The 41726-nt window shown below is 39.7% G+C and carries 41 protein-coding genes and 3 pseudogenes; 34 read left to right on the top strand and 10 right to left on the bottom strand.

The genetic code is table 11. The features are described from left to right. Window positions 1–409 precede the first annotated feature (409 nt). From ENH88_RS23250 to ENH88_RS04115, 5 genes and pseudogenes are all read left to right on the top strand, one after another. Window positions 410–511 (top strand): annotated as a pseudogene (locus tag ENH88_RS23250) (transposase); the annotation flags it as partial. A gap of 218 nt (window positions 512–729) precedes the next feature. Further along, window positions 730–1176, top strand: a complete 447-nt coding sequence (locus ENH88_RS04130) for a hypothetical protein (RefSeq protein WP_304179807.1) — start codon at window positions 730–732, stop codon at window positions 1174–1176. A gap of 572 nt (window positions 1177–1748) precedes the next feature. Beyond that, window positions 1749–2003: a type II toxin-antitoxin system Phd/YefM family antitoxin gene (locus ENH88_RS04125; protein ID WP_064666222.1), complete on the top strand. Its 255-nt coding sequence runs from the start codon at window positions 1749–1751 to the stop codon at window positions 2001–2003. Further along, window positions 1996–2259 (top strand): Txe/YoeB family addiction module toxin, encoded by a 264-nt coding sequence (locus ENH88_RS04120; protein WP_064666223.1) that lies wholly within the window; start codon window positions 1996–1998, stop codon window positions 2257–2259. Before ENH88_RS04125 ends, ENH88_RS04120 begins: the two co-directional genes overlap by 8 nt. Before the next feature lie 508 nt (window positions 2260–2767). Next, window positions 2768–3976, top strand: coding sequence for a beta-propeller fold lactonase family protein (locus ENH88_RS04115; protein WP_304179803.1), 1209 nt, complete (start codon window positions 2768–2770; stop codon window positions 3974–3976). A gap of 187 nt (window positions 3977–4163) precedes the next feature. On the opposite strand, the gene ENH88_RS04110 is transcribed toward ENH88_RS04115, so the two are convergent. After that, on the bottom strand, window positions 4164–4364 hold the full coding sequence (locus ENH88_RS04110; protein WP_304179800.1) for a hypothetical protein: 201 nt from the start codon (window positions 4362–4364) through the stop codon (window positions 4164–4166). An 85-nt stretch (window positions 4365–4449) separates the two neighbouring features. On the opposite strand from ENH88_RS04110, the gene ENH88_RS04105 reads away from it, so the two are divergent. Together ENH88_RS04105 and ENH88_RS04100 are read left to right on the top strand one after the other, a co-directional pair. Then, the gene (locus ENH88_RS04105; RefSeq protein WP_304179798.1) at window positions 4450–4947 is read left to right on the top strand and encodes a GNAT family N-acetyltransferase; all 498 of its coding nucleotides are present in this window, start codon (window positions 4450–4452) and stop codon (window positions 4945–4947) included. A gap of 84 nt (window positions 4948–5031) precedes the next feature. Further along, window positions 5032–5910, top strand: coding sequence for an alpha/beta hydrolase (locus ENH88_RS04100; protein WP_414704793.1), 879 nt, complete (start codon window positions 5032–5034; stop codon window positions 5908–5910). Between the two features lie 512 nt (window positions 5911–6422). Here the strand turns inward: ENH88_RS04100 and ENH88_RS04095 are convergent. Continuing rightward, complete coding sequence (locus ENH88_RS04095) at window positions 6423–6944, bottom strand: TetR/AcrR family transcriptional regulator (RefSeq protein WP_304179794.1); 522 nt, start codon at window positions 6942–6944, stop codon at window positions 6423–6425. Window positions 6945–7056: 112 nt separating this feature from the next. Here ENH88_RS04095 and ENH88_RS04090 point away from each other — a divergent pair, with 112 nt between their 5' ends. Then, complete coding sequence (locus tag ENH88_RS04090; RefSeq protein ID WP_304179793.1) at window positions 7057–7254, top strand: hypothetical protein; 198 nt, start codon at window positions 7057–7059, stop codon at window positions 7252–7254. A 262-nt stretch (window positions 7255–7516) separates the two neighbouring features. Here ENH88_RS04090 and ENH88_RS04085 read toward each other — a convergent pair whose 3' ends face one another. Beyond that, the gene (locus tag ENH88_RS04085) at window positions 7517–8725 is read right to left on the bottom strand and encodes a porin (protein WP_304179792.1); all 1209 of its coding nucleotides are present in this window, start codon (window positions 8723–8725) and stop codon (window positions 7517–7519) included. A 318-nt stretch (window positions 8726–9043) separates the two neighbouring features. On the opposite strand from ENH88_RS04085, the gene ENH88_RS04080 reads away from it, so the two are divergent. The 7 genes from ENH88_RS04080 to ENH88_RS04050 all read left to right on the top strand — a co-directional run bounded on the left by ENH88_RS04080 (window position 9044) and on the right by ENH88_RS04050 (window position 17409). Further along, window positions 9044–10630, top strand: coding sequence for an ABC-F family ATPase (locus ENH88_RS04080; protein WP_304179815.1), 1587 nt, complete (start codon window positions 9044–9046; stop codon window positions 10628–10630). Window positions 10631–10784: 154 nt separating this feature from the next. Beyond that, complete coding sequence (purE, locus tag ENH88_RS04075; RefSeq protein ID WP_064666229.1) at window positions 10785–11267, top strand: 5-(carboxyamino)imidazole ribonucleotide mutase; 483 nt, start codon at window positions 10785–10787, stop codon at window positions 11265–11267. A gap of 1 nt (window position 11268) precedes the next feature. After that, entirely contained in the window at window positions 11269–12417 is a 1149-nt protein-coding gene (locus ENH88_RS04070) for a 5-(carboxyamino)imidazole ribonucleotide synthase (RefSeq protein WP_192542281.1), read from the top strand. 47 nt (window positions 12418–12464) lie between these two features. Further along, window positions 12465–12689, top strand: coding sequence for a DUF2798 domain-containing protein (locus tag ENH88_RS04065; RefSeq protein ID WP_192542280.1), 225 nt, complete (start codon window positions 12465–12467; stop codon window positions 12687–12689). Between the two features lie 8 nt (window positions 12690–12697). Beyond that, window positions 12698–13633 (top strand): YeiH family protein, encoded by a 936-nt coding sequence (locus ENH88_RS04060; RefSeq protein ID WP_304179787.1) that lies wholly within the window; start codon window positions 12698–12700, stop codon window positions 13631–13633. A gap of 35 nt (window positions 13634–13668) precedes the next feature. Continuing rightward, window positions 13669–14802, top strand: coding sequence for an endonuclease/exonuclease/phosphatase family protein (locus ENH88_RS04055; RefSeq protein ID WP_304179813.1), 1134 nt, complete (start codon window positions 13669–13671; stop codon window positions 14800–14802). Between the two features lie 105 nt (window positions 14803–14907). Beyond that, entirely contained in the window at window positions 14908–17409 is a 2502-nt protein-coding gene (locus ENH88_RS04050) for a S9 family peptidase (protein ID WP_304179786.1), read from the top strand. Between the two features lie 23 nt (window positions 17410–17432). On the opposite strand, the gene rrtA is transcribed toward ENH88_RS04050, so the two are convergent. Next, entirely contained in the window at window positions 17433–18020 is a 588-nt protein-coding gene (gene rrtA, locus ENH88_RS04045) for a rhombosortase (protein WP_304179810.1), read from the bottom strand. 89 nt (window positions 18021–18109) lie between these two features. Here rrtA and ggt point away from each other — a divergent pair, with 89 nt between their 5' ends. From ggt to ENH88_RS04030, 3 genes are all read left to right on the top strand, one after another. Next, a complete protein-coding gene (gene ggt, locus ENH88_RS04040; RefSeq protein WP_304179783.1) occupies window positions 18110–19900 on the top strand; it encodes a gamma-glutamyltransferase in 1791 nt (596 codons plus the stop codon). Window positions 19901–20060: 160 nt separating this feature from the next. After that, complete coding sequence (locus ENH88_RS04035) at window positions 20061–21755, top strand: NAD-dependent malic enzyme (protein ID WP_304179781.1); 1695 nt, start codon at window positions 20061–20063, stop codon at window positions 21753–21755. Between the two features lie 109 nt (window positions 21756–21864). After that, window positions 21865–22572 carry an SIMPL domain-containing protein gene (locus tag ENH88_RS04030; protein ID WP_304179780.1) on the top strand — a complete coding sequence of 236 codons (708 nt, stop codon included), beginning with the start codon at window positions 21865–21867 and terminating at the stop codon, window positions 22570–22572. Window positions 22573–22591: 19 nt separating this feature from the next. Here ENH88_RS04030 and ENH88_RS04025 read toward each other — a convergent pair whose 3' ends face one another. Beyond that, window positions 22592–23947, bottom strand: coding sequence for a DUF2254 domain-containing protein (locus ENH88_RS04025; protein ID WP_304179779.1), 1356 nt, complete (start codon window positions 23945–23947; stop codon window positions 22592–22594). Between the two features lie 114 nt (window positions 23948–24061). Here ENH88_RS04025 and ENH88_RS04020 point away from each other — a divergent pair, with 114 nt between their 5' ends. The 5 genes from ENH88_RS04020 (at window position 24062) to ENH88_RS04000 (ending at window position 27247) form a co-directional block, all read left to right on the top strand. Beyond that, window positions 24062–24436, top strand: coding sequence for an MAPEG family protein (locus ENH88_RS04020; protein ID WP_304179777.1), 375 nt, complete (start codon window positions 24062–24064; stop codon window positions 24434–24436). 19 nt (window positions 24437–24455) lie between these two features. Then, window positions 24456–25328 (top strand): substrate-binding periplasmic protein, encoded by an 873-nt coding sequence (locus tag ENH88_RS04015; protein WP_304179776.1) that lies wholly within the window; start codon window positions 24456–24458, stop codon window positions 25326–25328. A 6-nt stretch (window positions 25329–25334) separates the two neighbouring features. Continuing rightward, window positions 25335–25973 carry a sulfotransferase gene (locus tag ENH88_RS04010; RefSeq protein WP_304179774.1) on the top strand — a complete coding sequence of 213 codons (639 nt, stop codon included), beginning with the start codon at window positions 25335–25337 and terminating at the stop codon, window positions 25971–25973. Between the two features lie 109 nt (window positions 25974–26082). Continuing rightward, entirely contained in the window at window positions 26083–26655 is a 573-nt protein-coding gene (locus ENH88_RS04005; RefSeq protein WP_304179772.1) for a tRNA-(ms[2]io[6]A)-hydroxylase, read from the top strand. Window positions 26656–26863: 208 nt separating this feature from the next. After that, window positions 26864–27247 carry a hypothetical protein gene (locus tag ENH88_RS04000; protein ID WP_304179770.1) on the top strand — a complete coding sequence of 128 codons (384 nt, stop codon included), beginning with the start codon at window positions 26864–26866 and terminating at the stop codon, window positions 27245–27247. Window positions 27248–27814: 567 nt separating this feature from the next. Here ENH88_RS04000 and ENH88_RS03995 read toward each other — a convergent pair. Then, on the bottom strand, window positions 27815–28171 hold the full coding sequence (locus ENH88_RS03995; RefSeq protein ID WP_304179767.1) for a DUF3693 domain-containing protein: 357 nt from the start codon (window positions 28169–28171) through the stop codon (window positions 27815–27817). A 265-nt stretch (window positions 28172–28436) separates the two neighbouring features. Between ENH88_RS03995 and ENH88_RS03990 the strand changes: the two genes are divergently transcribed. From ENH88_RS03990 to ENH88_RS03970, 5 genes are read left to right on the top strand one after another with little or no spacing between them, the layout of a single operon-like run. Further along, window positions 28437–28817 carry a response regulator gene (locus ENH88_RS03990; protein WP_304179765.1) on the top strand — a complete coding sequence of 127 codons (381 nt, stop codon included), beginning with the start codon at window positions 28437–28439 and terminating at the stop codon, window positions 28815–28817. Between the two features lie 15 nt (window positions 28818–28832). Beyond that, on the top strand, window positions 28833–29738 hold the full coding sequence (locus ENH88_RS03985) for an AAA family ATPase (RefSeq protein ID WP_304179764.1): 906 nt from the start codon (window positions 28833–28835) through the stop codon (window positions 29736–29738). Continuing rightward, window positions 29738–30727 (top strand): DUF58 domain-containing protein, encoded by a 990-nt coding sequence (locus tag ENH88_RS03980; protein WP_304179761.1) that lies wholly within the window; start codon window positions 29738–29740, stop codon window positions 30725–30727. The genes ENH88_RS03985 and ENH88_RS03980 overlap by 1 nt, the downstream gene beginning before the upstream one ends. A 1-nt stretch (window position 30728) precedes the next feature. Continuing rightward, window positions 30729–32723 carry a transglutaminase TgpA family protein gene (locus ENH88_RS03975; RefSeq protein WP_304179760.1) on the top strand — a complete coding sequence of 665 codons (1995 nt, stop codon included), beginning with the start codon at window positions 30729–30731 and terminating at the stop codon, window positions 32721–32723. Continuing rightward, window positions 32720–34042 carry a Na+/H+ antiporter family protein gene (locus ENH88_RS03970; RefSeq protein WP_304179757.1) on the top strand — a complete coding sequence of 441 codons (1323 nt, stop codon included), beginning with the start codon at window positions 32720–32722 and terminating at the stop codon, window positions 34040–34042. Before ENH88_RS03975 ends, ENH88_RS03970 begins: the two co-directional genes overlap by 4 nt. A gap of 162 nt (window positions 34043–34204) precedes the next feature. On the opposite strand, the gene ENH88_RS03965 is transcribed toward ENH88_RS03970, so the two are convergent. The 3 genes from ENH88_RS03965 to ENH88_RS03955 are packed head-to-tail and all read right to left on the bottom strand — an operon-like array spanning window position 34205 to window position 36307. Then, window positions 34205–34636 carry an acyl-CoA thioesterase gene (locus tag ENH88_RS03965; RefSeq protein WP_304179756.1) on the bottom strand — a complete coding sequence of 144 codons (432 nt, stop codon included), beginning with the start codon at window positions 34634–34636 and terminating at the stop codon, window positions 34205–34207. Window positions 34637–34641: 5 nt separating this feature from the next. Then, window positions 34642–35457 (bottom strand): M23 family metallopeptidase, encoded by an 816-nt coding sequence (locus ENH88_RS03960; protein WP_304179754.1) that lies wholly within the window; start codon window positions 35455–35457, stop codon window positions 34642–34644. Continuing rightward, entirely contained in the window at window positions 35450–36307 is an 858-nt protein-coding gene (locus ENH88_RS03955) for a 6-carboxytetrahydropterin synthase (protein ID WP_304179752.1), read from the bottom strand. Before ENH88_RS03955 ends, ENH88_RS03960 begins: the two co-directional genes overlap by 8 nt. Before the next feature lie 204 nt (window positions 36308–36511). Here ENH88_RS03955 and fabA point away from each other — a divergent pair, with 204 nt between their 5' ends. After that, complete coding sequence (fabA, locus tag ENH88_RS03950) at window positions 36512–37027, top strand: bifunctional 3-hydroxydecanoyl-ACP dehydratase/trans-2-decenoyl-ACP isomerase (protein ID WP_283710693.1); 516 nt, start codon at window positions 36512–36514, stop codon at window positions 37025–37027. A gap of 65 nt (window positions 37028–37092) precedes the next feature. On the opposite strand, the gene rmf is transcribed toward fabA, so the two are convergent. Continuing rightward, entirely contained in the window at window positions 37093–37263 is a 171-nt protein-coding gene (gene rmf, locus ENH88_RS03945; RefSeq protein ID WP_016707188.1) for a ribosome modulation factor, read from the bottom strand. Window positions 37264–37730: 467 nt separating this feature from the next. Here rmf and ENH88_RS03940 point away from each other — a divergent pair. The 5 genes and pseudogenes from ENH88_RS03940 to ENH88_RS03920 all read left to right on the top strand — a co-directional run. Beyond that, window positions 37731–38033, top strand: a pseudogene (locus ENH88_RS03940) (TetR/AcrR family transcriptional regulator); the annotation flags it as partial. 101 nt (window positions 38034–38134) lie between these two features. Beyond that, window positions 38135–39517, top strand: a complete 1383-nt coding sequence (locus tag ENH88_RS03935; RefSeq protein ID WP_304179745.1) for an IS4 family transposase — start codon at window positions 38135–38137, stop codon at window positions 39515–39517. 14 nt (window positions 39518–39531) lie between these two features. Beyond that, window positions 39532–39876, top strand: a pseudogene (locus ENH88_RS03930) (TetR family transcriptional regulator C-terminal domain-containing protein); the annotation flags it as partial. Window positions 39877–39933: 57 nt separating this feature from the next. Continuing rightward, window positions 39934–40926 carry an MDR family oxidoreductase gene (locus ENH88_RS03925; RefSeq protein WP_304179743.1) on the top strand — a complete coding sequence of 331 codons (993 nt, stop codon included), beginning with the start codon at window positions 39934–39936 and terminating at the stop codon, window positions 40924–40926. A gap of 147 nt (window positions 40927–41073) precedes the next feature. Beyond that, window positions 41074–41490: a VF530 family DNA-binding protein gene (locus ENH88_RS03920; RefSeq protein WP_064666266.1), complete on the top strand. Its 417-nt coding sequence runs from the start codon at window positions 41074–41076 to the stop codon at window positions 41488–41490. Window positions 41491–41726 lie beyond the last annotated feature (236 nt).

Raw genomic sequence — 41726 nt, 5'->3', positions numbered from 1 at the left:
CTCCAGACTATCTCTCGCGATTTAGCCCTTGCCATTCGCTAGTAGTTATCGTTTAATAACAGTATGTTATTTAAACGGTGATCTCCCTACAGAGGACTTTCACCTCATAAGTCAATGCCCATGTCGGGCGTACACAAGTTGCTTAAACGGAAAAATAACAGTTGGCCATCGCTTCGCGATTATAGCCAACCATTATTTTCCGCTGAATGCGGCGTTGAGGCTGTAGAATTACTCTTTTTAGGAACTGGTTCTACACAATTGACTTGATTGTTTTTTAACCTTGAACCCACAGGGTTACTGTGATCTAATAGATATTATTCACCCACGGTAAATTGTTATGGCTCTTTCATTAGGTAAGGAGTCAAGCCTGACTTATCTTGCCAAAATAAATTCATTCCGATCAATTTCGCTGAATAAATTGACCTTACGCGGTCAAACGAAAGCGAATGCCCAATGGCAACTGTATTGCTTAGTTTATAATATAGAAAAGCTGCAAAACACGATGCATTAATAAAGGTAAGCTGCTACCTCTCCAAATAAGCCACTCAAAGACTTGTAATGCCTTGCAAAACGCCAATTAAGGCAACAGCAAATCCTATTTTATATTTTATGTGAAAGTCAGTTGTCGATTGAATCAAAATAGGAACTCAGCTATGGTTAATGCATCAATAAAAATATATTAAAAACGAGTTAATTTACAGGCTCGTTGAGGCATACATAAGGATTTACATGAACGTTGCTTTAAGCATCATGAAAAAAATTTGGAATCTTGGGGCTGTTATATTTTTCATTTGGTTCGGCTTTAAAGTCATAGGTTATGGAATGGACATATTAAATGTTGAAGTACCGTCAATGTGTAAATATACCGATGTTGCTGAGTTTTCTTCCCCAAACGGTAAAAAAATTGCAAAACTTGGTTATTCTGATTGTGGAGCCACTACAAATTGGCAATCAGGTATAAGTATTGTTGATGTAGAAACGGGTAAAGTATTTAGAGGCTTGTTTGGATTGGATGGGAAACCTGAAAATATAGAAGTTGTTTGGAAATCAGATACAAAAGTAGTGGTTTCTAATTTTCCAATAAAAAACTTACTTTGGTTTAAAAACGATAACTTTGCAGGCGTTTGGTTAGAGTTAAAGCCAAGTATGGCTAATCGGGTAGCCGGAGGTCTCTAACCTCCAGCCCCCACACCCCACACCACCCATCATGCGCTTTTTATTAGTAGGAAGTGCAATGCGCGGTTCATCTCCCGTAATGAATATTGATCCAAATATCTCTCAATGACGCTAAACCTTGTGACGCTAGATAGTCATTGCCTAGCGCAATGTTAATTCCTTTTGTTTTTGAGCTTCTATAAGGGCCTACTTTTGGTGCTGGTGATACCACACGATATGGCGAGTCGCTCACTGTCCCCCAATTTCATTAAACGGCGTACTTTAGTGCATGTAATACCTTGATTAAGAGCGCCATTGCCGCCAGTATCACATTCTTAAGCACAGCGCCTCTTAACCTCTTTGTGTGTGAATAATTCACTAATTTTTTTGCACAAAGAGAAGGGAATGAGAAGTAAATGAGGGAAACTTAGCGCTTAGTCTTGGCATGGCTAAACCACTAATAAAAATAAATTTAAAACAAGTTATTTTACAGGCTCATTAGCTGCCATATAAATGTGATGTGTTCAACTTGCTGTACATGTTAATTTTCTAAGCCTATACTTGTTCCATCAAATATACATGTAGAGGTTCTGATGAAAATTGTATCTTTTACTGAAGCCAGAAATGGTCTCAAAGCTGTTTTGGACGGAGTAGTTAATGATGCCGATACAACAGTAATTACTCGCCGTGATTCTGAGGATGCAGTGGTTATGTCTTTAGACTATTACAATAGCCTTATGGAGACCGTTCACTTGCTTCGTTCACCTGAAAATGCAGAGCATTTAAATCGTTCAATAGCGCAGTATCGTGCTGGCAAAACAACAGCACGAGAGCTAATTGATGAGTAGTCGTTTACTGTCTTGGACTGACGATGCTTGGACTGACTACTTGTATTGGCAAACTCAAGACAAGAAGACGCTAAAACGTATCAATAAACTTATCAACGATGTAAAGCGCTCTCCGTTTGAGGGCATAGGTAAACCTGAGCCACTAAAAGAAAATTTATCAGGTTTTTGGTCTCGCCGCATTGATGATACCAATCGACTTATTTATGTAGTAGATAATCAGGCTGTCACAATAATTTCGTGCCGCTATCATTATTAAAACAGATCTTAACGTCAGGCAACTAATCGGGTAGCCGGATGTCTTTTCCAACCCCCACATCACATGCCTCCTATTAGCGGGAAGTGAAATGGGCGGTTTACTGGTGATACCACATACTATGGCTATTAGGTAATTCCCCAACCGCGTAAATTTGTTTTACTCTAAAGCGCAGCGTCTCTTAACTTCTTTGTGAATCATTCAGTTAAAGATCCTTTACACAAAGAGCAGAGCAAGAGAAGCAAATGAGGTTTAACTTAAAGGCTAAGATCAGCATGCGTAAGACACACTACATTAATAAAGTTATAAGCTTCAACTTCTCCAAATAAGTCATTCAAACACCTCAAAAAACGAATTAAAACAACACCAAGTCTTTTTTATATTTTACGTATCATCAAAGTAACCGATTGAATTAAAACAGGAATTCGGCTATGGTTAATGCATTAATAAAAATAAACTAAAAACGAGTTATTCTACAGGCTCGGTATGTTTCTAAGAGAGTTACAAGTTGATGTTTAACATTAAAAAACTAATTACATTTTTCTTTTTTATCATGCTAGTTAACTTCAGTGCTACCAATGCTAATGGGGTAGAGAGTTTACAGCTCATCCAAATATTAAAAGATGGTGTTAATGGTGTTGATGGTTTAGGTAACCCTAGAAGTGTAAAAGTTCTTTTGGATAATTCTAAGGTTTTTGTGACTAGTGGAGATGATAATGCTTTTGCCATTTTCAATGTAGACAATAATTTCAACCTAACCTTCAGTCAAATATTTAAAAATTCTTCTGCTAACATAAATGGACTAGAGGGTGCTTCAGGTGTTGCCTATTTGGAGCAAGGTGATCAGGTAGTTGTCACTGGCTTTTATGATGGAGCTTTAACCCAATTTTCTAAAAATAAAAACAGTTATCGATTTAATAAAACTATTAGTGACGGTCTTCATTATGAAAGAGTATTTAATAGTGATTTGCCCGTTGGTAAATTAGATACCCTTGGTCTACTTGGTGCTTGGGATGCAATTAAGACACACAACGAAAAACAACTCTTAGTTGCAAGCTATATGAGCAATGCTGTCGTGGTTTTTGATATTATATCCGATGGTCGGATTCTTTTTAATAGGGCAATAAAAGACGCGAGACCACTTGAAAATAGCCTAGGTAAACCAGTCAGTTTAGCCTTGTCTTCATTGAATGATAAATTATATGTGCTGGGGTTTGATAACCATCAATTAACTATCTTTGATCGAAAAGGCGGGGGGGAGTTATTGGTAAAACAAGTAATAAAAAATGGCGTCGCTGGCGTGGAGCAATTTGTTAATCCTCAAAAGATCGTTGTTTCACCTGAAGGAAAGTTTTTATATGTCGCTTGTTCAGGTAGCAACGCTATTGTTGTTTTTGAAAAGAAAGAAACAGGAAAATATGCTTTTGTGCAGACAGTAAATAATTCTGAGATGGGTGGTTCAGGGCTAGAAGGCGCCAGTAGTTTAGCAATATCGGCTGACGGATCGAAAATTTATGCTGCTGGAGAGGCGGGACACGGCTTGTATTTGTTTAGTGCGGGAATTGATGGGCGACTTAGCTTTAAGAATAAACTGTTAAGTGTTCGTGATAATGAATTAAAAAAAATATCATCAATTACCCTTACTAGTGATAATCAGCACCTGTTAGTCGCTACTGGTAAAGGTAATTCATTATTTGTCTTTAAAATAAAACAGATATAGACAGATGTCACGAAACAAATCGGGTAGCCGGAGGTCTCCTACAGCCCCCACACCGCCCATCATGCGCCTTTTATAAACAATAAGTGCAATGGGTGGTTCACCTCCGTGATATGAATATGTATCCGAACATCTTTCAGTGACACTAAGCCTTGTGAAGCTAAATAGTTATTGCCTAGCGCAATGTTAATTACTTTTGTTTTTGTCTAGCAGCTTGGTTTGGCAGTAATTGCTCAACAATTTCCCTTGCTGGCAATGTGTAACGCACACCATCAAACATCACTGAGGTAAATTCCTCAATGCTCGTTATGCCCGTTAAAGTCCAGCCTTCACCACGCTCAGGGCAATAAACAGTGGTTGTTGGTTGTATTACTTTAAATTCATCGCTCATAATTTGATTGCTGTGTTATTAACTTGTATGCGCGGTATCTTAAGGCAATAATAGTGGGCTTTAAAGCCGTAATTTAATTTTATTTATGAACAATGAGTTTGCACTAAGCCGAATTACATTAAAGCCAATTAAACATAAGGACTGTAGCGCGTTGTGGGCTATTTTGTCTGAGCCGTTAGTTGCGCAATATAATGACTATGCATTGCCACTTACGCGTAATGACGTAAAACAACTGATCCAAGATGATATTACTGGCATGTATGAAGGAAATACGCTGCGCTTAGGAATGTACTTATTAAATACGTCGACCTTGATTGGCTGCATTGGTTTATATGGTATTGAAGCGGGCAGTGCTTGGTTAGGGTTTGAGTTGTCTGTAGATTATTGGGGGGATGGGTTTATGTCTGAAGCATTAGCATTTATGCTAACAAATATAGCAGCCGTTGTTGCGCAGTTAGGCAATGAGTCGAACATTACTAATTTACAGGCGAAAGTGGCGACAGAAAATACCCAAAGCCAGCAACTACTTCGCCGTTTTAAATTCACTCATGTAGCGAGTGAACATTGGCTGTATAAATTTTAAATCATACTTTGTTACATAACGGTAGTTTCATAAAAAATCGAGGAAGGGTATTGTTTTTAAAACAATCTTTGACTTGCAGTTATGATGACCCTATTAAAAAAACTAAATTGCACTGTAATAATTATTCTTTTCAGCATAGCAGCCCTGATTGCAGGTGCCGTTGTTATTTATAAATACAACGCGCATTACACGTCAAATTTTAAAGACATCACAATTTATTCTCAGATATTGGATGAAAGTAGGAAAGTGTTTATTCGTTTACCTAACAATTTTGAGCCAAATAAGCGCTATTCCTTGATCATTAGAACCGATGGTAACTTTAATCTTACGCAGTGGGATTCAGTGATGGCTGAGTTACCAGCGCAGCAAGATACAATTTTAGTGTCTATTCCTAATCAATTTTGGACCTTTACCAGAAATCGTGATTTAGTGCCGCCGTATGCACGCCAAGATGTTAATACCCAAGCTCGCCCTGCAAGTGAAAATGCCCCTGAGTTATTTGGCCAAGCGGATAAATTTTTGGCTTTTATAGACAGTGAATTATTACCTTATTTAGAGTCACATTATAAGCTAGATAATAATCGTGTTTTGTCGGGCTATTCAGCAGGAGGGAGTTTTGTTTTATACACTATGAGCACAAAACCTTGGCTGTTTAACGGTTATTTTGCATTTAGTCCGGCTGCTTGGTATGACGATATGACAGTTGTAAAAGAGTTTGAGCAATTCTTATCACAACGAAGCCTCACTACAGAAGATAACATACCGCTGTCGCTCTATATAACAGTTGGAGGCGCGGAACACCCATTAATGTTAAGTGCCTTTGCTGGCCTTAAGAATAGTCTTAACATACATGCTAATGATATTATCTGGGATAGCAGAATTAATGATGCTTTAGAGCACTGGGAAAACCCGGTGGTTAGTGTTAAGCAGGCACTCGATTTCTATAATTCATCGATAAATTAATATGCTGAACTAAAGAACAAGTTAGTAAGAAGTCAGATTAACTTACCCATCAAAAGAACACATCATACTACACCTATAGATCTGGATAACGTTGCATAGCAGTATTTTTTAACAAAAACTATCAAAAGGGATTATGAGCTTAATAAGTCAAAGTTAGCTATTCGGTTAAACGTTTCCAACAAGAGTTATGCTTATTCAGCCAGGAAAGAGGGATCTTCATTGATACAATTGTAACGTCTAGCATTAAAAATTATCCGTAGCTAGTCAGTGTTTTAACAATGGCAGCGAATTAGTTGGGGGTTTAGAAGCTGAGTTTGATTTACACGGCGAATAATTACGGTTATTAACTAGTCGTGTTGTTTGTACCTTGTTTATTAAGCAGGATTAAACAAGGTACTTAACCATTAAAAAAGCGCTATCACATTTGGTTACGCTTTTAATGTAATCAGAGGGTAGGTTTCACTTTAAATTTAATGCTAAAAGTGAAACACACAGAGTGAAATAAGTTGCCGCTAAAGAATAGATAGTTTGTTGGTGAGTTGCCGTAACATTTTTTCAGGTTGCGGATCTTGCTCATTTAACCCAGAGACTATTGTCATAAAATAACAATCTAACATTACGCTTGCTTTGATATCATCAAACTCGGGTTGTTCGCTAAATAACCGTTGCTTAAACTCATTCATTTGCTGCTCGAAAAAAGCGCTTTGCCAAATCATATCGCTTATTAATATTTTGCTGAACTCACTATTACTACAATAAAACTCAAACAACGGCAGGGCATAGTGACGAAGTTTTAAACGCGGTGCATGTTGCTTATCAGTCAGGCTTGACTGATGAATAATCGCGTCAATTTGTTGCTGCATTCCAGCTTTAAGCAAATCAACTTTATTCTCGAAATGGCTAAAAACAGTCCCTGTAGCAACGTTTGCCGCGGTTGCTATTTCCCGTGTTGATGTTTGCTCATAGCCTTGCTGTAAAAACAGTAACCAAGCACTGGTAAGAATTTTATTATAAGTTTGAGTTTTTTTATTCATTTTATTTCATGAGGTTAGGTTTATTTAAAATGCAAGCAACACATAAATATTGCAAAAGTGACTGCGCTCAATTATGTTTGTGAGCATGCTCATTTTAACAAAAGGATGTGATATGCAAAAAGTTAAACTGATAATTGGCTACGTTTTATTTGTGCCATTTATTATTTTTTATTCTTACATGTTAGGCCCATTACTAAAAGCAATTTTATTGCCCAGTGGAATTTTGATGGTGTGGATCATACTTGGTGCAAAAGCGGGGTATGTAGCATTTAAACAGGCATTTATTAAGCAAGGGAAGCGTAGCAGATAACGATGTTTTCATGCAGATAGGCTGATAGATTAACCAGCCCATCTGCTCAGAAGTTATACCAATCGTGTTACGTTACTGGCCATTTATAGCGACAGATAAATACAGTGATAACAAGGCAGAAATTTGACATGTAGTTGCTCTCAGCAATTGCTCCTGCATTGCTCTACCTCTTGCATCCATGCAGTCGTACATGAAAAATTACTAACGCTGTTAGCGTTTTATTTAGCCCGCTAGCATGGTTAAATATTTAAGTCGATTGATATCATAGAGTGTAATGAAATCCGATAGCAATACCATCGTCTTCAGATAAACCCATTTGATACTCTTGCTCTTTATCGGCACTTGAAAAATCACTAAAATCTTTGCGCGCTTCTATGTACACAATCGTATCAGCGTCAAATAAATAGTGAACACCAAGTACACTAAATTGACGTTTAAAGTTGTCATTTGGGTCGGCATTAAAATTTGGCTGGATCACGTAATCTGTTCCAGCATCATAGACGTTATATGCAATGAAGGTGCGAATGTCATTATCAAACTTATAAGATAATAAAGACTCTAACCCAACCGCGTCTTTGATCAAACGGCCTAAGTTATCGGTATCGTGATTTTCGTTTTTATTGATGTTCGCCGCAAAATAGATGCCATCACGGTCAAAATTGCCCCAAGTAACCCCAGCGCCATAAATAAAATCGTTAACAGACTGAATTCGTCCTGCTGCGTAATTTACGGTTAGTTCTCCGCGGTTAAACCCAGCAGTAAGTTTTAAGTCGTCGCTTACTGAATAGGTAACGGCTGCGCCATAGGTAGAATTAAATTCCACTTGTTGAGCAAGCTCACTGCCATTTTCCCACAATGCCTGACAAGCCGCTTCTGAAATAGCCTCAATATCACAGGTATAAAAGTTATTATTTTTAAACTGAACTTGCGCTGCAAAGCTAAAGTCGCCATAACTATTACGGTACTGTAATAACTTATCGCCTCGACCGGTGCCATTAATTGCGCCATCGTCTTTATTATACGTGTAAACACCGGCTGCATTACCGTCCCACACTAAACTGTAGTTAGTGCTATACACAACGTCGTACCATGCACCCCATTGCTTACCTATTGTAACTTGGCCATATTTTTCATGCGCTATACCTACATAGCCAAGTCGATTATATAAAAATTCGTCTTGAATAGATTCAAAGCGGTTGTTATAGATAATATCGCTACTACCAACAGGGTTAACTCCCCATTCTAGCAATGCCAGTGCAGTCCATTGATTTTTAAGTTTGCGGCTAAAATCAAAACTGATCCGTGATGCACCATTCACTATTTCTGTCTGTCCTTGAGTGTGAATGACCCGCGTATCAATAAATCCGCCAATGGTCACGTTATTTGTTCCATCATCGTAAAGCTCAATAGCGTTTACGCTCGGTGCCATCAACGCGCTTGCGATGAATACCGCAATTAATTTTCTATTCATTCAATATTGCCTTGTGCTATTTATCATTGTCCTTTGGTCGCGCAGACTAACAAAGCTAAATTGAGGGTAAAGTGAAAAAATATCATTAAAAAACCATAGAGGAAATTTGAAAATAGATTTTCGTTCGCTTTGTGAGCAAGCGCTACAAATTAGCATGACTAACAAGCCTAACTGACTTCAGTTTAGCGGCTTGCTTTTTAATTACAAGTAAGGCGATTTGTACTCGCCATGCAGCTAATAATACATGGAAAAATTGGCCTAATTAATATAAACTTCAGCCAATTTTATTTTATGATTTCCCCGTTGGAGGGTAGCGCTATCATTAGTACAGCTAACATCACCATGCAATTTGGTGCTAAACCGTTATTTGAAAATATTTCAGCTAAATTTGGCGAAGGTAACCGTTATGGTTTAATTGGTGCAAATGGCTGTGGTAAATCAACATTTATGAAGATCTTAAGTGGTGAACTTGAGCCCTCTGCTGGTAATGTCAGTACTGATCCAAATGAACGTGTTGCTAAATTAAACCAAGACCAGTTCGCTTACGAAGAATATTCAGTTATCGATACTGTGATAATGGGCCACAAAGAGCTGTGGGCAATTAAACAAGAGCGTGATCGTATCTACAGCTTACCCGAAATGAGTGAAGAGGATGGCATGAAGGTTGCCGACCTTGAAACTGAGTTTGCTGAAATGGATGGTTATTCTGCTGAATCAAAAGCGGGTGAGCTACTAATGGGCGTAGGTATTGCAACTGATCAGCATTACGGCCCGATGTCAGAAATTGCTCCCGGTTTTAAACTGCGTGTGCTACTTGCGCAAGTGCTATTCTCTGATCCCGATATCATGCTACTCGATGAGCCAACTAATAACTTGGATATATATACTATCAAGTGGTTAGAAGACGTGTTGAATCAACGCGATTGCACCATGATCATCATTTCCCATGACCGTCATTTCTTAAACTCAGTCTGTACGCATATGGCCGATATTGATTATGGTGAATTACGTGTTTACCCAGGTAATTATGACGAATACATGTTTGCAGCAACACAAGCGCGCGAACGTTTATTAAGCGAAAATGCCAAGAAGAAAAGCCAAATTGCTGAGCTGCAACAGTTTGTTTCGCGTTTCTCAGCGAATGCGTCTAAAGCAAAGCAAGCCACATCACGTGCTAAGCGAATTGATAAGATCCAATTAGATGAAGTGAAAGCATCATCGCGTCAAACGCCGTTTATCCGTTTTGAACAAGAAAAACAGTTATTCCGTAACGCGCTTGAATTAACAAACTTAGGCCAAGGTTTTGACGATATGCTATTCACTGGCCTCGAAGGCTTAGTTGAAGTGGGTGAGCGTATTGCCATCATCGGTGAAAATGGGGTTGGTAAAACCACATTATTAAATACCTTAGCAGGGCGTCTAGCACCCAAACAAGGTGAGTTTAAGTGGTCTGAAAACCATAACATTGGCTATTACGCACAAGATCATGCTGATGAATTTGCCACAGACATGAACTTATTCCAGTGGATGGAACAATGGCAACAAGAAGGCGATGATGAGCAAGTTGTTCGCAGCTTCTTAGGCCGTATGTTGTTCTCACAAAATGATATTAAAAAGTCTGTAAAAGTGATCTCTGGTGGTGAGCAAGGCCGCATGCTATTTGGTAAGATTATGATGCATAAGCCAAATATATTGTTGATGGATGAACCGACTAACCACATGGATATGGAATCAATTGAGGCATTGAACCTTGCGCTTGAAGCGTATGAAGGTACCTTGATGTTTGTCTCTCACGACCGTCAATTTGTATCATCAGTTGCTACCCGTATTTGGGAAATCAAAGACGGCAAAATAATTGATTTCAGAGGTACTTACTCTGAATATTTAGCCAGTAAAGAAGGCTAAGGCTCAATTTCCATACTGTTCAAAAAAGCCATGCCAGTCATGGCTTTTTTGTTACTCGATATTCGCAATTTAACAATTAATACGTGTATAATGACCGCCTTCAATGCGGACATTAGTCCGCTATAAGTATTAAAACCATTACTGAGGAGTATTTATGACTGTTGGCATTATTATGGGTTCCAAGTCAGATTGGCCAACTATGGAACACGCGGCGATCATGCTAGAAAAATTTGGCATCGCGTATGAAACTAAAGTTGTATCGGCTCATCGTACTCCTCAACTACTCGCTGATTACGCAAGTTCAGCAGCAGAACGTGGTATTAAAGTAATTATTGCCGGTGCCGGTGGCGCTGCGCACTTACCTGGTATGGCTGCTGCATTTACTTCTTTACCTGTACTTGGTGTGCCGGTGAAGTCTAAAACATTAAATGGTATTGATTCACTATTGTCTATTTGCCAGATGCCAAAAGGTGTTGCAGTGGGAACTTTAGCAATTGGTGAAGCTGGCGCAGCAAATGCAGGTTTACTTGCTGCACAAATTTTAGGTTGTCAGCAACCTGAGATCTTTGCCAAAGTTGAAGCGTTCCGTAAAGAACAAACAGAGACTATTTTAGCTAACCCTAATCCAGCAGAGTAATATGACTATCTTAATTTTAGGCGCTGGCCAATTAGCACGCATGATGTGCTTAGCCGGTGCACCACTGAATTTAAATGTGGTTGCCTATGATGTGGGCAGCAAGCAAATTGTCCATCCACTAACCGGGCAAGTGTTTGATACCACTTTAGCGCAAGCAATCGCGGATGCCGATGCAATCACGGCTGAGTTTGAGCATATCCCAGATGATGTGCTCACACTATGCTGTGCAAGTAATAAATTTTACCCAGGTAAAGCGGCAATCAAAACCGGTGGCGATCGCGCTCTTGAAAAAGCCTTACTTAGCAAAACCGCTGTTGCATGCGCGCCATACCAGTTAATTACTGAAAAAGCGCACCTAGAGCAAGCAGTCGCGACTTTAGGCAAGCCGTTAGTGATCAAAACCTGTCAAGCCGGCTACGATGGTAAAGGACAATGGCGCTTAAAATCAGATGAGCAAATTGACCAGATTTGGTCAGAAATGGCTGATTTTATTGCCTCCGGTACTGAATCTGCTCCTCACTCCATTATTGCCGAGCAGATGATCCCATTTGACCGTGAAGTTTCTATTATTGGTGTACGCGATAAAAGTGGCAACACAGCAATTTATCCCCTCACTGAAAACCAACATACTAATGGCGTTTTAACGTTATCAGTGGCTGGTAAAGAAAAATCAACAATCCAAAAACAAGCTGAAGATGCCTTTAATAAACTTGCGAGCGAACTGGAGTACGTGGGTGTGCTCGCCATTGAGTTTTTTGATGTTGGTGGCCAATTACTCGTTAACGAAATTGCGCCTCGCGTGCATAATTCAGGTCATTGGACTCAACAGGGCAGCCATTGTAGCCAATTTGAAAATCACATGCGTGCGGTTGCCGGTTTACCATTAGGTAGTACAGAGCTGCAGCGTGTAACAGCAATGATCAATGTACTTGGGCAAGCATCTATCCCTGAGCAAGTACTGAGCGTACCTAGTGTCACCAGTCACTGGTACGGAAAAATGGCAAAACCGGGTCGCAAAATGGGCCACATCAATGTCTCAGCAAATAATCTTCATCAGTTAGGTGAACGTTTAGCACAGCTTTCAGAATATCTTCCGGAGGAGGATTACCCCGGCGTGTTAGCTGCCAGTACCGCGCTGATTTTAAATTAATCATAAAAGCCGAGTTTATCTCGGCTTTTTTATTAAGGAGATTGTTCATGTTCAGTGCTAAATACCGCACTATCGTATTTGCTTTTTTAATGGCGTTATTTATGTCTGGCTTTATGTCATTCGTTATTTCAATTTTCAATGTTGGTTTAGTCAATAATATTATTTCTATTTGGTTAACTGCTTGGGCTTTTGCATTTTGCGTGGCTTTTCCAACCGTTATTTTTGTAGCGCCAGTTGTTCATAAACTCACAGCAAAGCTTGTTCGTCCTTAAGGATCATTATGCTTTTGTCAGATCGCATTAAAAAACCTTTTTATGTTATTTTACTGAGCTTGTGTATCACGCCACTGATTGGCGGTGGAAGTGCGTTAATACTTGGCGCACTGTTTGCTATTGTGCTTGGAAACCCTTTCGCTGAACTATCGCAACACGCCAGTAAGTGGATGCTCAAAGCTGCGGTGGTTGGCTTAGGTTTTGCTGTTGATTTTAATCAAGTCATTGAGGTCGGCCGCAGCTCTTTGGTGTTAACCATTGTCAGTATCACTGCAATCATCGGCTTAGGTGAAATTTTAACCCAAGTATTTAAATTAAATCGTAATACTGGGGTGTTAATTTCTTTTGGCACTGCTATTTGTGGCGGCAGTGCAATTGCTGCCATGGCCCCTGTCATTAAAGCCAAAGATCACGAAGTGGCTGTTGCACTTGGGGTGGTATTTTTATTAAATGGTGTGGGTTTATTACTCTTTCCTACAATAGGCCATTACTTTAATTTAAGCCAAGAGCAATTTGGTTTATGGGCGGCCTTGGCAATTCATGATACCAGTAGTGTGGTAGGGGCGTCAGCCGCTTATGGTGCTGTGGCGCTGAGTATTGCCACAACTGTAAAACTAACTCGTGCAATGTGGATCATTCCCTATACCACCATTGCTGGGGTGTTTTGGCGCTCTGAAGAAAAAGCCAGTATTCCTTTATTTATTATTGGTTTTTTAGCCGCGGCTTTGATCAATACCTATTTGCCGCAGTTTAGCGAAATCTGGCAGCTGCTCAACACCGTGGCAAAACAGCTATTAGTAATGACTTTGTTCTTAATTGGCAGTGGCTTATCACTTTCGGTATTAAAACAAGCAGGACTAAAGCCCTTTATAATGGCAATTATTTTATGGATAGTGGTAAGTAGTGTCATTTTGTTATTAATTTTAGATGGATTCATAATATGAACAGTAAGTTTTGTATCGCTGCATTTGCAAGTGCCATGCTTTTTAGCGCTATACCAAACAGTGCCGAGGCCGCCAATACACTCAGAGTGGCAACATTCAATGTCAGTATGGACGCAACAAATTATACTGAAAAAGATCCACAAGTAGACCCAAATGCGTTGGTTAATGCACTACAAAATAAGCACCCGCAAATTAAAAATATTGCCGAGATCATTCAACGTGTTCGCCCAGATATATTGCTATTAAATGAGTTTGATTACATCAGCAAAGCGCAAGGAATTGATTACTTTAAGGCTAACTACCTGGCGATAAGTCAAAATAAACAACCTGGAATTGACTATCCCTACAGCTATATTGCTCCTGTTAATACCGGTTTAAAAACCCCATTTGATCTGGATCACGATGGCCAAGCCACTGGTGTGAAAGGGGATGCCTTTGGCTTTGGTTTTTTTGAAGGTCATTATGGCATGGCGGTACTTTCTCGTTATCCAATAGATTTTGATAAAGTCCGTACCTTACAAACATTTAAATATAAAGATATGCCAGCTGCACAAATGCCTATTGATCCAAAAACAGGCGAAAACTGGTATAACCAAGAGCAGTGGCAAGTACTAAGACTGAGCTCTAAATCATTTTGGGATCTGCCAATTACTGTAAAAGGCAAAACACTGCACGTTATTGCATCGCACCCAACGCCGCCAGTATTTGATGGTGATGAAGACAGAAACGGCAAACGCAATCACGATGAAGTACGTTTAATAAAAGACTATATCGCCAATGCAGATTATTTATACGATGACAACGGTGTAAAAGGTGGCTTAGCGCCGCAATCACGGTTTGTTGTTGTTGGTGATTTAAACGCAGCCCCTGAAGGCGATAAAAAACGTCCTAATACAACGGATCAGCTGTTAAAAAATCCATTAATTAATAGTCAATTCGTACCAAGTAGTAAGGGAGCTAAAACCAGCTATAGTGAAAAATATGCAGCGGCTTACACTGCATTTTGGCAAGCTCGCGTTGATTATGTGCTGCCTTCTACTTATGGCATAGACGTTCACGACGGTGGGGTATTTTGGCCAGTTAAAAATAGCGAATTATACCGATTAATTAAAGATCGTAATGCCTCATCAGATCATCGTATGGTGTGGTTAGATATTTCGCTCAAATAACTTTGCTATTAAACAGCAAAGTTTGGCGGTTTATCTGAAATAATTGCTATTACATAGGTGCTTCTGCTTAAATCAAGGTAATTACAATAACCTTACAGAAGCCCTATGATTTTTAAATCTTCTACTAAAAAAACCTTAATTGCACTTGCCGTAGCGTCCAGCGTTATGTTGTCCGGTTGTCAATCAACTGCATCTACGCCAACTGAGCAACCGCAAGCCACTGTTGCAAGTGTTGCAAGTGTTGTGGCAACAGCCGCCGATACAGGAACTACAGCCATCACGCTTGAACAAGCAATGGCTCATCCGGATTGGTTAGGTCGCCAAGCAGAGCGCGCCTTTTGGGCAGCTGATTCAAAAACGGTTGTGTATACACAAAAACAACAAGGTAATGAGTTAAGAGATTTATACACACAAGCGGTGAATAGCCAAGCAGCCAGCCAAGTCGCACTTAATAAATTACATACCTTAGGTGCTGCGAATGCGGTTTATTCTGCAGATCGCACAGTTCAAGCTTATGTGTTTGAAGGCAATGTATTTGTAAAAAACATCAACACCGGTGCAATTACACAAATAACACACGACAGCGCTAAACAGTCTAAACCACAATTTTTAACCGATGGTAATTTAGCATACCGCCAAGGCAACGCCTTTTATAAGGTAAATCTAGCCACTGGTTTGCAAACTGAAATTGCAAATTTACACTTAAGTGATGCTCCAGAAGGGATTGCTGAGCCTGCAACTTACATTGCCAAAGAGCAACATAAACTAATTGATTACATTGCACTTACTCACAAAAATAAAAAAGACAAACAAGCCCGCAAAGAGCAGCTCAACGCAGAAAACTCGTCTATTGCTAATGCACAGTTTTATTTAGGCAAAGGCAATGAGTTAGCCGACGTGCAATTATCACCAAATGGAAAAGCATTAGTTGCTGTGGTAAAAGAAAGCCGCTCATGGCGAGAAGACAGCGATATAATGCCAAATTATATTGCCGATGATGCTGGTGTTAAAGCAGAAAAAGTACGCCGTCGTGTTGCCGATGAAAAACCAATAACGTCTGAAGTGATTTACATTGATTTAGTTGAGCAAAAGCAAACTACCTTGGCATTCGATACCTTACCTGGCTTTGATGAAGACGTATTAGCGGCAGTTAAAAAAGAAAACTTCGCCCGTGACGGCAAAACATATGAATCTAAAAAACAACCTCGTGCTATCAACCTGATGATGGATTGGGGATGGGATCAAAGCGCTATCGTATGGAATAAAACCGGTACGCAAGTCGCGATGATGCTCGAAGCATGGGATAATAAAGATCGTTGGTTAGCAACTGTTGATGTTGCAAACTCTAAGCTTGTTTCACAACACCGCTTACACGATGATGCATGGGTAAACTATGCTTATAACGATTTTGGTTGGTTAAATAATTCAGATACTTTGTATTACTTATCTGAAGAAACAGGCTATAGCCATATCTATACAAAGCCACTTAATGGTAAAGCAAGCCAACTTACCAAAGGTCAGTTTGTCGTAGCGAACCTCACACTAACAGATGACGACAGTGCAATTTATTACAAAGCGAATGTTGAACATCCTGGCCTTTATGAGATTTATCGTGTAGATCCAGCCAATGCAACGTCTGAGCAAGTAACTAATTTAGACGGCATGACCGACTATAAGCTAAGCCCAGATCAAAATAAGTTATTGTTAACGCACTCAAAAATCATGGCTCCACCAGAGTTATATGTTGCTGATGCAAAAGCAAATACAACAGCCACTCAGTTAACCCACACGGTTTCTGATGAGTTTTTAGCAAAACAATTAATTGCCCCTAAAATTGTTGCGGTACCATCAAGCCACACTGAGCAACCTATCTACGCGAAAGTATATTACCCAGCTGACTATGTTGAAGGTGAAAGCGGCAAAAACCGTAAAGCGGTTATTTTTAATCACGGCGCCGGTTATTTGCAAAACTCACACATGGGTTGGTCTGGTTACTTCCGTGAATTTATGTTCCATTCTCTATTAGCCTCTGAAGGTTATGTAGTAATGGATATGGATTATCGCGCTTCAAAAGGCTACGGTCGTGATTGGCGTACAGCCATTTACCGCCAAATGGGCACACCGGAAATTCAAGATTTAGCAGACGGTGTAAGCTGGATGGCTGAAAATGCCAATGTTGATACTGGCTCAGTCGGTACTTATGGTGGTTCATACGGTGGCTTTATGACCTTTATGGCCTTATTTACGCAACCTGATTTATTCCAAGCGGGTGCAGCGCTGCGTCCTGTGACAGATTGGGCACACTACAATGGACCATACACATCAAACATTTTAAACCACCCAGATGTTGATCCTATTGCGTATGAAAAAAGCTCACCAATTTATTATGCTGAAGGACTTAAGAATCGCTTATTGATCAATGCACCGATGGTTGATAATAATGTGTTTTTCCAAGACTCAGTACGTTTAGTACAACGTTTAATTGAGCTTGAAAAAGAAAACTTTGAAACGGCTATCTTCCCTGTAGAACCACATGGTTTTGTTCAGCCTTCAAGCTGGTTAGATGAATACCGTCGTATTTATAAGTTATTCAAAGAAACTTTGTAAACCTTTAAATAAAAACGCCAAGCTTAAGCTTGGCGTTTTTTTAGGTAAGTAATAAAAAGTGGTAAGGCGAGTACAATGCCACCGATAGCGCCAAGCAAATGTGCATCAATCGCCACCCGTGAGGCGATTAACTTACCAACTTCTGCGCTTGGCCCATGTAATTGCTCATAGCCAATTTTCAACCAAATACCGATAAACAGTAATACTCCGGTTTTCATACCGGCTTCAATATCCTTGATTGCTCCCCAAACAATAACACCATGTAATAAAGCACTTAGGCCTGTGTATATTCTTATGTCTGGGCAAAAGTAGTAAATACCGATACCACACCACGCAGCTAAGAATAATGTATGTAGCGCATATTGAGTCGGCTTTGTATGCTCAGCATGGAGTGCCCATATTAGTATGATACCGGCACAATTTAATCCTAAGTGCGCCCAGTTAGCATGTACATATTGGCTGGTGAGCAAACGCCACACTTGGCCTTGCTCAATTAATTGGCGATTAAACTCTAAAACATCGTTTAAGTTTAATGCTGCCAATAGGGCACTTAATGCCATTAAGCACAGTGGAGGAAAAATATAACGCGGTTGCAGTGGTAAATTGACCATTTTATTCTTATTTTTCATAGTAAAATTTTGCATATTGTGCCCGTTTAACTTTAAGATGCCAAATATCTCAATGCAAATCAGGCTTTTTTATGTATTTACCTTTTCAGCGCAGTGTTGCCTTTAGTTTAACGCTGCTTGCTTTACCCGTTTTAGCTAGCCAAACCCCAAGAGAAGTTCGCGAACCAGAAGCTGCAACCGGTCATCAATATAAGCAACAAGTAACTGGTAAACAGTTTATGATTGCTGCGGCAAATCCTTATGCAGCACAAGCAGGGCAAACAATCCTCGCGCAAGGTGGCAGCGCTGTTGATGCCGCAATCGCAACGCAACTAGTGCTGACTTTAGTAGAGCCACAATCATCAGGTATTGGTGGCGGCACATTTATGCTGTATTACAACAAACAACATAATAAACTGACCAGTTTTGATGGCCGTGAAACGGCCCCAAGTCATGCTGATGAAACGTTATTCTTAGATGAAAATGGTAACGCTGCGCCGTGGATAGAGGCGGTTGTTGGTGGTCGCTCTGTTGGCGTACCGGGTATATTACACGCCTTCGCGACTGCACATAAACAGTATGGCAAACTTGCTTGGGCCGAATTATTTAAGCCCGCGATAGCACTTGCTGAGCAAGGATTTGAAGTTTCACCGCGGTTACATGCTTTATTAGCCAAGCAAATAAACCCTGGTGTGACTAAATTACCAGTGATCCGTGATTATTTTTTCCCAGACGGTAAACCTCTTGCCGTAGGTACAATCAAGAAGAATCAACCACTTGCTGATTTATACAAGCAAATAGCCGATGTTGGCATCGATGCTTTTTATAAAGGCGAAAACGCCCAACAAATGGTCAGTGCTGTTAAAAATTCAGTGGTTGCGCCAGGTACATTAGCTTTGACTGATTTAGCAAACTATCAAAGTAAACAGCGCGATGCTGTTTGCACCCCTTATCATGCATACAAAGTATGCTCTATGGCACCGCCAAGCAGTGGTGGTGTGGCTGTATTGCAAATATTAGCCTTACTAGAAGATAAAAATATGGCGCAATTTCAACCAAATTCAGCGCAGGCTTTGCATTACTTTAGCCAAGCTTCACGCCTAGCCTTTGCTGATCGTAATGTGTATATGGGCGATCCTGATTTTGCTGATATTCCAACAACCGAGTTACTTGATAAACGCTATGTAGCGCAACGTGCAAAACTTATCAGCGAACGCGATCAAAAAGCCGAAGCTGGCCAACCTCGGCCATTACTTAGCTACGCGCAAGATGATGCCTATGAATTACCCTCTACCACTCACGTATCGATTGTTGATAGCGAAGGTAATGCCGTATCAATGACCAGCTCAATAGAAATGGCCTTTGGTTCAACCGTGATGGTAAACGGTTACATATTGAATAACCAATTAACCGATTTTGCATTATCACCACGCAAAAATGGCAAATTATTAGCGAACCGTGTTGAAGCTGGCAAACGGCCACGCAGTTCGATGTCACCGGTGATGGTGTTTAATAATGATGGCAGCTTACGATTAGTGGTCGGATCACCCGGTGGTAGCCGTATCATCAATTATGTAGCGCAAGTAGTGATCGGTGTATTGGATTGGCAATTAACCGCTCAGCAAGCAATCGATTTACCCAGAATAACCAATCGCAATAGCTACACTAGCCTTGAAAAAGGCACCGCGATAGAAGCCATTACTGCTGATCTTAAAAAGCGCGGCCACACAGTGAAAGTGGTTGATTTAAATTCAGGCTTACATGCCGTTGAGGTAACTAACAGTACCTTAGTTGGCGCCGCTGATCCACGCCGTGAAGGGATTGCTTTAAGTGAGCAGAATATTGTGCTTAAAGAGCATGAAATGCCTGCTAATAAGCCTTAATAGACGTCGTTATTTGATGTACAATTACTTTTTTAGGTGTGTTAAGCACACACCTAGTATTTTCTTTTAATGGTCTGACAAGGTTGAATATCATTGCTTTTTTATATTCAACAGCAATAATGGCAGATCACAACTTAAAGACTTCGTTAAGCTTGGACTTATGACTACAAATACTGACCCAAATTATCTTTATATTCATCACTCAGGCCCAGGTCTGATCGAAACGCCACTCTTAAACAAAGGCAGTGCATTTACTCAAAAAGAGCGTGAAAGTTTTAACCTAGCGGGATTACTGCCTCCTCGCTATGAAACGATTGAAGAGCAAGTTGAGCGCTGCTACCAACAATATTCAAGTTTTCAAGACAACTTAAACAAGCACATTTACCTACGTGCTATTCAAGATAATAACGAGACACTTTACTACCGTTTAGTCCGCGATCATCTTGAAGAAATGCTGCCAATTATTTACACCCCAACGGTGGGTGATGCCTGTGAAAAATTCTCTGACATTTATCGCAGTGCGCGTGGTTTATTCATCTCATACGAAGATCGCTATCAAATTGACGACATTCTACGTAATGCCACCAAAGGCAAAGTAAAAGTGATCGTTGTTACCGATGGTGAGCGTATTCTTGGTCTTGGTGATCAAGGTATTGGCGGTATGGGTATTCCAATTGGTAAATTATCACTGTACACCGCGTGTGGTGGTATTAGTCCTGCGTATACGCTGCCAGTTATGTTAGATGTTGGTACTAATAACGAAAAGTTATTGAACGATCCTATGTACATGGGCGCGCGCCATAAACGTATTGCCCAAGATGAATACGATGAATTTTTAGACTTATTCATTAAAGCCGTTAAGCGTCGCTGGCCTAATGTACTCCTGCAGTTCGAAGACTTTGCGCAACCTAACGCAATGCCTTTATTAAAACGCTATCGTGATGAAATTTGTAGCTTTAACGATGACATTCAAGGCACAGCCGCAGTGACTGTTGGTTCATTACTTGCTGCATGTCGCGTTAAAAACGCACAGTTATCGGAGCAAAAAGTTGTTTTTGTTGGTGCGGGTTCAGCAGGCTGCGGTATCGCAGAGCAAATAATTACACAAATGGTGTCAGAAGGTATTTCTGATGAACAAGCTCGTAGCCAAGTGTTTATGGTTGACCGTTTTGGTTTGTTAACCCAAGGCATGGAAGGATTACGCGACTTTCAGCAAGCACTTGCCCAACCAACTGATACATTAGTTGATTGGAAATACAGCGGTGAATATGCCTCACTGCTTGATGTAATGCACTGTGCCGCACCTGATATTTTAATTGGTGTCTCTGGGCAACCAGGGTTATTCACTGAGCAAGTTATTCGTGCCATGCACGCAGGTTGTGCGCAACCGGTAATTTTCCCGTTAAGTAATCCATCTAAGCAAGTAGAAGCATTGCCAGAAGATGTGATCAACTGGACTGAGGGTAACGCGATTGTTGCAACCGGTAGCCCATTTGCACCGGTTATATACAGCGGCGAAACGTTTGTTATTCCGCAGTGTAATAATAGCTATATTTTCCCGGGTATTGGTTTAGGTGTGATTGCCGCTAAAGCAACGCGTATTACCGATGCGATGTTGATGGTGTCTAGCGAAATTTTAGCCGAGTCATCGCCGCGTGCTAACACAGGTAAAGGCAGCTTATTACCCGCACTGACTGAAATTGAAACATTGAGTAAGCGCATTGCTTTTGGTGTTGCTAAAAAAGCCATCGAAGAGGGCGTAGCACTTGAGATCAGTGATGATATGCTCTGGGCTGCTATCGATAAAAATTACTGGTTACCAAAATACCGTAATTACAAGCGTTGTAGCATCTAATCAATCGCTCATCTAACAATACAGGCTTCGGCCTGTTTTTTTTGCTTGTTCATTTTAAATTAACCGCGTACGGTATCTAATAGTGATACTAAAACTATTAAGGATATTTATGCGTTATTTACCATTGTTAGCCGCGGCACTTAGTTTCAACGTTTTTGCAGCCAGTACACCCGATGCGCCGCACATCTATATTCAAGGCCAAGCACAAATTACCACAGTTGCTGATAATGTTAAGCTTAGTGTTGGTATTGTTGAGGTTGATAAAGATCTCATGGCAGCGAAGCAAAAAGCTGATACCACCATGGCAAAAGCAATTAAACTTGCAAAACAAGCTGGTGTATTAGACAAGGACATTAACGCGGGACAGATCAGTATTCACCGAGAAAACCAATACAACCGTGAAACCAATAAACAAGAATTTGTCGGTTTTAGAGTATCACGCAGTTTATCTTTGACTTTAAAACAAATTGACAAATACCCACAGCTATTACAAAACCTCGTAAGCGGCGGTATTAACGAAATTAATCAGACAGAATTTGTATCTAGCCGATACCAAGAGTTACAGCAACAAGCGCAAAAAATGGCGATTAAAGACGCCAAAAGTGCAGCCGAAGAGTTTGCTACTGATTACGATGTAAAAATTAAAGGCCTATACAGTGCGTCAATGAGTCCAATGGATACCAATGCACAGCCTTATATGCGCGTAAAAATGGCCAGCATGGCAGACACTGAATCGGGCAGCTTTGTGCCAGATGCCTACCATGCCGGTGAATTAGTGATCACAGCATCAAGCTATGCTATTTACTTAATTAAATAATAACTAACCAGAATTAAGGTTAACTAATTTGCTGGTGCTCAAAGCGCACCAGCAATTTATCCCCTTGCTCAGGACTAATTCTTGCGATTGCGGTAAGCATATTACTCACTTCTTTACGGTCATATTGATTACTAATATGTTCGTTAATATCATCGACAATTGCCGTTAAGTAATTAAATAGACTCTGCGTAGCGGTGTCATTTGTATGGGCAACAAACAGTATATTTTTAAACGCCTCTAAGACATTGGTCATTACATAGCCATCAGTTTTTGCGTAATTACGAATAGGGGTAAAATTATCGTGCAGCAGTTCGTCAAACGAGATTTCGTGTAAATACAATAGCGGTGAACCATCACTGTGTTTAAATGAGTAATTAATATCATTTATTTTTAATCGCTCAATCAATAAAATACTCAGCATATCAATCGCTTTAACGGCAGTGCCGGGATCGTTTATGCCAGGGCTCATCGCCTTGACAGCAATTTCAGATATTTGCGTTAAACCGTAGCGATAATGGTCGCTAATGTATTCTTCAATATAAAAGATAAAACAATTAAGTAGCTTTTCGAGCAGCTCTGGATCTTGGCTTAAATCACGATTACATTTTAAAAATGGGTAGTCTTTAACGGTAAAATAGCCTTGGTTAACTACTATATACAACTCTATGTTTTGCTCAGCCAAAATGGCACATAATTTATCGCTGTGTGCGCCTTTAAAATAGCCTTCGGTACAACTACCAATAGAATACCACTGCTCAAAATCAGGGAAACTATCAATTTTATGCTGTTGCTGACGTGTAATGATTTGTTCAATTACATTCTTGGTGTGTTTAAATAAGTCATTTAATACATTATCAACTTGAATGGCTTTAGAAATTGAGTGAATAAAATAGACAAATAATGCCAGCGAGATCAGTCCAAAAATCAACGCAAATAAAACCCCAAGGGCAGGGATCGCCACCGTGTTATCGTCAAGCTGTTTAATGTTGATCAACATAATAATTGAATAAATAATACTGCCTAAATAAAACCCGAGCACCATTTGATGTGACTTTCGGGTAATTAGGCCTGGTACCACCCGCGGAGATAAGCTTGCACTGGCGCTATTTAACACAATCATGACCATGGAAAAACTAAACACCGTCAGCGATATAATGCTGCCTGCCAAGGTACTTAAAATGGTTCGCGCGTTTTCTTCGCTATCAACTAACACAACGGCTAAAAACTTTTTTATCTCTTGCACTATATCGGTATATTCAATTGACATACTTAGCACGGCAAACAAAAGGAAGCCTATCGACATCATCGAAGGATAAAACCCAATACTGCTGATTATTTCTCTGTAGTTGTCCGCTATCTTACGAGGTGTAAACATGGCCACCCTTATCTGTATGTTGATTTAATACGTTATCATAGAAATCAGCACAACTGCTGGCTATTCGTTGATAAATCTTGTGTTATTATGGCAAAAAATAATAGGAAAATTATTATGATCATATCTTTTTACGCAGCTATATTAGCTTTCATGTACATTTATTTAAGTATAAATGTAGTGAAAGTGCGAAAATCAAATCAAATATCATTAGGTACTAATGACAATCCGCAATTACTAAGGGCAACACGCGCTCATGGTAATTTTATTGAATACGTACCTTTTGCGCTTATTCTAATCTTTTTAGCAGAATACCAAGGGTTAAGCAGCCATTACTGCCATATCTTAGGTACATTACTGGTATTTGGTCGCGTTTGTCATAGTATTGCTATTAATGACAACACGCTAAAGCTTAGAGTAATTGGTATGCTAGCTACTTTCGCAACATTAGCCTTAAGTGCACTTGCTTTGTTACTCGGTCGTTTTTTCTAAGATGATGGCTGGCTGGTTAGTGCTTACAGCATCTTTACTGGTATACCCAGTAACTTCGCTTGCTAGCAATAATGAGCCGGATCCCACACTCAATATTATTTACCCTAAGCCAGAACGAGAGCACGAACTCGATAATTGGTATCCGTTGGCGTTACTTAAACTGGCATTAGAACATAGCGGCCAAGCTTACACATTACAATCATCAATAAAAATGGTGCAAAGTCGCGCTTTAAAAGAGTTAGAGCAAGGTGAGTTGGTCAATGTTGTATGGTCTATGACAAGTATAGAAAGAGAAGAGGTTTTTAAACCGATTCGAATTCCAATTTATAAAGGCTTGTATGGCTGGCGTTTATTACTCACTACAAAAGACAAACTGCACTTATTTGAACCACTTAAAACAGCTGCTCAGCTTAAAAAACTATACTTTGTGCAAGGTCATGATTGGCCTGATACAGAAATTTTAAAGGATAATGGCTTTCAAGTATCTACATCAACAAGTTATGAGTCCTTGTACAATATGCTTATTAAAGGACGTGGCGATGCGTTTCCTCGTTCGATTTTAGAAATCGATTGGGAATTAGCGCTGTTAGCTGAAACACACTCTATTACTACAGTGCCAAATGTTGTGCTTAATTATCCGGCAGCGATCTACTTTTTTGTTAATTCACAGCGTGATGATTTGCATAACGCGATTCAAACAGGACTAGAAAAAGCATATCAAAATGGTGAGTTTAATAACTTATTTAGCCGTTATTTTGCACAAAGCATCGCTAACGCAAAACTGGCAGATAAAGAAATTATAAAATTAGAAAACAAACATCTTCCTCGCTTAACCCCCGTGAATAACAGTGCATTATGGTTCACACCAGAAAACAATCAACTCAATAAATAAGTCGTTATGGATCCAAACACTAAAATTTTTATTATTGGCTTACCTCGTACGGGCACGACCAGTGTATGCCATGCATTTTTACAGTTAGGCTTTAGCTGCGCGCATACGGCGTACATTCAAAAAACCTTTGTAAATGCTCAGGTTCTAGCTGATACGCCAATTTTTAATGATTACCAGCTGCTTGATAAGCGATATCCAAACGCTAAGTTTATTTATTTAGAGCGTGGATCTGAAAAATGGCTGCCGTCAATTCGCCAGCTATTACAACGAATGCAGGTAAACCTAACAAGAGCGGATGGGGGATTTAACCCTCATATTAAGCGCTGTTATTTCAATACGTTTGGCGATTTTTCGAGTAATGATCTTGAAAATGACGCTTACTTATTGCGCTGCTATGCAGAGCATAAAAAGACCGCCCAGCATTATTTTTTAAATCGCCCCACAGATTTTCTCTGTATTGATATCGCCAATCCAACCAGCTTTGCGTCACTGTGTGCATTCTTACAGATACAAACAGCGCTCACTCAGTTTGAAAAAATGAATATCGGCGGCAAGGTCACAGCGTGGAATGCCATCAAACATCCACTTAAAATAGCATCAACCGCAAACGGTAAAATTGATAAGCAATTATACCCAGTACTTTAAATTACGGTGACAGCTTATACATATAATTGGTTTTAAAGTTGTCTCAGGAACAAGATTTTGCTGTTCAATTACGTTAAAATCGCGCCATTAGTTTTTAGGTAAAATATTTATGTTTGAATTAAAATACCATACACCATTTTCATGGACCGAAGCTGTGCTCGCTGACTTTGATACCTTTTTACAAGATCATGCTGCTGCAGAGAAAAAAGCATCGGGCATGGCGATGTCGATGTTGTCGCATTACCCTGATCGCCGCAAGCTTGTGAAAGCGATGACCGATTTAGCACTGGAAGAAATGATCCATTTCAAGCAAGTACTCAAACTGCTTCTTGACCGCGATGTTAACTTAGGCAACGACCAAAAAGATCCCTACGTGAAACAAATTCGTGCTGTATTTAGAAATGGTCGTGACGAGTTTTTAATGGATAGGCTGTTAGTCGGCGCTGTTATAGAGGCGAGGGGACATGAACGTTTCTCACTGGTTGCTCAAGCGCTGCCAGTAGGTAAAGAAAAAGACTTTTATGTCGCTATAGCCAAATCAGAAGAAAAACATAAAAACCTCTTTGTAGAATTAGCTTATGAATATTTTGATAAAAATGAAGTTGATACTCGTTTAGAAGAAATACTCATTGCGGAAGCAAAAATTTGTCAAAGCATCCCATTTACCTCAGCACTTCACTAAGCATATCAATTTGTTAAGCCGTGAGTTATAGCCAATATATGCCACCTAATTGCTAATAACTCACAGTTTATGACAGTAAAAAAACACCGTTAAAACAACAATCATTAATGATAAAAATAATAGTTAAAGATGGGATTGTTTAAATAAACATCATATTAAATGTTCATCTTCTATACTTATATGCATAAGTAATGATGAGGCGTTGAGCATGAAATGGATGATGACACTCACAACTTTATCTTTAGTGGGCATAGGTCTTACTGGAAATTCAATTTACAGTGAAGTTCTGCTGTTCAATAAAACAACAGCCTCGGTTGAGGTAACAGCAAATATGTATCGATCGCTTATTTGGCACATGGATGTATATAACGACCGTGAATTTATCAGCGTTGCTGAGTCTTATTTTGACGATGGTAAAATAGATGCGCGGGAATACAGTAAGTTACTGCACTTAGCCAAAGAAACCTCAGGGCCTGTTATTTATCAAATGCAATCTGAAGAGCAACTTTGGCACGCACGCATTACGTTTAAAAAGTATTTAGAAAATCGTGAAGAGTTTCAATTGCTAGCAAACCAACAGGCGAAGAACTGAGTAAGATACAAAGAGCTAGAGCTAGGTTCGGATATAATCAGGGCAAAGCATGGTTAAGTGCAGACATTGCAGCGGGTAAATCTGTAATGACTTTAGAGCGGGTAAATCTGTAATGACTTTAGCAACCGACAATTTACGTTAGGGTATTTGCCTGTAAATTTACTAAATGAAATGTCACGTAAACAGTTAGCAGCTCTCAACTAGCCAACTGCAATATTGAACGCAGCTCAAAAACCAAATAGGTTTGCTTATGTAGGAAAATATCGAACAAGGTTTGATGATCACAACAGAGTAACCAACGTTTAATACAATCATAGCTGCCGAAAAGTTTAAACACCGGCAACGCTATGTAGTGATGTAAACCAGTAGAGCACATACATAGTCAGCTTATAAAGTTAAAATCCAAGCGAAACGACCAGCCATTAACAGTTAGTTATGTGAATGAGGTGTTTGAAACTGGTGTAACTGATTTAATCTAAATTGCATACTAGTAGGGAAAATAGCGTTTATTAATCACGGTAATTAGCTTGTTATTTATCAAATTTATTCCATTTAACATAATATAAATTATAGGATATGACGTATGCGCTTATGCGCCCCTTGAACTTGGGTGAATGATGCCGTTAAAAGCAGTAATCCCGCTACACATGCAGCGCTAATCTTTTTTGCTACTTCTTCCCATGCGCTTGATTCTTCTTTTGTTTTTGACCTTTCAATAGCTAACTGAATTAATTCAGGTTTAAAATCAATATCCATTTCTTTGCAAATGAAAATGCACTGGTTTGCTGTCAGGTGTCTTTTGCCTTTTTTAATATCGCTCAAACTACCTTTTGTAACAGATTCAACATCTGAAACAACTTGTTTATCTTGGGTGTAGCCCTTAAAAACTTTATATTTTTCTATAAGTTCATAGCTGTAATTCATAGTGCCTCCTAAGCTCCTATCTATTCTAGTCCACTTTATTGTGAATTAATAACTTGACAGTTCACGATAGTATGAACTAATCTCCCGTAAAAGTTCACTAGTTTATGAACTGACTTTGTCACAATGTCCAATACTAGACGGTATCGGACTTAGTGAGGGTTTATTTGAATAATACTATTTAATTCGGGTATCTTTCTTGAGCTTCATTATCGCTTAGCATAGTATTAAAAATACAATTTAAGCTGTATCACAAGAAGTAAACAATATGGAATTTGTGCGCCCGTTAGAACCAATCCTAATAATTGATGATGTTCAAGATATACGTGACTACTTAAATCAAATCTTAACTGAGTTAGGTTTTGAAGATATTCTTGAAAGCAACGATTTTGAATCAGCGAAAACCTTGATTGATGAAAAATCCCCTAATGTTATTTTTCTTGATATTGAATTACCCGACACCGACGGTACTGAAATTCTTGAGTACCTAAATGACAATTATCCACACACCTATGTTGTAATGTGCTCAGGCCACAACAGCCTTGAGAATGTGCAAAATACCTGGGAACTTGGCGCTAAAGGTTTTATTGCAAAACCATTTAATGCAAAAAAAGTTGATACGGTAATGAAGCGCCTAGAACTAATTTAAAACCATAAGGTTACTATGCAACAAACTGTACAAGCGATCATTGATGATTTATCTGGGGTTATTTATGGCAAACAGCAGCAAATCAAACTCGCATTAACTTGCTTGTTCAGCCAAGGGCATTTATTAATTGAAGATTTGCCTGGTATGGGGAAAACCACTTTATCCCATGCGCTTGCTGCTGTGTTAGGCTTAACGTATCAGCGAGTGCAATTTACCAGTGATTTATTACCCTCGGATATACTTGGTTCAAGTATTTTTAATGCTAATAAACATGAATTTACTTTTCATAAAGGGCCTATTTTCAGCCAAGTCGTATTAGCGGATGAAATAAATCGGGCCGGTCCAAAAACACAAAGTGCTTTATTAGAAGCTATGGAAGAAAACCAAGTAACCATGGATGGCGATAAACACGCCCTACCTAGTCCGTTCTTTGTTATAGCTACTCAAAACCCTCTATATCAATCAGGAACTTACCCTTTACCTGAATCTCAATTAGACCGTTTTTTTATGCGTATTAGCTTGGGTTTTCCACCAAAAGATGCAGAACGGAAATTGATTTTAGGCCAAAACAATCGAGATTATGACCGTTTGCCAGTGCGTATTAACGCAGCTCAATTAATTGAAATACAAAATAAAATTAGCACTGTTACTTTAAGTACGCCGGTTGTTGATTATATTTTGGCGCTTGTTTGGGCTACACGTAATAATAGCCAATTTGCTAATGCGCTCTCTCCACGAGCCAGTATTGCTTTAGGAAAAGCTGCGCAAGCATGGGCGTTTATTGATGGCCGTGATTTTGTCACCCCTGACGATGTACAAGTCATCTTCGCAAGCGTAACAGAGCACCGATTAGGTTTAAATCATGACGTAAGTGCACAACAGCTCAACCAATTATTAAATGACGTTAATGTACCTTTATAATGCATGAGAATAAAAAAGTAACACGCCCTGCTCTATTTTCTAAATTAAAGGTTAAGCTTTTCAGTTTATTACTTAAAAATAAACACAACACCGAACAGCTAACATTAACGCATAACAGCATTTATATTTTACCTTCCAAACTTGGCAGCAGTTTTTTACTCGTTACCGCTCTGAATTTTATATTGGCTGTGAACTATCAAAATAATTTGATCTTAGTGATGGCCTATTTGATGCTCGTTGTGATGATTTTTTCATTATTGATCGGCTATAACAATGTTAAAGGCTTAACGGTGTCTTACAAAAGGCATATTGCTAGTTATGCTCCCAGTTGTGCACAACTAGAATTGCAGCTATCACACGATAAAACATGCCAATCTCTACAGTTTATTTACGAAAATAAAATTCTCACAACGATTGCTGAAACAACGGCACCGTCACAATTAGTTAGTTTAGAGTTACCGTTAAAACAACGGGGTGAATATCCATTAAAGCGTTTAAAAATTATTAGCCGCTATCCATTTGGGTTGGTCTCTGTGTGGAGTTATTTGCAATTAGCACATACAATTTTTGTTTACCCGCAACAGCGTAAACCTGTACAACAAGCTGATCAGCAAAACCACCACAGCATGGGTGCTGGCGATCAAAAGAACACTCACGGAAGCGATGAGTTTGATGGCCTAAGCCCCCATCAGCTCGGTATGAATATGAAACGAGTGTCATGGAAGCACTACGCTAAAACTCAGCAGCTGATGGTTAAAGAATTTGTTAATTACTCAGCTCAAAGTGTATTTTTTGATTTTAATCAGTTACAAGGCAATACAGAATCGCGCCTGCAGCAATTGAGCTATTTGATCAGCCAAGCCTACCAGCAAGGCACTCGTTACGGTTTACAATTAGAGGCCAGCTATTTTGAGGTGAACGAAGGAAAAGCACACTGTAAAAACTGCTTAGAAGCGCTCAGTCGCTTTTCCAAAATGGCTAAGGGTTAATATGAGAGTCATTAATAATTTAAGCGCAATTAATCTATCGTTATCAGTTATTTATATTTTAGTGCTAAGTTTTATTTTTACTGAACTCCCGCTGGTTTTTAATACACTGTTAGTGAGTTTGTGTATTTGGAATCTTGTCATTACCTTATTAAACTGCAATAAACCCAATGCACTATTAGCCAATACATTAGCGGGGTTTAGTTTACTGGTTTTGTTTTACGATGTTGGCTTTGGTGATACCGTTACTTTGTTTGTGGCGATGCTGATCTTGTCTAGTTTATTTAAATTACTCCAAGCGACTACAAAAAAACATTATCAAACCATCACGTTACTTAGTTTTTTTAGTCTTTCTACGGTGTATCTTTTTTCTCAAAGTCTGTTCGCAACACTCATAATTAGCATCTTGTATATTCTAAACTTTGCCGTACTGGCTTTAATTGAGTCCACACATAATTTAAAAATTGCAGTGAAAGGCAGTTTGAAACTGTTATTACTGGCACTGCCTATCTCTATTTTCTTATTACTTTTGTTACCGAAAGTTCCGGCATTTTGGCAACTGCCTGGGCCAAAATTAGCAAAAACCGGTTTGTCTGAAAGTGTCGACCCATTTGATATTGCTAAATTGTCCAATTCAGATGAATTGGTATTTAGAGCAAAGTTTAATGAGCAAAGGCCCACAGGGCCCTATTACTGGCGTGCCATCATACATGATGAATTTGATGGCAAAACCTGGTTGATATCGGACATTTTAAAAACAAAGCAAGCTATCGAGCAAACCAGTACTAATTTTACTGATGACCCTTTATATAGTTACCAAATATTTGCCGAGCCCGCAGCAAAACCTTGGCTTTATGGTTTACAGCTTGCTAGTTCAACCCATAAAGACGTAAAAACAACCAGTGATGGCTTATTAGTTCGCAAACGTTTTTTAGCTAATAGTGTGAGTTATACAGCACAAAGTTATCCGTTGGCTGTTACACAGCTGCCTCGCACCGCGCAGTATCAAAACGTACAACTAAATTTAGCGAAAGACACAAATATGCAGTCGCAATCTTTTGCTAAACGTTTATTTGAGCAACACAATAATGATGACGACGCTTTTTATACTGCCTTATACGATTACTTTGCCAATAATGGCTTTAGTTATACATTAACACCGGATCCAATTACGGGTAGCAATACCTTAGATCAATTTTTATTTAATAATAAGCGTGGTTTTTGTGGTCACTATGCCAGTACTGCGGCATTTATGTTTAGGAGTGTTGGCATTCCTGCTCGTGTGGTTTCTGGCTATTTAGGTGGTGAGTACAACCAACAAAATAGCTATCTCAGTGTTTATCAATATGACGCGCATGCCTGGGTTGAAGTGTATATAAAAAGCAAAGGCTGGCAAATTTTTGATGCAACGGCTGTGGTTTCGCCTGAAAGATTAAATGGTTCACTATCACAGCATGCGCAATTGAATAATGAATTTACCAGTAATTTAGGTTTTGGCCTATTACGGTTAAGCAATATAGCCGGTTTTAATTGGCTGCGACTCAAACTTGAAAACCTTGATTACCAATGGACAAGCTGGGTGTTAGGGTTCGATCAGCAAAAACAGGCATCCCTGTTAAACAAGCTATTTGGTAACAAACAACTGTGGCAGATTTCATTGATTGTAATAGCGACGGTGTGCTTGGCATTTATTTGTTATTTTGTGTACTTATCATGGCCGAAAAAATCCCCCGAGCCTACACATACCTTGGCCAAAGATTACCTTAAAATAGTTAGTTGGTGCGATAAACAAGGCATTGTTGCTAGGCCAAACCAAACTCCTTTGCAGTTTTTAGACTATGCCGCCGAGCAACAACCAGAGAAACGAATATATATCGAACAATTTGCGCAGTTATACTCCGATGTGCGTTATCGTCAGTTAGTATTTAGTAGTTATCGTAAAAAACACAGTAAAGATCTGATAAAATTAATTAAAACAAAGATGAAGAGAAAGTTATGAATGCAGTTGTGATCGGTGTTTTATTAATGCTGGGGCTAACTTTAGCACGGGTTAATGTAATAGTCGCAATGACACTGAGTGCTTTAGTTGCTGGTTTAACCGCAGGTTTAAGTTTAACTGATACACTTAATGCGTTTAATGCAGGCCTTTCTGGTGGCGCTGAAATTGCGTTAAGCTATGCGATGTTAGGCGCTTTTGCTGTCGCAATATCAAAATCTGGACTCACCCGTATACTCGCGGCAAAATTACTGGCAACAGTAAATAACAACAGCAGTAATAGTGAAACCAGCCTTAGTTATTTTATCCTCTTTATTATTTTGGCTTGTGCAATTGCATCACAAAACCTTGTGCCTGTTCACATCGCCTTTATACCAATTTTAATTCCCCCACTACTAATAGTATTTAATAAGTTAAAATTAGACCGTCGCGCTATCGCATGTATTTTAACGTTTGGTTTAGCAACATCGTATATGGTTTTGCCCTATGGCTTTGGTGGCATTTATTTATACTCAATTTTACATAAAAACCTGGTTGATAATGGCTTAGAGATTATTAATAACCAAGTGCCACTGGCAATGATCATACCGGCTTGTGGTATGTTAGTCGGTTTGCTTATTGCTGTGTTTATTAGTTACAGAAAACGTCGAAGTTATCAACAAGACGAAAATGAAGAACACGTGACAAGCATTGCCATTGAACAACCTAAAAAAGTATTACTGGTAGGGATTACCGCAGTACTCGCCTCTTTAGTTGCACAAAATGTCAGTGGCTCTATGATTTTAGGCGGCTTAGTTGGGGTGATGATTTTTAGTTTGTTTGGTGTGGTTAAGTGGGAGCAAAATAGCGACGTGTTTAGTAAGGGCGTGGCTATGATGGCGATGATTGGCTTTATTATGATTTCCGCCCAAGGTTTTGCTTCCGTTATGAAAGCCACCGGTGATGTAACCAGCTTAGTACAAAGTGCAGCGTTAGTTATTGATGGTAATAAACCTTTGGCCGCAGCATTAATACTACTTGTTGGATTAATGATCACCATGGGCATTGGTAGTTCGTTTTCTACCGTGCCAATTATTGCCACCTTATTTGTGCCTTTGTGTTTAGAGCTTAACTTTTCAATGATGGCTACTGCTGCATTAGTTGGTACGGCTGGCGCTTTAGGTGATGCTGGCTCACCAGCCTCTGATTCAACGCTTGGGCCAACATCTGGACTCAATGCAGACGGTCAACATGACCATATCTGGGATTCAGTGGTACCAACCTTTATTCACTTTAATATTCCGCTACTTATATTTGGCTGGATAGCAGCCATGGTACTTTAACCCTACCAGTTAAAACCAAGTAGAAGCCCCCTTCTACTTGGTGATCTCTTTATAATTTATACGCTGTTGTTAAGGGTTATGTATAACCAGATATAGTATGATGTGTTCTTTTTCTTTAAAAAAGAAAACACATAATTGTGCTTCCTTTTTTAATAAGTGCTGCTAAAAACCATAAATCATTTTATCGCATACTACTGGCGTTGGTCTGTGATTATCATCAACCGCTACGAAGGTAAAACTGCCTGTAATAGCCGAGTGTTTATCGTCTCTATGCATCGTTTCTAAGAAGATTTCCACATCAACTCTTAAGCTTGTATTACCTACGTGCACTACTTTTGAAATCAATTCAGCAAAAGTACCAGCAGGGATCGCTTCTTTAAAATCAACTCTGTCTGATGAAATGGTTACCAAAGGTTTACGGCAAAAGCGAGTAGCAGCAATAAACGCAACTTCGTCCATCCATGCTAGTGCATCACCACCAAATAAAGTGTTGTGATGATTGGTACGCCCAGGAAAAACGGTTTTAGTTACTGATGTGGTTGAATCTTTAATGCGTTGAGCAATTATTTCTTCATGGTTTACTTGTGTTGTCATGTTCTCTACTTTTGGTTCGCTAATGTGTCTAACATCATAAGTGCAGGGTCAAGGCGTTCGCCTTTCCAGTTTAAACGCCAATCTAAATGTGGCCCAGTTACACGACCTGTAGCACCGATCTCCGCTATTTTCTCGCCACGTTTAATGGTATCCCCTACTTTCACATCGAGTTTACTCAAATGTATATAAGTCGAAGTAACACTATGACCGTGGTCTAAAATTAATGTGCCACCTGAGTAATAAAGATCGTTATCGGCAAATACCACAGTGCCACTAACGGGAGCATACACTGGGCTACCGGTTTTATTCGCAATATCTAAGCCGAAATGAGGGCGACGTGGTTCACCGTTAAAATAGCGTTGGCTACCATATACACCGGATATACGACCTTCTGCAGGTTTGTATACAGGATCTAAAAAATACCTAAGTTCAGAGTCAACTTTACGGGCATTTTTAACAGCAACCGCTTCACGACTAATGCGTTCGCTGACTTCTTTTGGTGGCGATACATATTTACTCGCGACACCGGTTATTTTATCAATTTTGTAATCACGTTTGGTGATCACAATTGCTTGTTGCTGCGCTGCTCCTGTAGCATCAACCCAGCTTAATTGATGTGTTAACTCAGCATCACGACCAAAACCAAATACAAATTCGCCTTGCTCAGTGGTTTTTAATGCTTGGCCATTAAAGCTAACTGACTTTACACCCTCAATTTTCCCAGTCACTAAGCCACCTTGAGTTAAGTGACCTTGTAACTCAACGGCATCCGCAAAAAAGCTCACAGTGGCAAATAACGACAATGCAAATAATTTACGCATAACAAATCGATCCTTTTGCGACCCCTTCATACGCTGTTACTTTTACATCATTTTCAGGGTGCTGGGCTTTAACTTGCTCAGCTAAATAACCTGCAATACATTCAACCGTAGTATCAATTGGCAAAATATCACAGCGGGCTTTACTGATAGCCATCTCAAAATAGCCTTGCGCCGCAGTATATGCGAAACAAAGGTCATTTTCTTTGGCGCTGATATGTTGTAACTGCGTAGCTGAAATTTGGTCTTCAGCTGTCGCTAAATAAATATCCTGCCACTTATCAGCCCATTGTTTTTGTAATCGCGGCATCGCCATGCCATCAAGCGCAATACCAATTTGCGAACGATGACCATGAATAATACGCTGGCAATTACCATCATGCTTTTTAAGACCGTGGCTATAGTGATAATAAAAACTCTTGCTATGCTCTGGCTTTAATTCAATTTCAATTTTATCTATATTGCTTGGTAACTGCGGCATAATAGTCGCAATTAAAAAATCAATAACCGATTGCTCATTAACTACGTCAGCATCAATCAGGCAATACGCTTGATTTGGCGCGCTCATAGCTAAGTGGTGCTCATCACCAAACGTACAATCAAGCGTTGTATAGTCACCATGGTTTTCAACGTGGCCGTTAATTTGCTTGCCAATAGCCAGCTTGTGATCAATACATTGGTCAATAATGCCTTTAATTTGCTTTTTAACTAAACCAAAATCGAGCACCATAGACTCTTCATTTAACTTGCCATGCAAGGTTAAATCAACAATCCAGCTTTCACCTACTGCGCCTCGTTTGTTACAAAGATAAGAAAAATCAATTACGGTAAGTGCGTTAACAAAAAGGATCATAAACTTCCTTTATACTGGTTAAAAAATCACAGTAATTATAATGATTTTTGCTCCTAATTGCGCGATTAAATCGTGGAATTAGCATGTTCTTCACCTAAGCGGTGGTATTTAATGCAAATAAATTATTTTTTTAACTGCTCCGAGTTGTTTAGCGTACAAGTGTACGCTAAAGTACGTGGCAATTTCTAAGCGATGATAAGTGTTATGGAACCTAAAAATAGCTATACAAAAGAAGATTTGATCCTATGTGGTCAAGGTGAAATGTTTGGTGAAGGCAATTGTCGTCTACCAAGTGACAACATGTTAATGATGGATCGTATCATCTCAATCACCGATGACGGTGGTGAGCATGGTAAAGGTGAAATCGTTGCCGAGTTAGATATTAATCCAGATCTATGGTTTTTCGACTGTCACTTTAAAGGTGACCCAGTAATGCCTGGTTGCCTTGGTTTAGATGCAATGTGGCAATTAGTTGGTTTTTTCCTTGGTTGGTCTGGCGGGCCTGGGCTTGGCCGTGCACTGGGTGTAGGGGAAGTTAAATTTACCGGCCAAATCCTGCCAACAGCTAAAAAAGTGACCTACCGTTTAACTATGAAGCGCGTTATTAAACGTAAACTTTTCATGGGTATGGCTGATGGTACAGTTGAAGTAGATGGCCGCGTGATCTACGAAGCAAAAGATTTAAAAGTTGGTTTATTCCAAGATACCAGTGCGTTTTAATTAAAACTGCTACAAAAACGCCGCTTCATACAGCGGCGTTTTTGCTTAAATTCGAAACATGAAAATTAGGTTTTATACATATTGCGATTTTCTATCGCTTCGCGCCAACCACCTAACCACTCTGATTTTGGGTCCACTTGTTGATAAGGGCAAAGGTCTTTTGAACGACCCGCTAAGCCTGCTTTAAAACCTTGAGAATGAGCTCTTTCTAACCGATCTCTTTTCTGTCTCTTCATAGGTAAATCCTCACCTTTTATATTTATAAATTTGTAGCGTTCATGACATCTACATTTAATGAATAGTTAATAAAACTGTTAAATTCAAATCACAAAAGCAATTAAATAAATTGACTTTAACTAAGCTACTGATGCAAAAATGAATTAACATATAAAAAAGTAAAGTGGTCGTACCAACTGCTGTGCGACCTATTTCTGTACAAAAAATTACCACTATTTAATCATTAACACGCAGTTTCCTTCCTTAATTGTGACTACCGATTATGAGTGAAGTTCCTATAAAAAATGTAATTATGACAAATTTATTTCAACTTACTAATAGTAAAGCAGTTTAATTTTTGAGCTTATTATTAGCCGCTTTACGGCGGCTGCCTCGCAGATAATTTACCCACATTTCACATGCACTTTTTATATTGTTTAATAATTAATCCTTGCAACTATAAATACGATCGGTCTAATATGTGTTTATGCTAAAAAATAATCAAAATCCACCGCGGCGTGGTCGCCCACCAAAAGTTGCACGCAGTAATGCCGACACCAAGGCATTACTTATATCGGCTGGGGTCGCAACACTGACTGAGTTTGGTTTTAGCGCCACAGGACTTGATACTATCTTAAAAAAGATAGGCGTCCCGAAGGGCTCTTTTTATCATTACTTTACTAATAAAGATGCCTATGGTTTAGCGGTGATTGATGCCTATAACGACTATTTTGTTGCTAAGTTACGTCGTTATTTAGAGCAAGACGATATCCCCCACCTAGAGCCTGTCTTTCATACACAAATCCCTCGATGAAAATCGGGGGATTTTTTTGAACTTAACTGATAAATCTCGATCTGATCTATTTTGATATAACTACAAGGTCAGTCACGATGTTTTCAACAAGTTCAGAACAATGGGCATCAGAAACATTTTCTCAAGCCAAGTTAGGTGATATTCGCAGAGCAAAGCGACTGGTTGTGTTAGCCTCTAACCTTTCCAATAGGTTAGGGCAATCTCTGGTGCAATCATCTACTTCTCTCGCTGATATTGAAGCGGCTTACCGTTTTACTCGCAACAAAGCAATCAATGCCCAAGCTATAGCCGAGTCAGGCTTTCTAGCGACAGCAAAGCGTGTTAACCAATACGATTGCCTTCTCGCTTTAGAGGACACCACTTCGCTTGAATTCAGGCATCAAACAGTACGTGACGAAATGGGACACACGACTTCAAACAAGCATTCGCGTGGTATGCACGCTCATTCAGTATTGCTGTTTGCACCAGAGCAGCAGCATGTCGTTGGTCTTATTGAGCAAAAACGATGGACACGAGATATCACTTTATATGGTCAGAATAATCGTCATGCAAGCCGAGCGTATAAAAGCAAAGAAAGCTACAAGTGGGAGCAGGCGTCAGAAGCGATGTCGACTCGTCTTGGCTCAGAAATGAGCAAGGTGATTTCAGTGTGTGACCGAGAAGCAGATATCATTGAGTATCTAACTTACAAAACAACTCAGCAGCAACGCTTTGTCGTGCGTTCGATGCAAAGTCGCTGTATTGAGCAGAGTGGAAACAAGCTTTATCAATATAGCGAGTCGTTAAAATCGGCAGGTCAACGCACGGTTTTAGTGAGGCAAAAAGGTGGGCGTAAAGCGAGAGAAGCATGTTGTCAGATACGTTACGCCAAAGTGGACGTCAAAATGCCAGCGAATAAAAAAGGCGCTGCTGTGCCGCTGTACTACGTTGGCTGTCAGGAAGAAAACAGCGACCAAGGGTTAAGTTGGCACCTTTTAACATCTGAACCAGTGACAAGTAAAGAAGAAGCAGAGTGCGTGCTAGCCTACTATGAAAAACGTTGGCTAATTGAAGAGTTTCATAAAGCTTGGAAAAGTGGCGGTACGCAAGTAGAAGATTTACGTATGCAAAGTAAAGACAACCTAGAAAAGATGGTTGTTATATTAGCCTTCATTGCAGCTCGCCTACATCAACTTCGATACCTTGGTCTTAACAAAAAGGAAGCGGAAAAACAGAGTTGTGAAATGGTTTTAAGTCCTTTAGCGTGGAAGTTGTTATGGACAAAGCAAGAAAAGTCAAAACCACCAAAAACAGCACCAAGCCTTTACTGGGCTTACATTAACCTTGGTAAATTAGCTGGTTGGCATGATTCAAAACGTAATGGCCGTGTTGGTTGGGAGAGATTGTGGGAAGGATGGTTTAAACTGCAAACCATCCTTGAAGGTTATGAGCTAGCCAAGTCTCTTGATCTAGAAATGTGATCAAGAGACAGCACCTAGAGCGGCTTATTAATTTTACGCAAAGTGCAGCCCGCGGCATGCAGAAGTATGATTTTAATCGTGGCTGCTTAATTGGTAATTTAAACCAAGAGCTCAATCACCTCAGCGATGAATTTAAAAGTAAGCTGCTGAGCAGTTATCAATTATGGCAACAACATGTGCAAACCTGCTTAGAGCAAGCTCAACAACAAGGTGTCATAGCCACCAGCGTGAATACGCAGCAAATGAGTGAGTTTTTCTGGATTGGCTGGGAGGGTGCAGTAATGCGCGCTAAGCTGACTAAGAATACGCAACCATTAATTTTATATACTGAAATGTTTTTACGCGCATTACTTAGATAATTAAGTAATGTGTTTTTATTTAGCAATTAAAAGACGATCGGTCTAAATGGAGTCAACATGAACACGCAATTTAAAGCTATTGTAATAAATAATATTGATGATACTTATTCGGCGTCATTACAAACGCTCCAGCACAGTGAGCTGCCCAATTATAATGTCATGCTTGATGTACTCTACAGCAGCTTGAATTATAAAGATGGTTTAGCAATTACCGGTAAAGGCCCCGTAGTACGTTCGTTCCCTATGGTGCCGGGCATTGATTTAGTCGGTAAAGTCACAACGAGCAATTCTAATGAGTTCAACACTGAGCAATTGGTGCTATTAAATGGCTTTGGGGTAGGTGAAAAACACTGGGGTGGCCTTGCTCAGCAAGCCTCATTAAAAGATGAATGGCTGATCCCCCTACCCGATACCTTAACGCCAAAACAAGCAATGCAAATTGGTACTGCTGGCTACACTGCCATGCTCAGTATTATTGCGCTTGAAAAGCAAGGGATCACACCCGCATCGGGTGATATTTTGGTAACTGGCGCAAACGGCGGTGTGGGTAGCTTTTCGGTATATTTACTTAATTTATTAGGTTATACCGTTGTTGCAGCAACAGGACGCGTAGATCAAACAGATCATTTAAAACAGCTTGGCGCCTCTGAAGTGATCGACCGAAATGAGCTATCAAATCCAGCTAAACCACTTGCCAAAGAACGCTTTGCTGCAGCCATTGATTCGGTTGGTAGTCACACTCTTGCTAATATTTGCGCCTCTTTAAAGTATGGCGGTGTAGTTACTGCCTGCGGTTTAGCACAAGGCATGGATTTTCCGGCATCCGTTGCGCCGTTTATTCTACGTGGTATTTCATTGCTCGGCATAGACAGTGTCATGCGCCCGAAAATTGACCGTATCCAAGCATGGCAACGTTTAGGTGAGCTTGTAGAGCAAAGCTACTTAGATAAAATATCGACTGAAATTAATTTAGCGCAGGTTATTAATGCGGCTGATGAGCTGATGACCGGGAATATCCGCGGTCGTGTCATGGTAAATTGCCAAGCATAGCTAGTTATCATAAAGTCAGGCTAATGTCTGGCTTTTTTGTTGCTTATAATCACTATAAGAATCTGCAACAATAAAATATTGTAGTATCAAATTACCGTGATAAAAATTATAATTCTGAGATTAGAGTTTAGAAAAAGAGTGTAAAACATGAGTAATGAAGATTTATTCGGCAATAACCCGCTACAAGGCGTTAAACTTGAGCAAGTTGTATCAGAGTTAGTTGATCAATATGGGTGGGAGCTTTTACATGCTTATCTACTGCTAAATTGTTTTAAAAATAACCCTGATATTAAATCTGCGGTTAAATTTTTGCGTAAAACCCAGTGGGCACAAGATAAAGTTGAAAACTTTTACCTTTATCGGTTAAAGAATCTGCCGAAACCGGATGATGTGCAGTATGCGCTTCCCCCACGTGACCGCGTTATTCCTGAAGATCATAAACCGGGTGAACCATGTGAATTAAGCTTTAGTGATGCAAAGCGCATTCAAGCGAAAAAAGAAGCCAAAGATCGCGCCCGTACGCGTAAGCAACGCTCTAGTGCGAGTAATCCTTGGGGGAATTAGATGCTAGGTGCTAGGCTAGGTGCTAGGTACTAGGTGCTAGGTGCTAGGTGCTAGGTGCTAGGTGCTAGGTGCTAGGTGCTAGGTGCTAGGTGCCTGTCTCTTGATCACAAGTCGAGTTCCTTCATAAAAGCATAGGACTCGACTAAAAATACCAACTTCACCCAGCCGTCCCACATGGCTTTTGTGCCAACACGCCCTGTTCGTTTACTATCGTGCCAACCTCCCAATTTGGCTAT

The organism is Pseudoalteromonas prydzensis, assembly GCF_011050055.1.
Lineage (GTDB): Bacteria > Pseudomonadota > Gammaproteobacteria > Enterobacterales > Alteromonadaceae > Pseudoalteromonas > Pseudoalteromonas prydzensis_A.
The sequence above is the reverse complement of the archived record's forward strand: the minus strand, read 5'-3'. Positions and strand labels throughout refer to the sequence as shown.

Coding starts and splice junctions, on each gene's coding strand:
- ENH88_RS03955 (WP_304179752.1), bottom strand. CDS start 36,307: ATGATCCTTTTTGTTAACGCACTTACCGTAATTGATTTTTCTTATCTT.
- ENH88_RS04070 (WP_192542281.1), top strand. CDS start 11,269: ATGACTATCTTAATTTTAGGCGCTGGCCAATTAGCACGCATGATGTGC.
- ENH88_RS04010 (WP_304179774.1), top strand. CDS start 25,335: ATGGATCCAAACACTAAAATTTTTATTATTGGCTTACCTCGTACGGGC.
- ENH88_RS04115 (WP_304179803.1), top strand. CDS start 2,768: ATGTTTAACATTAAAAAACTAATTACATTTTTCTTTTTTATCATGCTA.
- ENH88_RS03960 (WP_304179754.1), bottom strand. CDS start 35,457: ATGCGTAAATTATTTGCATTGTCGTTATTTGCCACTGTGAGCTTTTTT.
- ENH88_RS04090 (WP_304179793.1), top strand. CDS start 7,057: ATGCAAAAAGTTAAACTGATAATTGGCTACGTTTTATTTGTGCCATTT.
- ENH88_RS04110 (WP_304179800.1), bottom strand. CDS start 4,364: ATGAGCGATGAATTTAAAGTAATACAACCAACAACCACTGTTTATTGC.
- rmf (WP_016707188.1), bottom strand. CDS start 37,263: ATGAAGAGACAGAAAAGAGATCGGTTAGAAAGAGCTCATTCTCAAGGT.
- ENH88_RS03965 (WP_304179756.1), bottom strand. CDS start 34,636: ATGACAACACAAGTAAACCATGAAGAAATAATTGCTCAACGCATTAAA.
- ENH88_RS04125 (WP_064666222.1), top strand. CDS start 1,749: ATGAAAATTGTATCTTTTACTGAAGCCAGAAATGGTCTCAAAGCTGTT.
- ENH88_RS04050 (WP_304179786.1), top strand. CDS start 14,908: ATGATTTTTAAATCTTCTACTAAAAAAACCTTAATTGCACTTGCCGTA.
- ENH88_RS04085 (WP_304179792.1), bottom strand. CDS start 8,725: ATGAATAGAAAATTAATTGCGGTATTCATCGCAAGCGCGTTGATGGCA.
- fabA (WP_283710693.1), top strand. CDS start 36,512: ATGGAACCTAAAAATAGCTATACAAAAGAAGATTTGATCCTATGTGGT.
- ENH88_RS03995 (WP_304179767.1), bottom strand. CDS start 28,171: ATGAATTACAGCTATGAACTTATAGAAAAATATAAAGTTTTTAAGGGC.
- ENH88_RS04100 (WP_414704793.1), top strand. CDS start 5,032: ATGACCCTATTAAAAAAACTAAATTGCACTGTAATAATTATTCTTTTC.
- ENH88_RS04000 (WP_304179770.1), top strand. CDS start 26,864: ATGAAATGGATGATGACACTCACAACTTTATCTTTAGTGGGCATAGGT.
- ENH88_RS04095 (WP_304179794.1), bottom strand. CDS start 6,944: ATGAATAAAAAAACTCAAACTTATAATAAAATTCTTACCAGTGCTTGG.
- ENH88_RS03985 (WP_304179764.1), top strand. CDS start 28,833: ATGCAACAAACTGTACAAGCGATCATTGATGATTTATCTGGGGTTATT.
- ENH88_RS04105 (WP_304179798.1), top strand. CDS start 4,450: ATGAACAATGAGTTTGCACTAAGCCGAATTACATTAAAGCCAATTAAA.
- ENH88_RS04120 (WP_064666223.1), top strand. CDS start 1,996: ATGAGTAGTCGTTTACTGTCTTGGACTGACGATGCTTGGACTGACTAC.
- ENH88_RS04130 (WP_304179807.1), top strand. CDS start 730: ATGAACGTTGCTTTAAGCATCATGAAAAAAATTTGGAATCTTGGGGCT.
- ENH88_RS03990 (WP_304179765.1), top strand. CDS start 28,437: ATGGAATTTGTGCGCCCGTTAGAACCAATCCTAATAATTGATGATGTT.
- ENH88_RS04020 (WP_304179777.1), top strand. CDS start 24,062: ATGATCATATCTTTTTACGCAGCTATATTAGCTTTCATGTACATTTAT.
- ENH88_RS04025 (WP_304179779.1), bottom strand. CDS start 23,947: ATGTTTACACCTCGTAAGATAGCGGACAACTACAGAGAAATAATCAGC.
- ENH88_RS04030 (WP_304179780.1), top strand. CDS start 21,865: ATGCGTTATTTACCATTGTTAGCCGCGGCACTTAGTTTCAACGTTTTT.
- rrtA (WP_304179810.1), bottom strand. CDS start 18,020: ATGGTCAATTTACCACTGCAACCGCGTTATATTTTTCCTCCACTGTGC.
- ENH88_RS04065 (WP_192542280.1), top strand. CDS start 12,465: ATGTTCAGTGCTAAATACCGCACTATCGTATTTGCTTTTTTAATGGCG.
- ENH88_RS04035 (WP_304179781.1), top strand. CDS start 20,061: ATGACTACAAATACTGACCCAAATTATCTTTATATTCATCACTCAGGC.
- purE (WP_064666229.1), top strand. CDS start 10,785: ATGACTGTTGGCATTATTATGGGTTCCAAGTCAGATTGGCCAACTATG.
- ENH88_RS03970 (WP_304179757.1), top strand. CDS start 32,720: ATGAATGCAGTTGTGATCGGTGTTTTATTAATGCTGGGGCTAACTTTA.
- ENH88_RS04005 (WP_304179772.1), top strand. CDS start 26,083: ATGTTTGAATTAAAATACCATACACCATTTTCATGGACCGAAGCTGTG.
- ENH88_RS03920 (WP_064666266.1), top strand. CDS start 41,074: ATGAGTAATGAAGATTTATTCGGCAATAACCCGCTACAAGGCGTTAAA.
- ggt (WP_304179783.1), top strand. CDS start 18,110: ATGTATTTACCTTTTCAGCGCAGTGTTGCCTTTAGTTTAACGCTGCTT.
- ENH88_RS03935 (WP_304179745.1), top strand. CDS start 38,135: ATGTTTTCAACAAGTTCAGAACAATGGGCATCAGAAACATTTTCTCAA.
- ENH88_RS03975 (WP_304179760.1), top strand. CDS start 30,729: ATGAGAGTCATTAATAATTTAAGCGCAATTAATCTATCGTTATCAGTT.
- ENH88_RS04055 (WP_304179813.1), top strand. CDS start 13,669: ATGCTTTTTAGCGCTATACCAAACAGTGCCGAGGCCGCCAATACACTC.
- ENH88_RS03925 (WP_304179743.1), top strand. CDS start 39,934: ATGAACACGCAATTTAAAGCTATTGTAATAAATAATATTGATGATACT.
- ENH88_RS03980 (WP_304179761.1), top strand. CDS start 29,738: ATGCATGAGAATAAAAAAGTAACACGCCCTGCTCTATTTTCTAAATTA.
- ENH88_RS04060 (WP_304179787.1), top strand. CDS start 12,698: ATGCTTTTGTCAGATCGCATTAAAAAACCTTTTTATGTTATTTTACTG.